The following is a 56,951-nucleotide window of genomic DNA, read 5'->3' as shown; positions in this document are numbered from 1 at the left end:
GACTTCGGCCGCCGGCCCCTGTGCGAGCCATGACCCTGCCCCCTTCCCAACCTTATCGAAAATGGTTTCCACTTATACCGCACGCCGCGGCGGTCGGGGCGCAGATCGAGAGTCACATGGACATGGCTTTCATTTTCATCTACCCTCCACCGTACGCCCGCCTCGATGCCGACACAACCAGGGGTGATCTGCTGTGAGCGGCCGGATCACACGCCAGCGCGCGGCCGTCCTCAATGGGCTGATGCATTGTCATGAGTTCGTGTCCGCCCAGGACTTGCACGCCCTCCTGACGGCCCACGGCACCCAGATCGGCCTGACCACCGTCTACCGCGCTCTACGCGATCTGGAGGCGACCGGCGGCGTCGACGTCGTACGCGACGAAGTCGGCGAACGGTTGTACCGCCCGCGGACCGGTGACGAGCACCGCCACTATCTGATCTGCCGCAGCTGCGGCCGCAGCCGTCCGGTGGACTCCGAGGTCATCGAGGAGTGGGCCGAGCGCATCACTGCCGAGACCGGCTTCGCGGCCGTCGAGCACACCGTCGAGCTCACCGGCGTCTGCACCGGCTGCCAGCCCGCGACGGACGAAGGAGGCAGTCCACCATGGCCCCGGGATCCAGATCGCACGGCTCCTCGGGACCGGCCACCCCACAGCCCCACCGGCTGAAGGAGACCGTCCGCACGCTGCTCGGTCTGGGCGACGACGCTACCCGTCGCGATCCGCCGGCTCGCCTGCCCCGGGCTCGGCCGTCGCCCCTGGAGAGGGTCGCCGCAGTACGGCCCTTGGACGGCGGGGTAGCAGCCACTGGGCCCGCTGATGCCGTCAGGACTGGTCCAAGGCCTTCACCGACCCGCGGCTCTGCGCGGCGATCGTGGGCAGACATCCCCTTCCTGGCTGAGTCGGCAGCGCTGCGGGAGGCGCTCGGGCCCGAGCAGTACGAGGCCGTATTGGCCGTCCGCTGGCGGTGTTGACTGGCTACTCCTCGGGCTCCCAGGCGATCAGCTGCTCGAACACCTGCTGGTCGCCCTCGATCTTCAGGTCGCTCAGCGTGAGGCGGCCCCAGACGAAGAGGAGCAGCTGCTCGGCCGTGCCCGTGGCCGAAGCGGAGGCGGGCGCGGCGTCGTCCGTGAGGGGTTCGGGCCAGGCGCCGGTGCCGTCCAACACGAGGAGCCAGGAGCGGCCCTCGGTGGCGTGGTAGTGGATGGTGGCGGCCTCGTGCGGCCAGGCCGCCGGGGTGGAGTTGCAGGTGTCGAGAAACTCGGCCACGCCGTCGATCGTGACGTCCGCCGGCATCGGCTGCACGGCGCCTGCGGCGAGCTGGGCGTCGTAGGTGTGCACCAGGACCTCGTGCACCCGGCGCCGGGCGACGCCCCAGGCATTCGCCGGCGACACGCCGGCGCCCCACCACACCCAGCACTCGCGCTCCGGGCCAGCCTCGCGCAGCGCACTCAGCAGCAGCTCGTTCGACTCGGCGTACCAGGCCAGCAGCGCCTCGAGCTCGCGCGGCACCTGAGCGGCATCCTTGGCCGGCGGAGCCTCGGCCGGGCCCGCGGCGACGATCGCGGCCCACCAGCGCTGGCCCGTACCCAGGTGCTGCACCAGGTCGAACAACGTCCACTCGGGGCAGGACGGCACCGGCGCGTCAAGGCTGGGCGCGGCGGCAACCGCACTCCGGAACGCGGCCGACCGCTCGTCGATCAGTTGCAGCAGAGTGGAAAACTCAAGACTCTCTGTCACATCGCTTACCTATCACCCCAGCTCAGCCGACCGCACCCAATTTTCCAGGCCGTCAGCTGCGGGAGTTTGAGCACCTAATTGAAGGCCTGGTCGTAGCCATATCCCCTTCCTGGCTGGCTCGTTGCACGAGTCATTGGGAAGGGGAACGGTGCTGCGTGGATGGTGCCGGATGACCTGTGGGGGCGGATCGAGCCGTTGCTGCCGGTCAGGCAGCGTCGTCCGCGCCATCCCGGCCGGCTGCCACTGGACGACCGTGGTTGCCTGCAGGGCATCGTGTTCGTGCTGCACACCGGGATCCAGTGGGAGTGGCTGCCGCAGGAGCTCGGCTTCGGGTCCGGGATGACGTGCTGGCGCCGGCTGCGGGACTGGCACGAGGCCGGTGTGTGGGACCGCCTGCTAGGTGCTGCTGATCGAGCTGCACGGTGCCGGGAAGCTGGACTGGTTCCGGGCGCCTCCAGGACCACGAAGGCATCCCGGATGGCGCGGTGCAGGACGGAGCGGACGCTGAGGTGGGGCCCGCTCGGGGTTGTGCAGCGGGACCAGGTCCAGCCGGCCGCGTCCGAGCTGCTCACGGTTGCGGCGGATCTGCCAGCGCGCGTACACAGGGCCGAGGCTGTGCCCGGCCAGGGCCTCGTCCTCAGTGAGGACACCGGCGTTCACGGCCTCGGTCCCAACGGCTGCGGCACAGTAGCCGACCTTCACCGACACCCACAAGGACAGATGGGCGGCCAGGGCAGGGGCCAGCCGTCTGGGCGAGCGTGGCCATGTCCACGGTGCGGCCGTCGACCAGCAGACGCAGCACCCGGGCGCCGCACCTCACAGCCAGCCTGATCCGAACGACAGGACCTGGAGGGGATGGAATGTTGGCCTAATTCAACAACCCCTGTCCCGGTAACCTCACCTGTAGCCAGCAGCGCACCATCCCCCCACCCCCCAGGTTGCGTACCGGCGTGGACGACACCCACCTAGCTCTGCCCCTGGCAGCCGGGTGGTCTCCCCCGTTCGCCGCCTCTAGGAGGATCACGGTGAAAGTTCGCACCAGAAGCTCTGCGATCATCGGCACCCTCTGCCTCGTCGCTTCCCTCGCCTTGACCACGGCGTCTGCCGACGAGCCCGCCGCCTCCCGTCAGGCAGCGAAGGTCGTGCTCAAGAAGGTGGCCACGGCCCAGAATCCGTCCGCCGGCACCGCCGGTCCCGGTGGCACGGTCTGGATAGCCGAACGTGCGGGCACAGTAAGGGCCTTGGACGATCAAGGGCTCAGCGAGCCTGTCCTCGACATCTCGGACGAGACCACCACCGACGGCGAACGCGGCCTACTGGGCGTCGCGTTCGACAAGGAGTTCGCGCACTTCTACATCTCGTTCACCAACCTCGAAGGCACCAGCACCGTGGACGAGTTCGCCGTGCGGGACGGCGAGATCCAGCCGGACACCCGGCGCACCGTCCTGACCCAGCCACAGCCCTACGCGAACCACAATGGCGGCGACATCGCGTTCGGCCCCGACGGCTACCTCTACATCGCGCTCGGCGACGGCGGCTCGGGCGGCGACCCGCACGGCAACGGGCAGAACCTCGACACACTGCTCGGCAAGCTCCTGCGGATCGACCCGAGCGGCGGCAAGCCGTACGCGATCCCGCCGGGCAACCCGTTCGTGGACGCCCCGAACGCGAAGGACGAGATCTGGGCGTACGGGCTGCGCAACCCGTGGCGGTTCTCCTTCGACGCGGGCACGGGCGACCTGCTGATCGGGGACGTCGGCCAGAGCGCCTGGGAGGAGATCGACTGGGCCTCGGCAACCAGCAAGGGCGGCGAGAACTACGGCTGGTCCCAGATGGAGGGCAACCATCCCTTCCGGGGCGGCACGGAGCCCGCGAACCACGTACCGCCGATCCACGAGTACGACCGCAACGGGCTGGGCTGCTCCGTGACCGGCGGATACGTCTACCGAGGCGAGGCGATCCCGGACCTCAAGGGTCAGTACGTGTTCAGCGACTACTGCGACGGCACCATCCGCGCTTTGCAGATGGAGAACGGCGAGGTGACCGGCGTGAGCGACCTCGGAGTCGACGGCGGCCAGGTCGTCTCGTTCGCGCAGGCAGGCAATGGCGAGCTGTACGTGCTCGACCTGGGCGGCACCGTCTCCCGCATCGACCCCGCGTAACGCCCCCGGACGGAGAAGCAGCCGGGTAGCAGGTATCACCCAGGTCGGCTGGATCACCTCCGTGATCTCCGGCCCGCTTGAGGCACGCCCGCCGCCCCGGCCCTCGGGTCACTGTCCGGGTCGGGACACACCGGGCTCGGCCCGGAACGGGCGGCAGGCCGGCCCCTTCGCGGAAGCACCGTTGACCGGGACCTGCTGAAGCCGATCCGACGGGCATGCCGGCAGACCGTCCGCCCAGCGCGGGGCTGAATCGGCAACGGCAGCGTCCAGGTGTAGACATCCGGACCGAAGGCTTCCAGACGCCTGACGAGCCTGGCCGTCGACCAGGGCCGGCAGAAGGTGTTGATGCCCGGGAGGCCGAAGCAGTGACCAGTCCCGCCGACGGCGTTGTAGACGGTCGTACGCAGGGCTCGTGCAGGGCCTGCTGGTGGGCCGCTTCGGCCTCGGGCTCGAGTTCCTCGGGCCGATGAGCGGGAGACGAGAGGTTGGGATATCCGCTGACGCTGGTACCCAGATAGGCCCTCGGTTGCCGGTCCAGGTCTGAGCCCTCAACGGCGGTCACGCGGGTCGGGTGCAGCCGCCCGTTGGGCCGGGTGAGGGCGGTGCGGTAGGGCCGGAGGTGATCGGTACGTGGCCGGTAGCGCGCAGGACGCTGTCGATGTCAGCCCCGGCCCTTACCATGCCCGGTCATGACCGATGACGTGCTCGACTACTCCCACCCTGGGCCCTTCACGAGCCTGAACGCAAACCAACTCCGGCTCCTTGAAGGGCTGCCTGACGATCCCGTGGGCGTCTGTGCCGCCGTGCAGAGCCTGGTCATCCAGCCCGCGGAAGCCGCGGCGTTGGGGGTTCCCGAGGACCGGATGGCCGAGAAGAACATCCGGCCGGTCAGCAAGCTGATCACGGCGCTGACCACCTTGAACCCCGCGCCGCTTCACCAGTCCCGGACACCCGAGACGCGGGTGATCGGCACCTGCCGCCACTTCGCCACCATCGCCTGCGCGATCCTGCGCGCTCGGGGCATCGCCTCCCGAGCCCGGTGTGGCTTCGGCACGTACTTCCTGAAGGACCGCGGCGTCGATCACTGGATCACCGAGTACTGGGAGGACGATCAGAACCGCTGGGTGCGGGTCGACACCGAGCACGTCGGCAAGAACTACGTCGACCGCCCGGACGACCTGGGCCCGGGCGAATTCCTCACCGGGGGCGAAGCCTGGATCCAGTATCGCAACGGGGTGATCAACCCGGACTTGTTCGGAGTGGCCGGCACCGACCACGCCTGGGGCCCGCATGAGATCAGCGGCAACGCCGTCCGCGACCTCGCCGCACTCTGCAAGCAGGAGACACTCAACTGGGACGAGTGGGGCCGTATGACCGCGGCCTATGAGGGCAAGACCGGCCCGGACTACGACCAGCTGATCGATGGGGTCGCGGACGCGTGTTCCAAGGACGACCCGCCGATTCTGACGCACCTGTTCGCCCACGAGGACCTGGTAGTTCCGCAGCATCTGGTCGGTTGAGCAGGGAGCTGACCGACACGCGTTCTCGAGGCTCACCAGCACACCTGCGGCCGGAAAGTCGACCCGCCGTGTGCCGCGGACAGGGTCACGTGCGTGACGACGGCTTCCCCTCTGCAGGAGGCTCTGCGCGAGGCGGCGCGGACGTTACAGGGAGGTCAGTGGCTGATCCGGCCTGCGGACCAGGATGCGGCCAACGTGCTCGGAGACCGGCTGTAGGTGCCGTACCGCGACGTCCTGGAGGCGGAAGAGCCTGCACCCGGCCCGGTGCCGGAGAGCGTCGATGCGGTGCCGGCGGCGTGTGAGGCCGCGCTGGAGGTGCCGGGCATCGAGGACCGGTTCGCCGAGCTGTTGCGGACGGTGCCGCCGGCCCGGCCGAAGCCGAACAGGACCAGGCCGTACGGCTGCTGGGCAGTTCATCGAGGGTGCCCTTTCACCATGCGCCTGTCCTCGGCGGCGGCGCGGTTCGGAGCTTCCAGGATGTAGGCACACCGGGCCGCGACCGGCGCGAGCCGTCGGGCGGCCGCCCGCAGCCCGGCCCGGATCGAGTCCGTGCCGCCCCGCCTTCCGTCCTGCCACCAGGGCGATCACCTGCTCGTACTCGTCGGGCATCCACGCGCCGGTGTCGAGATCCTCCCGGAGCTCCGTGATCGCGGCCAGCACCGCTCAGTAGCCATGATCGCGACCCCTCACTCGGTCGGGTGAACACCCTGACGCGGGAGAACTTCTGCGGGCGGTGGAACGTCGCGCCGTGCATGAGACCGATCAACGAAGCGAACGTGGCGTAGCCGGGGCTGGCCGTGGTTGAGGTCGCGGCCGCCGATGTCACGACTGCTTCGCGGTCCAGGAGCGGCGCGCCGCCCGGTGGGCGGTTGCGGCCGCGGACCGCACGACCCGGGAGCCCGGTGAGCCGGATGTGCGGCTGCGCTGCTTCCTGGATCTGCGCCAGAGCCCTGAGGCCGCTGCCCGGCGCGCGGGCTGAGTGCGGTAGTCCCAGCGTGGTCGGCAGAAGTGTCCGTTTCGGGCCGGCTGTAGAGAACGGGCGGGTTGGGAGTGGTCGGTCATGGCACGCGCGATCTGGACCGGCGTGATCACTTTCGGGATGGTCACGGCGCCGGTCGGCCTGTTCACCGCGACCGAGGATCACACGGTCCACTTCCACCAGCTCCAGCGCGACACGGCCGACCGGATCCGCAACCGGCGGGTCAACGAGCGCACCGGGAAGGAAGTGGCGAGCGAGGACATCGTCAAGGGCTACGAAGCAGGCGATGGCGAGTACGTCGTCGTCGAGCCCGAGGAACTGGACGAGATCGCGCCGGGCCGCTCGAAGACGATCGACATCAGCGACTTCGTCGATCTGGCCGACATCGAGCCGGTCTACTTCGACCGCACCTACTACGTCGGCCCGCGCGGCAAGGAGCACGTCAAGGTCTACGAGCTGCTGCGCGCGGCGCTCGCGGAAGCGGACAAGGTAGGGATCGCCACCTTCGTGATGCGCGGCAAGCAGTAGCAGGGACCACTCGTGGGCCTGCTCAGGGCTGCGTGAGTCACCCCACCCCTTCTGCACGCAGCGGATCATTTGCAAGGGACGGCACTGCTAGCCCAGGAAAGCCATCAGCCGGTCGTTCAGCTGTTCCGGGGCGGTGAGCGGCAGAGAGTGATGGGTGGCTCCGGGGAGCAGCGCCACCTCACCTTGGGAGAGGGCCCTGCGGGCTCGGTCGGCGACCTTGGCAGCGTGGTGGGCCCGGCTGTGTTCCGCGAGCAGGACCAGGACCGGCATGGAGAGGTCGGTGGTTCGAGGGCGGGCGCCTGTGACCAGCTTGCGGCCGGGAACGGTGGTGGCCAGCGCGTAGAGGCGCTGCCAGATCTCGGACGGGTGTGTGCCTGCCGTTTCCCAGGCCAGGAAGGCGCGGGCGCGGGCCTCGCTGGGGCGGATGAGGGTGGGCAGCGCGCGCAGCAGGTAGCCGAGGCGGAATCCGGCGAACACCTGGGTGGGGTCAAGGAGGGCAAGGCGGTCCACCCGCCGCGGTGCTCGCAGTGCGTACCTGGCGGCCAGCCAGGCGCCGTACGAGTGACCGCAAAGGTGTGTGCGGGCGAGCCCGAGGCCGTCCAGGAGGGCGTCCAGCCAGGCCGTCAGATCGTTGGCGCTCTTCAGCGGTGCGCCTCGGCGTTCGGTGCGGCCGGCGTCGCCCACCAGATCCACTGCATGGACCCGGTATCGCTCACCGAGGGCCGGCGCGTTGGCGAACCAGGCGAGTCCGGTGGCGGAGCCGCCCGGCAGCAGCACCAGCGGGCTGCCGTTCGACGAGCCGTACACATGGACCCGGGTGCGCCCGTACGGCGTGGCGACGTCACGTTCCTCTGTGGACTCGGGCCAGCGGGCGCGAAGTTCGTCGTAGGCAAGGTCGAAGGCGGGCAGGGACACGGCATTCCTCTCGCCAGGCGATAATCTCGGTGAGCGAGATATTACGCCATGTCGAGGAGTGTGCGATGGACGATCAGAGCCCGGCGATGGGACTGGTTCACCTGCTGCGGGCAGTCACCGTGGAATTCGACCTGCTCGGCGCCGAGTTCGCCGCGCGCCACGGGCTGCATCCCACCGATGTGCGCGCGCTGATCCACCTGCTGGACGCGGCACGCGCCGGTACGCGGGCCACGCCCGGGTGGCTCGGCGAGCAGCTACGACTGAACTCCGCCGGGACCACTGCCCTGGTGGATCGGCTGGAGCGGCTCGGCCTGGTACGGCGCAGCAGGGACACGGCAGACCGGCGACGCGTGCTGCTGGAGGTGGAGGAGAAGGCCACGGAACTCGGGTGGGCCTTCTTCGGGCCGGTGATCGGCGAGGTGGTGGTGGCCGCGGAAGGCTTCGAGCCGGACGAGTTGGCGACGGTGCGTCGTTTTCTGACTGCGGTGCTGGAGTCCGTCGGGCGGGCGCGCCGAGTCTGAAGACTTCGGTGCAGCGGGTTGGTCGTCTGGGGTGGAGTCGTGTGGTGTGGGGCGGCACCACCGCGCCTGCCCGAGTAGCCCTTTGGGCCCAGTCATCGGCTGGGCCCTGGACCAGGTGGGTGCGCAGCCCGCCCACCCCGCCGTCGGTCGAAGCCATCACCCGGCCTCGACCTCCCCCGCCGCACGGAGTCCTCAGGGACCGAACGTAGTATGGCGGGTCTTGGACGTTGGATAGGAGCCGGGGGGGTGTGGGGATGAGTTTCCGGTTGGCGGCGTACGCCGTGTGCATCGAGGACGGGCGGGTGCTGATCGCCCGTCATGTGCCACCGGAGGGCGGGAGTAGCTGGACTCTTCCGGGCGGCAAGGTCGAGCAGGGGGAGGATCCGTTCGATGCGGTGATCCGGGAGGTCGCCGAGGAGACCGGCTGCGACGCGGTGGTGGATCGCCTGCTGGGTGTGGACTCACGTGTGATCCCTGCGGCCGTCGCCCGTGGCGGAGTCGAGCACCAGAATGTCGGCATCTTCTACCAGGTCCGTATCACCGGCGGCCAGCTCCGGCCTGAGCCGAACGGCGAAATCGCCGAGTCGGTCTGGACTGCGATCTCCGATGTCACCGGCCTGCGCCGGTCATCGCTGGTTGACATCGGTCTCGCCCTGGCACACGACCTTCCGGCAACCGGTCACGTCGCTCCAGTTCCGGTCGGCGGCCTGATCCAGCACTGAGGCATCACCGAACTGCCTCCCCGGCAACGTTCGTCGGCGGGCGATCAACCAGGTCTGCGACGTGCCCTCTTTAGCGGACGGAGCTCTTCGCTGCGATCCGGCGGGACAAGCGTCTCATTGGGCATGACCGTTCTCGGTGGGGCGCGAGCACGGGTGGCGTGAGCGGACGTATTCCGGACCGCTCCCCGTCGCCCGACACGGTCCCGCACAAGCCGACCGACGACGGGCGCCGCCGTAGGAGCCGTACGTCGTCGGGATCGTCAGAGGGCGTTGATGTGCCGGTGACGGCGTCCGAGGCATCACCGGGATGGGCCTTGCACGCAGCTGCGCCAGGTACCCGGGCACCCGTACGACAGGGCCCTTGACGTTGTTGCACGCCTCGAGCCGAGCGTTGGACAGCGGGGCGGCCCGTCCGGCGTCCTCGTCTTGCAACGCCGCTGCCTGTCACCGAGGTTCGGCAGGAAGATCGCACCCCGGCCGCTGCTCCATGTCGTCTTGCCCTCGACATCGCAATCCCCGGTGACATCGACCGCACCGTCACGGTTGACGTCGACAGGGATGTACGCGCGTATGCCCCCGGTGGCTACTGCGGTGGCGGCCGGCACCGTACCGGAGACAGCTGTTGTTGGGCAGCAGTGGCGGTGACCGCCGCGGGCGTCAACGCTTCCGGACGGACGCGGGGCCGCGCGCGGTCACGGCGTCCGTGCCGTTCAGGGCGAGGACGGAGAGCAGGACCAGGGCGCAGGCCGGGCCGAGCACGGTCCAGGGCGCCAGCTCGACGTACGGCTGGTTCTCCGAGAGCAGGCGGCCCCATTCGGCGGTGGGCGGTTGCTCGCCCAGGCCGAGAAAGCCGAGGGAGGCCAGGACGAGGACGGTGGTGGGCAGACGCAGGAGGGCGTTGCGCACGACGCCGGGCAGCACGGCGGGCAGCAGGTGGTAGCGGAGCAGGTAGCCGGGGCCGGCGCCGAAGGAGATGGACGCGAGCATGTGGCCGCTGGCCCGCTCCTGTTCGAGCAGGGCCGCGGCCTGGGCGGCGTAGGGGGTCCAGCCGACCAGGCATACCGCCAGTGCGGCACCCCAGGCCGACGGCCCGGTCACCGCGGTGGTCAGCAGTCCGGCGAGGACCGCCGGCATCGTCGACACCACTTCCGTGAGCCCCGCGCCGACCTGCGCCGCCATGCCGAGCACCAGTCCGGTGAGCGTGCACACCACGGTGACCACGAGGGCCACGCCCACCGTGCGCAGCGCGCCGTGGCCCAGCCGGGCCAGCAGATCGCGGCCGAGTGCGTCCGTACCCAACGGGTGTGCGGCCGAGGGCGGGAGCAGTCGGGCCGCGGTGTCCACATGGAGGGGATCGCGGAGCAGTCCGGCGGTGACCAGCGCGAGCAGGGCGAGGGCACAGGCCACGGCGGCCCAGCGGGTGAATCGCCCTCGGAAAGCAGCCGGTGCGTGCACCGCGGGGAGGGCGCCGTCCCGCAGGGCCGGGCCCAGCAGCACGCGTCGCAGGGCCCGGATGAGGAGGCCGGCGACGACGCCGAGCAGGATGAGGGCAAGAGTCGCGGTCTGCAGGGGTGGCAGGTCCTGGGCGGTGGCGGCGTCCAGGGCGAGGCGGCCGAGCCCCGGAATGTTGAAGATCTTCTCCACCGCGACGGCACCCCCGACCAGGCTCACCACGGTCGGCAGGAGTTGCGGGAGCACCCCGGCCAGCGCGCGGCGCAGCGCGTGCCGGGCGACGCGGCCGGGCGCGAAGCCATAGGCGTACCAGGTCCTGGCCCACGGCTCGTTGAAGGCGGCGGGCAGCGCCTGGTCGAGCAGACCGCCGATCACCGCCCCGGACGGGAGGCCGAGAGCGAGCGCGGGCAGCACCATCGACGCAGGTCCCTCCCACCCGCTGGACGGGAACCAGCCCAGCCACACCCCGCACACGGTGGCGAGGAGCGCGGCGAGCAGGAACTTGGGCAGCGCGGCGAGGACGGCGACCCCGACGGCCGCTTTCCCCCGGTGCAGCCGCCGCCGGGAGCCGAGGTACAGGGTGCGGGTGCTGACCAGCGCGGCGACCGCGATCGTGACCACGAGGGCCCCGAGCATCAGCGTGAGGGAGACCGCGAAGGCGCCCGTCACCTGAGGCAGCACGGCCTCGCCCGACACCCAGGAGGTGCCCGCGTCGCCTCGCGGCAGCCCGCCCAGCCAGTGGGCGAGGTGTGCGAACGGCCCCTCGTCCAGCCCCAGTTGCTCCCGAACAGCGGCCAGCTGCTCCGGAGTCGGATCCTGGTCGGCGGAACGGGCCCGCAGGACGGTCAGCGCGGGGTCGTTGCCGGACAGCCAGGGCAGCATGGCGACGGCCGTCAGCAGCGCGGTCCCGGCGGCGAGGCGGCCGAGGCCGGCGCGCCACCGGGAGGGGTCGGCCTCGGTGCCGACCGACGTGAAGCTCATCGGCCGCTACTTCAGGTGGGTGTCGACGTCGATCAGGGAGCGCTCGCGCGGGTCGAGGAGCACGCCCTCGACATCGGTGGCGATGCCCTGGACGACCTTCTCGTGGACCAGCGGCACCACGGCGTCGGTGCGCAGGATCTGCGCCTCGGCGGCCATGATCTTCTGCTCTCGCTTCGTCGTGTCGCCTTCCTCGGCCGCGGACTTGATGGCCTGGTCCACCTTGGCGTCCTTCAGACGGGCGATGTTGTACACACCGTCGCTCGTGTAGTCGCTCGCCAGGTACGCGACCGCGTCGCCGGTGTCGAGGAGGGTGACCCGGGAGAAGACGAGGGCGTCGTACTTGCCGGCGAGGAGGTCGGACTCCATCTGCGTGTACTCGCGTACGTCCTGCCGCACGGTGAACCCGGCCTTCTCCAACTGCTGTTGCAGGACGGTGGCGGCCTCGGGCAGTTCCGCGCGGTTGGTGTAGGTGGCCAGGCGCAGGGTCTTGCCCTTCGTCTCGGCCTTGACCTGTGCTGTGGTCGCGGCCTTGGCACGGCCGGTGACCTCGACGCGCTTGCCTGCCGCCCAGGGCACGGCGGGCCCGAACAGGCCCTGCGCGGGGTCGGCGTACCCTCCGAAGACCGAGTCGACGAGTGCCGAGCCGTCGACGGCCTCGCGGGCGGCCGCGCGCAGCGCCGGGTCGGTGAACAGGCCGCTGCCCGTGTTGAGGACAAGGCTGTCGGTCCGTACGGACGGCACCTCGTGACGGGTTTTCGCGTCCAGCAGCTTCGCCTGGGCGGTGGGGATCCACTCGGCGATGTCGACGTCGCCGCCGCGCAGGGCGTTGGCGCGGGCGGTGCCGTCGGCTATCCAGGTCACGTCGATGCCGGAAGCCTTGGCCTTGCCGCCCCAGTAGCCGTCGTAACGGTCGAGGGCGGCCTTGGACTTCCCGGTGAGCTGTGTGATCTCGAAGGGGCCCGTCCCGGTGCCGACCGGGCTGACGGTGCCGTCCTTGCCGTACGCCTTGCCGGAGAGGATGGCCAGCGCCGGGCTGGCCAGGCGCAGCGGAAGCACCGGGTCGGCGGCCTTGGTGCTGATCGTGACGGTGTCGGCGTCGTCGGCCTGCGCGGTGAGGGCGACATCGCTGAGGACGCGGGGCTTGGGCTCGGCGGCGTCCGCGTGGTCGAGGGCGTTGACCACGGACTCGGCGGTGACCGGCGTACCGTCCTGGAAGGTGGCCTTGCGCAACTCGAAGGTCCAGGTGGTGGGGCCGACCTGCTTCCAGGACTTCGCCAGCGCGGGCGCGGCGGCGCCGTTCTTGTCCAGAGCGGTGAGCCCTTCGGCCACGGAGAGCTTGCTCAGCACGGTGGCGTCGTTGCTGTACGGCGACAGCGCCTGCACCGGCGGCACCGCGAGCGCGATCCTCAGCCGCCCGGCCGACCCGCCTTCCCTGCCCGAACCGGAGCCCTGTTCGCCGGCCACGAAACATCCGGCCAGCAGCGGGGTGAGAGCAAGCGTCAAGAGGAGACCGCGGGAGGTCGTGCGCATGGGTGTCCTGTCATGCGAGAGGGTGTGTGGATCCCTGCACGCCAGAGGGGCGAGGGGAACCTGGCCAGCATATAAGGCAAGCCTAACTTGATCTACCTCGGTAAGTGAATTCTCAACGAATGAGATCGGGGTACAGATCACGCCATCCTCGACGGATGGCTTTACCATGACGTGACCGGGCTCACCCTCGACCCGGCTGGCCCATGATCCGGCTTCCGCCCCTGCACCAAAGCCTTGGCGGCGCCCCCGTGAACAGCCCCGTCGGTGGGCACCGCAACCCGGCTTCGCGGGAGGCAGACGGTGACGGACGTCAGGATCGGCCGCAGGGCATTCCTGCGCGCCATCGGCGGAGCCGCGGCAGGCATCGCCGCCACTTCCACCACCGCATGCGGCGACCGTGCCCGAAACAGCGGCGACGCCCCCAGGAGCAGCAAGACGCTCGTCGTCCGCGACATCGGCGGCGCCTACGGCGAAGCAAACCGCAAGGCGGTCTACGAGCCGTTCAGCAAAGAGACCGGTATCAAGGTCGATGTGGTCAACATCCCCCGGTACGCGCAGATGCTCGCGCAGATCAAGGAGGGCCGGCCGCAGTTCGACCTCATCGACATCGACATGAGCGCGCTGGCTCGTTTCAAGAGGGCCGGCGCCACGCTGGAGCTCGACTACGACCGGCTGGAGAACGCCAGGAACGCGGGCATCGCCGACTCGCTGCTCGCCTCCCACGGCATCGGCAAGAACTACTGGGCCAGCGTCATGGCCTACCGAACCGACCGGTTCGACGGCAGAGCGCCCCGGTCATGGGCCGACTTCTGGGACACGGGCGCGTTTCCGGGCGGCCGGGCCCTGCAGAGCCCGGACGCGGGCCCGCCGGAGCTGGAGTTCGCCCTCCTCGCCGACGGCGTCACCCTCGACCGGCTCTATCCCCTCGACGTCGACCGCGCCTTCCGTGTCCTCGACGCCGTGAGGGACGACGTAAGGGAATTCTGGGCCGACGGCGCCACGCCGGGTGACCTGCTGGAACGCGGAGAGGTCCTGCTCTCCAGCGTCTGGCACGGCCGCCCGAACGCGCTCATCAAGCAGGGCGCACCGCTGGCGTACCAGTGGAACGGCGCCCGCCGTCAGAGCAGCGGCTTCGGCATCCCCAAGGGCGCACGTAACGTCGACGCCGCCTACCGGCTCATCGACTTCGCCCTGCGCCCCGAGGTGCAGTCCGGTTTCGCCAAGGCCTATCCCGTGGGCCCGGTCGTACCCGCCGCCTACAGGTACCTGCCCAGAGAGGCCGCGGACCTGGCCAGCTCCCCGGAGCACCTTTACACCGGTTTCGACCTCGACGTCGACTGGTGGGTGAAGAACATCGAAGCCGTGACCAAGCGCTGGCAGGCATGGGCGCGGCCCTGACACGGCGGGAGCGGGCCCGGCCCGCGTGACCTCGCCCTCCCGAAGCCACCGCCCCGTGCGCCGCGCCGGAGGAACGTCCCGTGAAGAGGAAAAGCGTCACTGATCGGTTGTCCGGTCTCTTCGGCGGTCGGCACCCTCGTGCGGGGTCCCCCTCCGCGCCACGCGGGCGCGGGGATCGACTCCGGGAACCCGCTGCCCCGTCGCCGGGGCCCCGGGCGCGTTCCGTGCTGAACGCGCGCAGCGTGGCAGGGCAGGTGTTCCTCTGGCAGTTGGTGCTGGTCGCCCTGTTCGCCGCCGCGGCGGGCGTGGCGCTGGTCCTGCAAGCCCGGTACACGAGCACGCAGGAGGCCCGCGGGCTCTCACTGGGGGTCGCCCAGACCTTCGCGCGTGCCCCCGGGACGGTTGAAGCGATGAAGTCGGCCGACCCGACCGCCGTACTGCAACCCCGGGCCGAGGAGACACGCGAGCTGACGGGCGTCGACTTCGTCGTCGCGATCGATCCGCGGGGATACCGCTGGACCCACCCGGACCCGAGACTGATCGGGGAACATGTCTTCGGCCTGCGCGAGGGGGCGGCTGCCGGCCGGCCCTTCACCCAGGATTTCGAAGGCAGCCTCGGCCTGGCTGTGGAATCCACAGTTCCGGTCTTCGACACCGGCGGGGAGCGGATCGTCGGCTTTGTGTCGGTCGGGGTCACGGTCAAGAGCGTGAACGCCGTCGTGCGGCACCAGATGCCGCTCCTGCTCGGTTCCGTCGGCGGCGCACTGGCCTTGGTCACGGCCGGTACCGCGCTGGTGTCGCGACGTCTGCGTCGCCAGACCCACGGTCTGGACCCGGCCGAGATGACCCGGATGTACGAGCACCACGACGCGGTGCTGCACGCGGTACGGGAGGGGGTCCTGATCGTCGGCGGCGACGGACGGCTTCTGCTGGCCAACGACGAGGCACGGCGGCTGCTGGAGCTGCCCGCGGACGCCGAGCAGCGCCGCGTCACGGAACTGGGCCTGGAAGCGGGGACCACGGAGCTGCTCCGCTCGGGCCGGACCGTCACTGACGAGATCCATCTGGCCGGTGACCGACTGCTCGCGCTCAACATCCGGCCCGTCGACGGGCACGGCGGCCAGCGTGGCAGTGTGGCCACGCTGCGCGACACCACGGAGTTGCAGGCCCTGGCGGGCCGGGCAGCGGTGACCGGAGAACGGCTCCGCCTGCTGTACGAAGCGGGAGTGCGCATCGGCACCACGCTGGACGTGAAGCGCACCGCCGAGGAACTGGCCGCCGTGGCGGTCCCCCGATTCGCCGAGGTCGTCACGGTCGACCTTCAGGATCCGGTCCTGGAGGGTGACGAACCGGTCGGGCCAAGCCCTGAGATGCGCCGCACGGCGGTACACGGGGTGAAGGGGGCCTGGCCGCTCTACCCGCTGGGCGAGCTCATCCGCTTCCTGCCCGGCAACCCCACCGCCGTCAGTGTCCAGCACGGCCGGCCCGTCATGGTCTCCGACCTGGCCGCCTCGCACGGCTGGCGGACCCAGGCCCCCGAACGCGCCCGGCGCATCCTGGATGCCGGTATCCATTCCCTGATCACCGTGCCGCTGCAAGCCCGCGGCGTGGTGCTGGGGATGGTCAACTTCTGGCGTGTGGAGCAGGACGCCTTCGGAGAAGAGGACCTGGCCTTCGCCGAGGAGCTCGCCGCCCGTGCCGCGGTGGCCATCGACAACGCCCGCCGCTACACCCGCGAGCACGCCCTCGCCGTCACCCTGCAGCGCAGTCTGCTGCCACGATCCGTGCCCGACCAGTCCGCCGTCGAGGTCGCCCACCGCTATCTGCCCGCCCGGGCCGGCGTGGGCGGCGACTGGTTCGACGTCATTCCGCTGCCCGGGGCCCGGGTCGCGCTGGTCGTGGGCGACGTCGTCGGCCACGGCCTGCACGCCGCGGCCACCATGGGCCGGCTGCGCACCGCGGTGCGCACCTTCTCGTCCCTCGATCTCCCACCGGAGGAGTTGATCAGGCATCTGGACGAGTTGGTCACCCGGGTCGACAGCGAAGGGGACGACGACGGGCGGAACGACAGCGGCGGAATCACGGGAGCGACCTGCCTGTACGTCGTCTACGACCCGGTGGCCGGGCGGTGCTCGCTTGCCAGGTCCGGGCACCCGGAACCGGCCCTGGTACACCCGGACGGCACGGTCGAGCAGGTGCAGGTGCCTGTCTCCCCACCGCTGGGGCTGGGCGGCGGCCTGCCCTTCGAGAGCGCCGAAGTCACCCTGCCCGAGGGCTCCCAGCTGGTCCTGTACACCGACGGTCTCGTCGAGGACCGCAACCGGGACATCGACACCGGTCTCGACATGCTGCGCGAGGCCCTGGCAGGCTCCGGCCGGACCCCGGACGAAACGTGCCAGGCAGTCCTCGACGCCCTGTTGCCGGCCCGTCCGAGCGACGACATCGCCCTGGTCGTCGCCCGGACCCGCCTGCTGGACCCCTCCCAGGTCGCCGACTGGGAGGTGCCCGCAGATCCGGCCGCCGTCGCCGGGATCCGAGCCGATGTCGCCCGCCGCCTGACGGAATGGGGGCTGGAGGAACTCGCCTTCGCAACCGAACTCGTGATCAGCGAACTGGTCACCAACACCATCCGCTACGGCGCCGAGCCGAGACGGCTGCGGGTCCTCCGGGACGGCACCAGCCTGATCTGTGAGGTCGCCGACGGCAGCAGCACCTCACCACATCTGCGCCGGGCGGCCGACACCGACGAGGGCGGGCGGGGCCTGTTCCTCGTCGCCCAGTTCACGCAGCGCTGGGGCACCCGCTACCTGCCCCGCGGCAAGGTCATCTGGACCGAGCAGTCGCTCCACAGCACGTCGGCCGAACCCGACGCGGACATGGCCGAAGCGCTGCTGGACCAATGGAGCGACGCGGACTGGTGATCGCCGTGACGCGCGGTCAGGACCTGGCATGACCGGCGCCCGCGCCTCGGGGCTCAGAACGCCGTGTAGCCTCCGTCCACGGGCAGGACGGCACCGGTGACATACGAGGACTCCGGACAGGCGAGGAAGAGAACCGCGTCGGCGACCTCCTCGGGTGTGGCGAGCCTGCGGAGCGGGATGGAGTCCTCTCTGACGCGCCGGTAGGCATCAGGGTCGGGGCGTCGCTGGAACGAGGCCTCGATGATCGGCGTCATGGTCAGACCGGGCGCCACCACATTGACTCGGATGCCGCGGGGCGCCCACTCGACGGCGGCGCCGCGGGCGAGCGCGATGAGGCCACCCTTGGCGGCGGAGTACAAGGTCTGGTTGGGCATGCCCACCATCCCGAGGCGAGAGCTGACGCACACCATCGACCCTCCGGACCGGGGAGCCAGCGGCATCAGGTGCTTCATGACCAGGAAGGCGCTCAGGAGGTTGCTGTGGAGCAGGTCGCGTGCGTCATCGGCGGTCGTCTCCGAGAGCGGGCCGGACTTCTGAAGTCCATGGCAGAGGACGACCACTCCCACGTCCCCGAAGTGATCCGCCGCTCTGGCGGCGAGTTCGGAGACGAATGCCTCGTCGTTGAGGTCGCCCGGGAGGTAGCGGTCGTCCGCGTGGCTCTCGGGCAGCTCGGGTCGCCGTCCGGTGAGCAGCAGGTTGGCGCCCTCGCGGCGGAAGTGGGAGGCCACCGCCTGACCGATGCCGCTCGATGCTCCGGTGATCACGGCGTTCACGCCTTGCAGTCTCATATACGTTCCTCTTCGGTCGCGAGCGGGCCGGTACGGGTGCCGGCGGCCGTCAGGGCACTACCTGGCCGCTGCCCGCGACGATCTCCGGGCGGAGCAGGTCGGTGAGCGTGTCGGCGGGCAACAGGCCCTTCTCCAGGACGAGTTCGGCCACGCCCCGGCCGCTGACGAGGGCCTCCTTGGCGATGTCGGTGGCCGCCGTGTACCCGATGTGCGGATTCAGGGCGGTCACCAGGCCGATGGAGTTCTCCACGCTTCGGCGCAGCGCCTCGGTGTTGGCGGTGATGCCGTCCACGCAGCGCTCGGCCAGGGTCAGACAAGCGGCCCGCAGATGGGTGATCGACTCCGAGAGGCTGTGCAGGATGATCGGCTCGAAGGCGTTGAGCTGGAGCTGTCCGGCCTCGGCGGCCATGGTGATGGCGACGTCGTTGCCGATCACCTCGAAGGCGACCTGGTTGACGACCTCGGGAATGACCGGGTTGACCTTGCCGGGCATGATCGACGAACCGGCCTGCACCGGCGGCAGGTTGATCTCACCCAGGCCCGCGCGCGGCCCGGACGACAGCAGCCGCAGGTCGTTGCAGCTCTTGGACAGCTTCACGGCGATCCGCTTGAGCACGCCGGACATCTGGACGAACGCCCCGCAGTCCTGGGTCGCCTCGACCAGGTTGGCGGCGGTGACCAGCTGGAGCCCGGTGATCTCGGCGAGGTGGCGGCGGGCCGACTCGGCATACCCGGCGGGCGCGTTCAGCCCCGTACCGATGGCCGTGGCGCCCAGGTTGATCTCATGGATCAACTCCACCGCCTCCGCCAGCCGGGACCGGTCCTCATCGATCATGACGGCGTACGCGGAGAACTCCTGGCCGAGGGTCATCGGCACCGCGTCCTGCAACTGCGTACGGCCCATCTTGAGCACATCACGGAACTCGACCGCCTTGCGGGCGAAGGAGTCCTGCAGCACGGACATCGCCTTGAGCAGACCGCGCACCGCGAACACCGTCGCGACCTTCACCGCCGTCGGGTAGACATCGTTCGTCGACTGCCCGAGATTGACGTCCTCGTTGGGGTGCAGGTACGCGTACTGGCCCTTCTCATGGCCCAGCAACTCCAACGCCCGGTTGGCGACCACCTCGTTGGCATTCATGTTCGTCGACGTGCCGGCGCCGCCCTGGATCACGTCGACCACGAACTGGTCGTGCAGCCTGCCGGACCGGATCTCACGGCACGCGGCGACGATCGCGGCAGCCTTCTTCGGGTCCAGCAGACCGAGCTCCTCGTTGGCCAGAGCGGCGGCCTCCTTCACAGCGGCCAGGGCGTCGATCAGGTGCGGGTAGGCGGAGATCGGCGTCCCGGTGATCGGGAAGTTCTCCGTGGCCCGCAGGGTGTGAACACCCCAGTAGGCATCGACGGGAACGTTCCGATCACCCAGCAGATCGTGCTCAATGCGGGTGACGGCGGTCATGGGGCTGGGGCCCTCTCTCGGGAGGCATGGTGGGGGGCCTTCCGCGACGCTGCGCGGAAGGCCCCCGCGGTGTCACCGGTGTCGGACCTGCTCAGAGCAGGCGATCCTTCGCCTTGTAATAGGCTCCGCCGAACGGCAGGAACCAGGCGGTGCCGTTGTAGAAGGGGACGGGCACCTTCGGGAAGCCGAGGCCGCGCATCGGATTGGCCTCGGGCTTGCCGTCCATCATCTCGGCGACCGCGCGGCCCATGTAGGTGGCCATCTGGACGCCGTGGCCGCAGTAACCCATGGAGTAATACAGGCCGTTGACCTCGCCCGCGTGCGGGATGCGGTCCCAGGAGAAGCCGACCATGCCGCCCCAGACGTAATCGATGCGCACCCCCGCCAGCTGCGGGAAGATCTCGGTCATCTCCCGCTTGAGGATGTCACCGCTCTTGATGTCGGAGGCCGGGTTGGAGGGAGCGAAGCGGGCCCGGCCGCCGAAGGCGAGGCGGTTGTCCGGGGTGAGGCGGACATAGTGGCCGACGTTCTTGTGGGCGACCAGCAGGCGGCCGTTCGGGATGAGCTCCTTGGCGCGTGCCTCCCCCAGGGGTTCGGTGACGATGATGAAGCTGCCGACGTTGATCAGCCGCTTGCGGAACCATGGCATCGACTGGTCGGTGTAGGCGTCCGTCGCCGCCATGACCTGCTTGGCACGGATGGTGCCGTGCATGGTCTCCACCAGGAAGCCGCCGCCAGGTAGACGGGTGAGGCCGGTGGCGGCGTTGCGCTCGTGGATGTCGGCGCCGGCCCGCTCGGCGGCGTCCGCCAGGCCGCCGACGAACTTGCCCACGTGCAGGCCCGCGCTGTCCGGGTCGAGCAGGGCGCCGTGGTAGTAGTCCGAGCCGAGCTCGGCCCGGAGTTCGCTCTTGCTCAGGACGATCGTCTCGTGGCCGAAGTTGTCGGCCAGGTCGCGCTGCTTGGCCCGCAGGCCGTCGAAGTGGCCGGGCTTGCAGACCGCGCCGAGCCGCCCGGAGCGGTTGAAGTCGCAGTCGATGTTCTCGGTTCGGGTGAGCTCCTCGACGAGGTCGACCGCGTCGCGGAAGGCGTCGTAGAGCTCACGGGCCCGCTCCTGCCCATAGCGCTTGCGGGCTTCCGCGGGGCTGATGGTGATGCCCTGGGTGCACATGCTGCCGTTGCGCCCGGAGGCGCCCGAGCCGACCTTGTCCTTCTCGACGAGGACGGTCCGGGCGCCCTTGCGGGCGGCGTGGTAGGCGGTGGACAGCCCTGTGAGGCCGCCGCCGATCACCACCACGTCCGCCTCGTCGGGCAGGTCCTTGCCGGAACGGTCGGGCAGGGCGGGGGCTGTGTCCAGCCAGTAGGGGATCTGCTTCATGGCGTGCGTCCTCTGTCCTTCTCAGTCCTGTGTCGCCGGTGCGCCGTGGGTCAGCAGCCGAGGAGCTTCGGCAGGCCCGACAGGTCGGGCAGCTCGTCGTACGGCTGGTAGTCGGCGCTGCCCTTGCGGCCGTAGCGGTTGATCCACACCCGGCGCTTCAGGCCGAGGTCGCGGGTCGGGATGTGGTCGTACTCCCAGCCCTGGGCGACGTGGATGACCTGTGACGCTTCGACGCCCATGGTCCGGAAGGCGTGCTTGAAGGTCTGGCGGTCCGGCTTGTAGGCACCGGCCTGCTGGGCGGTGATGACGTAGTCGAACTCGACGCCGATGTTCTTGACGTTCCGCGCGATCAGGTTGTCATCGGAGTTGGAGATGATGGCGATCTCGTACTTGGTCTTCAGCTTCCGCAGGGCCTCCGGGACCTCCGGGAAGGGGCCGAAGGTGGGGACGGCGTCCACGAGGGCCTCGCCGTCGGTCTCGCGGTACTCCAGGCCGTGCAGGCGCATCGCGTTGCGCAGGCTGGAGTGCAGGACCTCGTGGTACGGGCGGTACGCCTCCAGGACGGCCTGGAAGCGCATGACGCGGAAGTCGTCGAGGAACTCGTCGACATCCAGGTTGTCCAGATCCAGCCGGTCCTCCAGGACCTTCAGGGTCGTGGGACCGAGCTCGAAGTTGATCAGGGTCGCATAGGCGTCGAAGGTGACGATCTCTCGCATGGTGTCCAGCCTTGGTCTCTCGCGGTTTTCAGAGGGGGTGGGGGCTTCAGACGACGCGTTCGCCGGGGGTGACGATCGCGTCGAGCACGGCCAGGTCGGCCGGGCTCGGTACCCAGTCGGCCGCCGCCGCGTTGGCGGTGACCTGCTCGGGGGTCATGGCTCCGCAGATCACGGAGCCGACGGCGGGCAGGGCCGCCAGTGCGCCGACCGCGACCTGGAGGAGGGTCAGGCCGCGCTCGGCGCCGTATGTGGTGAGCGCCTCGACCCTGTCCAGGGCCGCGTCGGTGAGCCAGCCCTGCCGCCAGGACAGCCGGCTGCCGGGCGGGGGCTCCTCGCCGCGCCGGTACTTGCCGCTGAGCAGGCCGTTGGCCAGCGGGTAGTACGGCAGCAGACCGACGCCGTGGCGCAGGCAGGCCGGGATCAGGTCCTGCTCCACGCCGCGGTCGAGCAGGTGGTAGCGGGCCTGGGTGGAGACGAAGGCGTCGGTGAGGTGCTCGGCCGGGAGGTTGGAGCAGCCGACGTACCTGATCTTGCCCTCGTCCACCAGTTCCTGGAGCGCGGCGACCGTCTCCTCCAACGGCGTGACGCCGTCCGGCTCGTGGTACTGGTACAGGTCGATCCGGTCGGTGCCGAGCCGGGTCAGCGATGCCTCGACCGCGTACCGGATGTAGGCGCGCGATCCGCGCGGACCGTACAGGTCGGCGTCCCGGCCCATCTCCATGCCGAACTTGGTGGCCAGCACCACGTGGTCGCGACTGCCCTTGAGCGCGGCCCCGAGGAGCCGTTCGCCGTCGCCGCGGGAGCCGCCCCGTTCGCCGGACCCGCCGTACATGTCGGCGGTGTCGAACAGGGTGATCCCGGCGTCGAGGGCGGCGTGGACGACGGCCTTCGTGCCGTCCTCGTCGAGGCGGGCGCCGAAGTTGTTGCCGCCGACGCCGACCGCCGAGACGGCCGGGCCGCGCTCTCCGAGCGTGCGGTATCTCATGACCGGTTCCCGAATCCGATGCAGACGTTCTTGGTCTGCAGGTAGCTGTTCAGGCCTTCGAGACCCTTCTCCCGGCCCCAGCCGCTGTGCTTGTAGCCCCCGAAGGGGAGCTCGACACCGGTGCCGACGCCGGTGGCGTTGACGTAGACCTGGCCGGCCCGGATGCCCTCGGCCATACGCATCGCCTTGTCGATGTCGCGGGTCCACACGTACGAGGCGAGGCCGTACGGGCTGTCGTTGGCGATCTCCAGGGCCTCGGCCGCGTCGTCGAACTCGATGACCGTGACGACGGGGCCGAAGATCTCCTCGCGGGCGCACCGGGCCTGGTTGTCCAGTCCGGTGAGGACGGTCGGCTGGACGTAGTAGCCGTCGGCCAGGGCGGGGTCGGCGGGGGCGCCTCCGCCGGCCCGTGCCACGGCGCCTTCCTCCCGGGCCAGTTCCAGGTAGCCGAGGACCCGGTCCCGCTGCCGTGCGGCGACGAGGGGGCCGACGTCCGGGTCGCTGAGACCGGGCCCGATGCTGAGGGAGGCGGCGTGCGCGACGAGCTTGTCCAGGAACTCCTCGGCGCCGCGCTGGAGGAGCAGCCGGGTGCCGGCGGAACAGGTCTGCCCGGCGTTGCCGAACGCGGAGGCGGCTACCGCGCCGAGCGCCAGGTCGAAGTCGGCGTCCGCGAAGACGACGACCGGCGACTTGCCGCCCAGTTCGGTGACGGAGGGCACCACGTTGGCAGCGGCGGCCTGGGCGACCTTGATACCGGTCGGCACCGAGCCCGTGAAGGTGACCTGGTCGATGTCCGGGTGGCCGGCGAGGGCCGCGCCGGTCTCGCCGTCGCCGGGGACGACGTTCAGGACGCCCGGCGGAAGACCGCACTCCAGGGCGATCCTGCCGATCTCCAGCGGGGTGAGCGGCGCCTCGGGTGAAGGCTTGAGCACCACCGTGCAACCCGCGGCCAGCGCCGGGGCGGAGCCCCGCGCGGTGTTCTGGAGCGGGTAGTTGAACGGGATGATGTGGCCGGAGACGCCGATCGGCTCGCGGACGGTGTAGTCGAGCAGGCCTGGCCCGAGGGGGATCGTGGTGCCGCCGAGCTTGTCGGCGACGCCCGCGTAGAACTCGAAGTAGCGGGCCGCCGCCTCGACATCGGCCTTCGCCTGGCGAAGCGGCTTGCCGACATCCTGGCTCTCCAGGCGGGCCAGCCGTTCGCCCTGGTAGCGGATGGCCTCCGCGATCCGGTAGAGGATGCGCCCCCGGTCGGCGGCACGCATCCCGGCCCACTCGGGAGCGGTGAAGGCGGCGCGCGCGGCGGCCACCGCCTGGTCCACGTCAGCCTTGCCGGCCAGCGCCACCTGGGCGATGGCCGTGTCGTTCGACGGGTCGAGGACGGTGAAGGAGCGTCCGTCGGCGGCCGGGACCTGCTTGCCGTCGATCAGCAGCTCGGTCAGCTGCAGTTCGCCGCTCATGGCTGGATCTCCCCCAGTACCTCGCCGAAGATGACGACCTCGTCGCCCGGTCGGACCGTGCGGATCCGGCGGACCCAGAGCACGATGCCGTCCTGTGGCGCGCTGACCTCTTCCAGCGTGTTGCCGTAGTGGTCGGTGATGGTGGCGATCAGATCGCCTTCCTTGCAGGTCTCCCCCGGCTCGGCGCGGGCGACGAAGAAGCCGCCGGCGGCGGAGCGGGCGAACGTGCCGGATACCGTCGTGTAGGTGTCCCGCAGCTCCGCCGCGCCGTCGATCAGGCCGAGGCTGCGCAGGATGTTGCGGATCGACTTCATGTGGTGCTCGACGTTGGCCTCGCGGTACGTGGCGCCGCCGCACTCGATGGTGATGGCGGGCTTGCCGGCCTCGAGGACGGGGTGGCGGACCGTGCCGCCCCACTTGCCGCCCTTCCAGACCAGCTCGTGCCCGGCAGCCAGCGCCAGATCGGTCGCCAGGTCCTCGTAACCGCCCTGCAGGATGACCAGCGGGGCGATCTCGCCGTAGGCGCCACCGGTGTGCAGGTCTACCACCGCGTCGACGACGGGGACGACCTGCTCGACGAAGGTGGCCGCCAGACGCTGCGAGTACGAGCCCTCCGCGTCGCCGGGGAAGATGCGGTTGAGGTTGAGGTGGTCGATGCCGCTGGCGCGGGCGGCCGCCTCGAACGCCGGGGTGTTCAGGCAGGGGATGCCCACGACCGTGCCGCGCAGGGTGGCCGGGTCGATGTCGGCGAGCACACGGCGGATGGCCTCCTGGCCGTCGTACTCGTCGCCGTGCACGCCCGCGTCCACACACAGGACCGGGCCGTCATGGGCGCCGTTGACGACGATCAGCGGAATGCCGAGCTCCACGCCGTAGCTGCTGGTGCCGACCGGGATCAGGCCCTGGGCGCGCTCGCCGGGGGCGACGGTCAGCGGACCGATGGAGTACATGTGGTTCCTTCCCAATACGTGGATCAGATACGGGCCGACGCCTCGGCGAGGGTGCCCGCGATGATCGCGGCGATACGGTCGAGGACGGCGCGGTCGCTGATCAGCGGGGGCGCGATCTGGACCAGCGGCGCGGAACGGTTGTAGACGCGGGCCAGCAGTCCGGCCTCGCGCAGTCGGCGCGGGATCAGGTCGCCGATCAGAGCGGCTCGGGCCTTGGTGCTGAAGCCGCCGTCGTCGAGGTCACCGGTGAGTTCGCAGGTGTAGAAGAACCCGGTGCCACGGACGTCGCCGACGATCGGCAGGTCCGTGAGCGCCGCCATGCGCCTCGCCAGGTCGCCCTGCAGACCGCGGACGTTGTCCAGGACGCGGTCCCGCTCCATGATCTCCAGGTTGCGCAGGGCGATGGCCGTGCTCAGCGGGTGCCCGGCGAAGGTGTAGCCGTGGTTGAGGACCTCACCGGGCCGGTTGATGACCTCGGTGACCTTGGTGCCGACCAGGGTCGCGCCCAGGGGGGCGTAGCCCGCGGTGATGCCCTTGGCGACGGTGACCATGTCCGGGCGGGCGCCGTAGCGGTCCCCGCCGAACCATTCCCCGATCCGGCCGAAGGCCGTGATGACCTCGTCGGCGACGAGCAGGAAGCCGTACCGGTCGGCCAGCGCCCGCAACCCCTGCCAGTAGCCCTCGGGCGGGGTGATGCAGCCGCCTCGGTTCTGCACCGGCTCGGCGATGAGCATCGCGACGGTCTCCGGGCCCTCGGTCAGGATCGCCGCCTCCAACTCGGCGAGCAGCCATGCCGTGTACACCTCGTCGTCCGCGAACTCCGGTGCGAGGCCGAGGCGGTTGGTGTTGGACACGAACCGGGTGTCGATCGCCGGTGGGCCGTACGGCTCCGTGAGGCCGGGGTCGTCGTTGAACGACAGGGTGCCGATGGTCAGGCCGTGGTAGGCGCCGCGCCGGGCGATCGCCTTGGTGCGGCCCGGCTCGCCGCGCAGGGCGTGGTAGCGGCGGGCTATCTTCCAGGCGGTCTCGACTGCTTCGGCGCCGCCGCTCGAGAAGAAGGTGTGCTCGATGTCGACGGGGGCGATCCGGGACAGCCGCTCGGCGAGTTCGATGGCCGAGGGATGCGCGGAGCCGGTCCACAGTGGGCTGTAGCACAGCTCGCGCAGCTGCCGTTCGGCTGCTTCGGCGAACTCGGGGCCGTAGGAGTAGCCGAGCTGGCAGCAGTACAGCCCTGACAGACCGTCGATGTAGCGGTTGCCGTCCGCGTCGTCGACGTACGGGCCCTCGCCGCGGCGGACGAGGAGGAGGTCCTCGCCCTCCGGGCCGAGCGAGCCGTTGGCGGTCATGTTCAGCAGCAGGTGCCGCTGGGCGGTGGCGGCGGTCAGCTGAGCCGCGTCGGTGGTCATACGGCCTCGCCTCCGGGGTTGGCGACTCCGACCGTGTTCTCGACCGAGAGCAGGGAGTCCTGCCGTCCGGAGCCGAGCCAGCGCACGAGGGCGACGAGTCCGAGGGCGAGGACGGCGAAGGCGGTCAGGAGTGCGCTGACGGCGGTCACGCTGGGGTCGATCTCGAAGGTGAGGGAGTTGTAGACCCGCACGGGCAGGGTGACGGTGTCGACGGAGGAGAGGAACTGGGAGATGTAGAACTCGTCGAAGCTGGTGATGAAGGAGAAGATCGCGGCGGCGATCATGCCGGGGGCGGCGAGGGGGAAGGTGATCTTCCGGGCGATGGTGAGGCGGCCGGCGCCCATGCTGGCGGCGGCGTCCTCCAGCCGCTCGTCGATGCCGCGCAGGGTGGCGATGAGGATCAGCACCGCGATCGGCGAGGCCAGCACGGTGTGTCCGAGGGCGATGGCGATCGGGCTGCCCAGCATCGCGGCCGGTTCGAAGAGGAGGAACAGGCCGAGTGCGGTGACGATCTGGGGGATGACGAGGGGGCCGAGAACGAGGGCGAAGACCGCTGAGCGCAGGGGGAGTTCGCTGCGGACCAGGGCGGTCGCCGCGGTGACGCCGATGATGAGGGAGAAGACGGTGCTCAGGGCGGCGACCAGGGCGCTCAGGGAGAGCGCGGCGGGCCATTTGCTGCCGTCGGCGAACAGAGCCTTGTACCAGTTCAGCGTCCATGCCTCGGGAGGGAAGGAGGCGAAGGCGTTGTTGCTGAAGGAGGTGACGAGGATGACGACGATCGGCAGCGCGAGGAAGAGCAGGATCACGGTGGCCACGGCCGTGAGGGCGATCCGTCCGGCGAGGGACTTGCGCAGCTCCATCATGTGGCGCTCCTCTTCTTACGGCTGGCGCCCAGCGAGGTCACGGCCTTGACCAGCAGCAGTCCGGCCAGGGTGAGGACCAGCAGGATGACGCCCTGGGCGGCGGCGCCGTTCCACTGGTTCTCCTTGGTGACCTGTTGGTTGATGAGGGTGGCGATCATGGTCTGGTTGGGTCCGCCCATCAGGGCCGGGGTGATGTAGTAGCCCAGCGAGAGGATGAAGCTGAGCAGTCCGGCGCTGGCCAGTCCGGGGGCGACCAGGGGCAGGTAGATGCGGCGGAAGATGGTCACCCGGCCCGCGCCCATGCTGGAGGCGGCCGCGAGCAGGCGGCGGTCGACCCCGCGCATCACTCCGTAGAGCAGCAGCACGGTGTAGGGCAGCATCATGGAGGTGGTGCCGATGACCACGCCGAGTTCGTTGTAGAGCAGCTGGAACGGCGCTCCGGGTACCGACATGGCGGTCAGGGTCTCGTTCACCAGGCCCTTGTCGCCGAGCATGATGATCCAGCCGTAGGTACGCACCAGAGCGCTGATGAAGTGCGGGACCACGACGATCAGCATCGCCAGACCCGCCCAGATGGGCTTGAGCCGGGTGATCGCCTGGGCCAGGAGGAACCCGAAGACGAGGCTCAGCGCGGCCGTTTCGGCGGAGATCCGCAGCGTCGTGAACAGCACCGAGAGGTTGACGCCGGTCAGGGCTTCGGCGTACCAGTGCAGGGTGAAGGAGCCGTCGGCGTCCTTCAGGCTGAGCAGCAGCGTGGAGAAGATCGGGTAGACGAACAGCACCAGCAGGTAGATGACGACCGGCAGCGCGTACAGGATCCCGACCCGCGTCCGGCGCGAGGCCAGGAGCTTGCGGGGGCGGGCAGGAGTGTTGGCGGTGAGGGTGGCGGCCATGGCTCACCCTGCCTGTTCGTCGGCGAAGAGGTTGACGTCGTCCGGGTCGGTGGTGATCCCGACCCGCTCGCCGGCGACCGGGCCGCGGCCCGCGGGTACCTCCAGGCGCAGCAGCGGCGCGTCACCGCCGTCGATGCGAACCCCGGCGCGGACCAGGGTGCCGACGTAGGTGGCGGTCTCGACCGTGCCGGTACAGAACCCGTCATCACTGGCGCAGGCCCGCAGCCGACCCGGCTGCACAGCCACCTTCACGGAGGCGCCGGAGGGCAGCTGATGGCGGCGCGCCTTGATCAGACCACCGCTGGCATCGAGGCGGACCAGGGTGTGCTCGTCGGTGTGCTGCTCGATGCGGCCGGGCAGGAAGTTGGCCGCGCCGAGGAAGTCGGCGACGAAGGGGGTCTTCGGCCGTTCGAACAGCTCCCTCGGGGTGTCGAACTGCTCGATCAGGCCGTTGCGCATCACCGCGATGCGGTCCGACATGACCAGCGCCTCTTCCTGATCATGCGTCACATAGATGACGGTCAGGCCCAGTTCCTGCTGAATGCTCTTGATCTCGACCTGCAGCTGGTCACGCAGCTTCTTGTCCAGGGCGCCCAGCGGCTCGTCCATGAGGATGACCGGCGGACGGTAGACCAGCGCCCGGCACAGGGCGACCCGCTGCTGCTGACCACCGGACAGCTCGCGCGGTTTGCGGCCGCCGAAACCGGACAGGCCCGCGATCTCCAGGGTCTCCCCGACCCGGCGGCGGATCTCGTCCTTGCTCACGCCGCGCAGGGTGAGCGGGAACGCGACGTTCTCGGCGACGGTCATGTGCGGGAAGAGCAGATACTGCTGGAAGACGAACCCCAGGCCCCGCTTCTGCGGGGCGAGCCGGGTGACGTCGCGGTCCCCGACGGTGATGGTGCCGGAGTCCGGTTCGCAGAACCCGGCGATCATCATCAGCGTCGTGGTCTTGCCCGACCCCGAGGAGCCCAGGAAGGTGACGAACTCACCCGCCGCGATCTCCATGGACGCCTCGTCGACAGCGACCACGCCCCCGTACGTCTTGCGCAGGGCCACCACCGACAGTGCTTTGCCGGTCGCGGTGGCCGGCTTGTTGCCGACCGCCTTCACCGACGGTGCGGCGATACCGAATTCAGCCACGAGCCCACTCCAACCAGCGCTTGGTGACGGCCGATTCGTTCTTCAGCCACCAGTCGATGTCCGTGTCGAAACCCTTGTCGTAGTACTGCGGCGCACCCGCGAGCCCGTTGCGCTCGTCCTCGCTGAGCTTCGCGTAAGCCAGCGGCGAGGACGGGTTCGACGGGAAGGCCTTCGCCAGGGCGGCCTGGCTCTCCGCCCGCAACGAGAAGTCCATCAACTGGTAGGCGGCGTCCGCGTTGGCCGCACCCTTGGCGATGGCGTAACCCTGGAACTGGCGGCGCATGCCGTTGAGCTGGCGCTCGACCGGGACACCCTGCTTCTGCAGGTCCGCGATCCGGCCGTCCCACACGGTGGACATCGTGACCTCCTGGCGGCTGAGGAGCACGCCAGGGAGCGGGCCGCTGTCCCAGAACTTCTTGATGTCACCCCGCAGCCGCGTCAGCACGTTGAAGGCGCGGTCCACATCCAGCGGATACAGCTTGTCCATCGGCACACCGTCGGCCAGCAGCGCGAACTCCAGCTCCGGCAGGTCACCGTCCGGGTTGCACATCGAACGGCCGCCCTGGAACGCCTCGGTGTCCCAGAAGTCCTCCCACGACTGCGGCTTCCTGCCCCCGAAGGCATCCGTGCGGTATGCCATACAGGCGCCGTAGAAACTGTTGCCGACGGCATGCTCGGTGATCTGGTTCTCCGGGATCTTCGCGCTCTTAAGGCTCTTGATCCGGTCGAGGTCCAGTGCCTCCAGGGCGTCCTGCTGGACGTACTTCGTGTGCGACATCATCGAGTTGTTGATGAGGTCGCACTGCGGGCGGCCCTGCTTGATCTGCGCCAGCAACGGGGCGTCATCCAGGTTCAGCACCTTGACGCCGATGCCGGTCTCCTGCGTGAACGGCGTGTAGATCGCCTTCTGCAGAGCCGCACCGTAGGAACCGCCGCTGTCGCGGACGACCACCGTCTTCCCGCCCTTGCCACCACTGCCGGCGCCGGACCGGCTGGTGCCGGTGCCGCAGGCGGAGAGGGCGGTCGCGGCGGCGACACCCGCCGTGACCCCGCCTATTCCTCGCAGGAACAGTCTGCGGTCTATTCGGGCATCTTTCATTTGGTGCCTCCTGGTGGTACTGGCCCTAGGAAGGGGCGGCTGGGGACGTGGAAAGGGGGGCGGCTGAAATGGGGGTCTAGGGGCGGGGATCCGCTTCGTCGGATCCGGCACCCAGACCGGGGCCCCGGAGGATGTCGGCCCGCGCGGTCGTGTCGGGGTCCCACGGGACGGCGAGGGCGGCGAGTTCGGTACCGGGGGCGACGGTGAGACCGTGCATGCCGTAGAAGATCCGGCCGTCGGCCGGGGCGTGGACGGTGTGCTCCGTGCCGTCGGTCGGGTCGACGATGCGGCCGAGGAGCTCGCCCTCGGCGACTTCGCCGATGACGTCGGCGTCGAAGGAGAACTCCGGGTACCACAGGCCGGTGGCCTCGGTGGTGACGCCGGCGGACCAGACCCATGTGCGGATCGAGGCCGGGGCGGAACCGTCCTGGTCGAGGACGCCCACATGGCGAAGTGCCTTCAGCAGGCCGTCGACACGGCGGAGGGCGGTGGCCTCGTCCCGCTGGCCGAGCTGGCCCACCTCGACGAGGACCGCCGAGATGCCCCGGCGGGCTGCGGCCGCGTGGCTGTTGCCGCCCTCGGGCGTCAGTCCGAGGATGACGTCCTCGATGCCGAAGGAGCCTGCCAGTTCGGCCGTCGCCTTGTCCAGGTCCGGGTCGCCGGTGAGGCGGTAGCCGACGAAGTCCCGCAGGACCTGGTCGATGCCGCCGCAGTGCAGGTCGATGTAGACGTCGGCGGCGTCGACCAGGTGGGTGAAGAGCCAGGCGGCCAGCCGCTCGGTGGGACCGCCGGCCGGGTCGCCGGGGAAGACCCGGTTGAGGTTCACGCCGTCGACCGGGGAGATGTTGAGCCGACCCTGGTACACGGCGGGTGGATTGGCGACCGGACAGATGATCACCTGTCCGCGCACCTCGGTGGGTTCCAGCCCGTCCGCGAGTCGCACGGCGGCGTCGATGGGCGGGAACTCGCCGCCGTGCACACCCGCGGTGATGACCACTCGGGGGCCGGAGCGGGAGCCGTTGACGAGGATCAACGGGATGTCCACGGTGAGGGTGCCGAGGTCCGCCTGGACCGTGCCACGGGCCTTGGTGCCGGGCTGGGCCTGAAGGGAGCCGACGGCGAGGGTGATGTCGTTCATGCTCATGCCTCCGTACGGCCGACGGTGGAGATGAAGTCGATGGGCTGGGGCGAGGCGCCGTCCAGCGCGAGGTCGGCGGCGATGTCGCCGAAGGCGGGCGAGAGTTTGAAGCCGTGGCCGGAGAAGCCGGCGAGCAGGATGACGTTCTCGGCGCCTGGCAGCGGGCCGACCAGCGGGCGGCTGCTCTCGGTGTATCCCTCCATGAAGACGGACAGGCGGGTCGGGTCCGGGTGCAGATCGGGCAGGTAGCGGCCGATCAGCTCGGAGAAGATGTCCAGCTCCTCGGGGTGCACGGTGCGGTCCAGCTGGTTGGGGTCGTCGGCGAGCCGGTGCAGCGCGCGGGACAGTCCGAGCTTGACCGAGATGCCGTCCGGGGAGGGCAGGCCGTAGCAGTGGGTGGGCGCCGTACGGATGAACGCCGGGCGCTCCTCGCCGAACCAGGCGTCGGGGGCGGTGGGCACGTACCAGGCGCTGACGAGGCGGCGGACTTCCACCTCCCACGGCAGGTCGGGCAGCAGGTCGTTGACCCAGGGGCCAGGCGTGACGACGGCGGTGTCGAAGCGCTCGCTGCCGGAGTCGGTGCGGATCTCCACGCCGCCCGCGACGGGAACGATCTCGCGGACCGTGCTGTAGCGGTGGATCACGGCGCCCAGTCGCTCGGCGCGGCGGGCGGCTGTCTGGATCGTCAGTTCCGGGCGGATGAACCCGGCGCGGCGGTCGAGTACGGCCGCGTCACCGTCCTCGATGCGGTACTGCGGGAATCGCTTGGCGAGCGTCTCGGCGTCCAGCACCTCGTGGTCGAGGTCGTGCTCCGCGATCGACTCGAGGACGGTGGCCATCTGCTGCTGCTCGGTCGGTCCCATGAGCAGGCACCCGGTCAGGCGCCGCAGCTCGCGGCCGGTCTCCCGCTGGAGCTTCTCCCAGAGGGCGTCGGCGTGCTTGAGGAGCGGAACGTAGCGGGAGTCCTCGAAGTGCGCGCTGCGGAAGATCCGGGACTCGCCGCCTGCGGCGCTGCGGTCGTGACCGGGTGCGTAGCGGTCGTATCCGACGACCTCGGCGCCGCGGGCCGCCAGCCGCCAGGCGGCCTGGCTGCCCATCGTTCCGACGCCGACCACCGCGACGCGCTTCCTGGCAGCTGACACAGAACTTTCCTTTCGTCTCGCCGAGGCGCATGCTGGGCCTTCGACGTGAGGCTGTTCGATTCGAGATGGTTTGGGCGGGAGCCAGGTCCTCCTTGTGGGCCTGAGGCTCGCAACCGCCGCGTCTCGCAGTCCGGCTCACCTTCGGGGGATCTCCCGGCGGGCCGTGCCACATTGTGGAATGCTGTGCTAGAATCTGGCACAGAGAATGGCAGTGGCCCAGAGGGGAGTCAAGAGGGTGTCCAGCAGAATTTTCGAGGATTAACAGGGGGAAACCGGATGGAAATGAAGAGCGTCACCAGGTCGCTGCGCGTCCTGGAGGCGGTCGCCCAGCATCAGCCCGTGACCGTGGGAGAGTTGACGAAGATCTTCGGACTGCCGAAGTCCACCGTGCAGCGCACCCTGGTCACACTGGCGGAAGCCGGCTGGCTGCGCGCCAACCGCAAGGACACCACCCGCTGGGAGATCGGCGCCCGCGTCCTGGCCGTACGACCCGCCGCCCTCCAAGGCTCCAGCCTGTTCGCCGCAGCCCGGGAACCCATGATCCGGCTCCGCGACGCACTCAACGAGACCATCCACCTGTCCGTACCGGACGCACTGCAGTGCATGGTCGTCGTCGACCGCGTCGACTGCGACCACGCCGTACGCACCTTCCACACGATCGGCGACACCTCACCCCTGCACGCCACCGCCGTCGGACGCGCCGTCCTGGCCCACCTTCCGAGGCGGGACGTCGAAGAACTCATCACGGCAGGGCTGGAGCGGTTCAGCGACACGACCCCAGCCGAGCCCGACGAGCTGCGAGCCGAGCTGGAGCGGATCCGGACCGACGGCTACGCGATCAACCGCAACCAGTACCGGCCGGGCGTCTGCGCCGTCGCCGCCGCCGTGCTCGACGAGGACGGCACCCCGCTGGCAGCCGTGGCCATCTCCATGCCCGACGCGCGGTACGACAGCGAACGCGCGCCCAAGTGGGGCCGCCTCGCCGCCGACACGGCCGCGGAGATCTCACAGCGCCGCCTGGGCATCTGAACGGCAGTCGACGGCCGCAAGCCGTCGACCGCGGGCCGGCTCGCACGCGCCAGTGCGCGAGCCGGCCCTCGGCTTTGCGTCACCGCAGCCACGATCCTGTGCCCGGCCGGGGGGGAAGGCCGGGCACAGGACGGCCGCACCACACGGCACGGCAGGCACGGTCAGAGCCCTGCCGCTGTCCATCGCCGCGGGGAATCGGGATTCACCTTCACGCCCTGCCAATCGTGCCATATTGTGGAACGCTGTGCTAACATCCGGCACGACCATGACGGTGACCCCTTGCTGGAGTCACCCGGCGAGAACAGGAATCCACAGGCCTGAGGGGGCATCGGATGGAAATGAAGAGCGTCACCAGGTCGCTGCGCGTCCTGGAGGCGGTCGCCCAGCATCAGCCCGTGACCGTGGGAGAGTTGACGAAGATCTTCGGACTGCCGAAGTCCACCGTGCAGCGCACCCTGGTAACACTGGCGGAAGCCGGCTGGCTGCGCGCCAACCGCAAGGACACCACCCGCTGGGAGATCGGCGCCCGCGTCCTGGCCGTACGACCCGCCGCCCTCCAAGGCTCCAGCCTGTTCGCCGCAGCCCGGGAACCCATGATCCGGCTCCGCGACGCACTCAACGAGACCATCCACCTGTCCGTACCGGACGCACTGCAGTGCATGGTCGTCGTCGACCGCGTCGACTGCGACCACGCCGTACGCACCTTCCACACGATCGGCGACACCTCACCCCTGCACGCCACCGCCGCCGGGAACGCCGTCCTGGCCCACCTGGGGAAGTCCGAGATAGCGGAGGTCACCGCGGGGACGCTGGAGGGTTACGGCGAGGAGACCATCACCGAGCCGGACCGACTGCGGGCGGAACTCCACCGCGTGAGAGAGCGTGGCTACGCCGTCAACCACAACCAGTACCTGCAGGGGGTCTGCGCGATCGCGGCACCCGTGCTCGACGGAGCGGACACACCGCTGGCCGCCGTGGCCGTCTCGCTGCCCGACTCCCGCTTCGAGTCCGGACGGCTGCCCGAGCTGGGCCGGCTGGTCGCCGAGACGGCGGCGGAGATCACCGCCCGGCACCTGGCCTGACGTCCCTCCCCGCGGGAGGCGGGCGTCGCGCTTCGGCGTCACTTCACGATCACGTAGATCTTGCGCACGGTTTCGATGGTCTTCCAGACACCGGCGAAGCCCGGCTTCATGACGAAGCTGTCGCCTGCCTTGTAGACCACCGGCTCGCCGCCTTCCGGCGTGAGTTCGACGACGCCGGAAAGGATGTGGCAGAACTCGAAGGTCTCGCCCTTGATCGAGCGTGTCTCGCCGGGCGTCGCTTCCCAGACTCCCGTATGGATCATCTCCCCGCGGGCGATGTCCTGCGGCCAGGTCATGAATGCGGGGTCGCCGGAAACCAGACGTTCCGGCAGTGGGCCGGACCGGTGCGGCGGGGAGGAGGGATGGGTGTCGATGGTCTTCAGGAGCGACATGTTCCTTCTTTCCTGGACTTGAGAATTGGTGGCCGCGGCCTCGGTCGATCCATCGGCCTGGGCATGAACACCTTCATCGCACGGGCACCGCGAGGTACTGGTACTCCAGGAACTCGTCGATCCCCACCCGGCCGCCCTCGCGGCCCAGCCCGGACTGCTTGACGCCGCCGAAGGGCGCGGCCGGGTTGGACACGAGACCCGTGTTCAGCCCCACCATGCCCACCTCCAGCCGTTCACTCACCCGCAGGGCACGGTCGAGGCCCTCGGTGAAGACGTAGCCGACCAAACCCCAGGGGGTGTCGTTGGCCCGGCGGATCACCTCGTCCTCGTCGTCAAAGGTGAGGATCGCCGCGACGGGGCCGAAGATCTCCGTGCCCATCAGGCGGCTGCCGGGATCGACGTCGGCCAGCACCGTCGGCGGGTAGAAGCAGCCGGGACCCTCGGGCCTACGGCCGCCGACGAGCACCTGCGCCCCACGCTCCACCGCGTCGGCGACCAGCTCCTCCACCTTGGCGCGCCCCGTCCTGTCGATCAGCGGGCCGACGTCGACGCCGTCCCGGGTGCCCGGACCGACGACCAGCGCGCCCATCCGTTCGGCCAGCCGCCGCCCGAACTCCTGCGCCACCGACCGGTGCACGAAGAAGCGGTTGGCGGCCGTGCAGGCCTCACCCATGTTGCGCATCTTGGCGACCATCGCACCGTCCACGGCCTTGTCCAGGTCGGCGTCCTCGAAGACCACGAACGGCGCGTTGCCGCCCAGCTCCATCGAGGTCCGTACGACCGCCTGAGCGCTCTGGGCGAGGAGCAGCTGCCCGACGGCCGTGGACCCGGTGAAGGACAGCTTGCGAATCCGCCCGCCGCGCAGGAGCGGTTCGCACACCTCCCCCGCACGGGAGGTGGTGACGACGTTCAGCACGCCGTCCGGCAGCCCGGCCTCCTTGAGGATCGCGGCGAGGGCAAGGCTGGACAGAGGGGTCTGCGGAGCGGGCTTGAGCACCATCGTGCAGCCGGCGGCGACCGCCGGGCCGATCTTGCGGGTGCCCATGGCCAGCGGGAAGTTCCATGGGGTGATCAGCAGGCAGGGGCCGACCGGACGGCGGGAGAGCAGCATGCGGTTGCGGCCGTCCGGCAAGGTGGCGAGGCCGCCGTCGATACGCACCGCCTCCTCGGAGAACCAGCGGAAGAACTCGGCCGCGTAGGCCACCTCTCCCCTGGCCTCCGCCAGCGGCTTGCCCATCTCGGACGTCATGAGATGGGCGAGCTCGTCGGTGCGCTCGATGATGATCTCGTAGGCGCGGCGCAGGATCTCGCTGCGCGCCCGGGGCGCCGTACGCGCCCACTCCGCCTGCGCCCGCACGGCCGCTTCCTCGGCCAGCCCCGCGTCCTTCGGGCCCGCGTCGGCGACATGGCAGAGGACCTCGCCGGTCGCAGGGTCGTCGACGGGCATGGTGGCGCCGTCCGCGGCGTCCACCCAGGTGCCGCCGATGAACAACTGCGTGGGTGTGTCGGTCATGAGTTCTCTCCTGGTTGTCCGGGTCGGTCGGCGGCGGGGTCGAGCAGTTCCGCGAGGTGCAGGGCGCGAATACCCCGGTCTCCGGCGAGGTGGTCGATCTGGGTGGCGCAGCTGAAGCCGTCGGCCACGACGACCGCCGGCGTCTTCGGGTCCACGTCGTCGAGACGCGGCCGCAGGGCGAGCTCGGCGACGGCCATCGAGGTGTCGTAGTGCTGCTCCTCGAAGCCGAAGTTGCCGGCGAGTCCGCAGCAGCCCTCGGCCTCGTCGACCTTCGTCACGCCGAGGCGGCCGAGCAGGTCGCGGGGGTGGCGGCCCTTGAAGGTGGCGTACTCGTGGCAGTGCGTCTGCAGCACGACCTTGTCCGGCAGCTCCGGTGGCGCCCAGCCGGGTGCGGCGAGGTCGGTCAGGGCTCCGGTGAGGGTGTGGACGCGGGCCGCGACGCGCCGGGCGGCGTCGGTGCCGAGGAGTTCGGGCACGTCGCGCTTGAGCGCGGCTGCGCAGCTGGGTTCGGCCACGACGATGGGCCGGTCGTCGCCGTTGTCCAGGTGGGCGACGGTGCGGGCCATGATGCGGCGGGCGAGCGACAGCTGTCCGGTGCTCACCCAGGTCAGGCCGCAGCACAGGTCGTCCTCGGCCGTGCACGGGATGCCGGCGTCGGCGAGGACGCGGCTCGCGGCCCCGGCGACCTCGGGACGGAAGGCGCGGGTGAAGCTGTCCACGAAGAGCAGCGTGTTCGCCGGTTCGCCGGTCCTCGCCGTGCGCAGGGCCCGGCGCAGCGCGTGCCGTGAGGCGAAGGCCGGGATCCGGCGTTTCGTGGTAACACCGCCGAGGCGCGCGAGCAGCTTCCCGACGGGTCCGCGCAGCAGCGCGTTGACCGGGCGGGCCGCGTAGCCGACGAGCCTGGACGTCAGGGGCAGCCAGCCGAGGGAGTAGTGGGAGCGGGGTCTGAGCCTGCCCTTGTAGTGCTGGTGGAGGAACTCCGCCTTGTACGTGGCCATGTCGACGCCGACCGGACAGTCGCTGGAGCAGGCTTTGCAGGACAGGCACAGGTCGAGGGCGTCACGTACTTCCGAGGAGCGCCAGCCGTCCTGGACGGTTCCGCCGCGCACCATCTCCTGGAGCAGCCGGGCCCGGCCGCGGGTGGAGGCGTTCTCCTCCCCGGTGGCCCGGTAGCTGGGGCACATCACGCCGCCGACGTCGCTGCGGCAGCGGCCGACCCCGACACAGCGGCGTACGGCGCCCGCGAAGCCGTCGTCGTCGTGCGGGAAGGAGAAGAGAGTCTCGACGGGCAGTACTTCGGAGGGGGTGTGCAGCGCCAGGTCGGCGTCGAGACGGGCCGGGGCCACGATGACGCCCGGGTTGAGCAGGCCCTCGGGGTCGAAGATCTCCTTGAAGGCGGCGAACGTCCGGGTCATCCGGTGGCTGTACATGACCTCCAGCAGCTCGCCCCGGGCCCGTCCGTCGCCGTGCTCGCCCGACAGGCTTCCGCCGTGCTCGACGACCAGGGCGGCGGCTTCGGAGAGGAACCGGCGGGTGGCGGCCCGCCCCGTGTCCGTGGCGAGGTCGAAGTCGATGCGTACGTGGACGCAGCCCGCGCCGAAGTGCCCGTACAGCACGCCGGTCAGGCCGTGCGCGGCGAGCAGCTTGCGGAAGTCACGCAGGTAGGCGGCCAGGTTCTCGGGGGCGACGGCCGCGTCCTCCCAGCCGGGCCAGGACTCCCCGCCGTCGACCAGGCGGGCGGCGAGCCCTGCCCCGTCCTCGCGGACCCGCCACAGCGAGCGCCGCTCGGCCGGACTGTGCACGACCCGCCCACCGGTCATCCGTCCCTGCGCTTTGAGCACGTCCAGCAGTTCGGCGGCGCGGGCGTCGACGGCCGCCTGGTCGTCGCCGTCGAGCTCGACGTACAGCCAGGCACGCCCCTCGGGGAGTCCGGTGACGGAGTCCGCGCCGCGCCGGGCCCGCATGGTGGCGACGATCGCCTCGTCCATGCCCTCCACGGCGGTGGGGTTCCACCGCAGGATCTCGGGGACGTCCTCGGCGGCGTCGACCACGTCGTCGTAGCCGAGGGTGAGGAGGGTGGAGGCCTGTGCGGTCGCCACCAGGCGGACCGTCGCTGCGGTGACGACCGCACAGGAGCCTTCGGTGCCCACCAGTGCGCGGGCCATGTCGAAGCCGTGCTCGGGCAGCAGGTGGTGCAGCTGGTAGCCGGAGACCTGGCGGGGTACCCGGCCCAGCTCGGTGCGGATCGACGCGAGGTTGCCGTCGATCAGGCGGCGTACGTCCGCTGCCAGGCCGGCGACTCGCCGGACGGCGTCGGTGTCGTCCGGGTCGGCGGCCCGCAGTCCGGTGCGGTCGGCGACGGCCCGCACTCCGTCGGCCGTCACGATCTCCAACGCCTCGATGTGCCCGCTGGTGCGCCCGTGCCGGACGGACCGGTTGCCGCACGCGTCATTGCCGATCATGCCGCCGATGGTGCAGCGGCTGTGCGAGGAGGGGTCGGGGCCGAAGGTGAGCCCGTGCAGGGCGGACGCGGACCGCAGGGCGTCCAGGATCACTCCGGCCTCGACGCGCGCGGTGCGGGCCACCGGGTCGATGTCCAGGATCCGGTTCAGGTGGCGGGAGAAGTCCAGCACGACGCCGGGACCGACGGCGTTGCCCGCCATGCTGGTGCCGCCGCCGCGTGCGGTGACCGGGACTCCTGTCTCCCGGCAGGCCCGCAGCACCGCGACGACGTCGGCGGCGCTGCGGGGAAAGACCACGGCCCTTGGCGGGACCCGGTAGTTGGAGGCGTCGTAGGCGTAGAGACCGGTGGAGCCGGGGCCGGTCTCCACCCGCAGGCCGGGAGCGGACTCGGTGAGCCGCGCGACCAGCCGTTCCAGGGCCGTGGTGGTGTCCGTCATCGCCGTGCCGCGCCCGATGTGCCGGCCTCGACCGCGGTCGCCCACGCCTGCAGGCCCTCGTCCACCGCGGTCTCGTCGATGACGAGCGCCGGGATCATGCGCACCACCTGGTTCCAGGCACCGCACAGCAGCAGGAGCAGGCCCTCGTCGACGGCGGCGCGCTGGACGCGGGCCGCGGTCTCGGGGTCGGGGCTGCCGTCCTCGGTGACGAACTCGGTGGCGAGCATGAGGCCGAGGCCGCGCACGTCGCCGATACCCGGTGTCCGGTCGGCCACCGCCTCCAGACCCTGCCGCAGCCGCTGGCCCATCGCCTCGGCGTTCTCGACGAGCTTCTCGTCGCGTACGACGTCGAGGGTGGCGCAGGCCGCGGCGCAGGCGACGGCGTTCGCGCCGTACGTCCCGCCCTGCGAGCCGGGCCACGCCTTGGTCATGAGCTCCTCGGAGGCGGCGATGCCCGACAGCGGGAAGCCGCTGGCCAGGCCCTTGGCGGTGACGAGGATGTCGGGTGTCACGCCGAAGTGGTCGTGGCCCCAGAAGCGGCCGGTACGGCCGACACCGGTCTGCACCTCGTCGAGGACGAGCAGGAAGCCGTGACGGTCCGCGCGCTCGCGCAGGCCCTCCATGAAGGCGCGGTTCGCTGGGACGTAACCGCCCTCGCCGAGGACGGGCTCGACGATGATCGCGGCCGTGTCCGCGGGCGAGGAGATCGTCTGGAGTGTGTAGTCGAGCTCCTTCAGGGCGAAGCGGGTGGCGGTCTCCTCGTCCCAGCCGTACCGGTAGGCGGACGGGAAGGGCGTGACGACCACGCCGCTCATCAGCGGGGAGAAGCCGGACCGGAAGCGGGTGCCGGAGGTGGTCATCGAGGCGGCGGCCACCGTACGCCCGTGAAAGCCGCCGTGGCAGACGATGACGTTGGGCCGGCCGGTGGCCTGGCGGGCCAGGCGCAGCGCTGCCTCGACGGCCTCACTGCCGGAGTTGGTGAAGAACAGACTGTCGAGCCCTTCCGGCAGTACCTCGCCGAGCTTCTCGACCAGTCGTCGCAGGGGCTGGTGCATGACCGTCGTGTACTGGCCGTGGATCAGTGATCCCACCTGCTCCTGAGCTGCCGCCACGACCTTGGGGTGGCAGTGACCGGTGCTGGTGACGCCGATGCCGGCGGTGAAGTCGAGGTAGCGGCGGCCGTCCTCGTCGAAGAGGTGGACGCCCTCGCCCCGGGCCGCCACCACGGGCGTGGCCTGGCGAAGGTGCGGCGACAGTGCGGTCATGTTCGTCTCCCGGCCTCGGTGTTCGGTCTGCTGCGGTCCTTCGAGCATCTCGGCGCAACGGGGACCCGCCAACGCGCGATCTGTCCGGCCGGGAGGCGACATCCGGACGTTGTGTCAGCCTCATCGGGGGCACGCCTGGAACCGACCGCTCATGGACCGTCTTGCGCAGGTCAGAGACGCTTGTCACAGTGGCCGGGCACTCCCCCGGGCTCCGGGCCGAGTTCGAGCAGGAACCCTTGGAGAGACCGTGAACGACAACCACCCGGCCGGCCAGGGGCCCACCCGTCCGGTCACCGTGGCCGACGTCCTGGCGCTTCCCGTCCTGGCCGCCGGACGGCCCCATGTCGTCACCGGCGCGGCGCACCTGGACCGTCCGGTCCGCTGGGTCCACATCACCGAGCTGACCGACCCCGCGTCGTTCCTCAAGGGCGGCGAACTCGTCCTCACCACCGGGATGCCCCTGCCGCAGGACGCGGTCGGCGTGCGCCGGTATGTCGACGAACTCGCGGACATCGGGGCCGCGGCCCTGGTCATCGAACTCGTACGCCGCTACCACCGCCCGCCGGACGCGCTCGTCGACGCCTGCCGCCGGCGCGGCCTGCCCCTCGTCACCCTGGCCAAGGACGTCAACTTCCTGGAGGTCACCCAGGTCGTGCACGCGCTCCTGCTCGGCAACCAGGCGGAGGCGATGCGCCGCACGCAGCGCATCCACGAGGCGTTCACCACCCTGACCCTGCGCGGTGCCGGGCCGGAGGACGTGGTGCGAGCGGCGGCGGAGATGAGTGGGCGTACGGTCGTCCTGGAGAACCTGGTGCACCAGGCCCTGATCTGCGAGCCGTCCGGGCTCACCGTCGAGGAGGCACTCGCCGACTGGGAACGGCGCTCCAGGGCGACCGGGCCCGGCGACAGCACAGCGGTACGCGGTCCGGAGGGCTGGCTCACCGCCTCCGTCGAGTACCAGGGCGAGCGCTGGGGTCGTGTGGCCATGCTCCCGGCACGCACCGAAGGAGCGACCTTCGGGCCGGAGGACATCACCCTGCTGGAGAGGACCGCGATGGCACTGACCGTCGCGCGCCTCATCCACCCCACTCCCTGGGAACGCGCCGCGCACCGGAACGCCCTGCGCGACCTCGTGGAGCAGCGCCACCGCTCCGCGGAGGACGCCCGCGCCCGCTGCTCGGCACTGGGCCTGCCGACCGCCCGGAGCCGCTTCGTCGCCACCTTGGTGGACCTGCGCGCCGGGGAAGGGGGAACCGAGATCGAGTCCCGTCTGCTGCAGGAACTGAGAACGGCAGGCGTGCGGGCCCTCGTCGGCGAACTGGCCCCCGACCGCCTCGGCGTCCTGCTGGCTCTGCGCACCTCCCAGACCTGGCGCCCCCTCGTCGAGCGCCTGTCCGGCACGGTACTGAGCCTGGCCCCGGAAGCGGTCGTGAGCGTCGGCTCCGAGGTCACGGACCTCACCGACGCCGCCCGCTCGTTCCGCGAGGCGGCCCGCGTCGCCGAGGCCACCCCGCCCCACCAGCCCCTCCCGCCGGACCGCTCCTTCCACGAGCTGTCCGACATCGGTCTGCGCCGCCTGCTGTACGCCGTCCGTGAGGACGCCCGGATCCAGGAGTACACCGAACGGCAGCTCCGGCGCCTCATCGACCACGACACCCAGCACGGCACCGATCTGCTGACGACCCTGCGCCACTACCTCGACGCGGCCGGCAACAAGACGACCGCCGCCCGCCGGGGCGGCCTCTCCCGCGAGACCATGTACCAACGGCTGCGCACCATCGAGCGTCTCCTCGCCCGCGACCTCGAATCGGGCGACCAGCGCACCGAGCTCCACGTGGCACTCACGGCACTCGACGTGTCGAGAGCCGGCTGACCGGAATCCCGGTGCGCGGCACGGCCGCGAAGTCCTGGTTGTCGGCGAAGGCGTCGTTCGCCTGGTGGCCCACGTAGTCGTGCAGCGGCAGCTTGGTCGAGGCGTCGAACTCGGTGTCACGGAGTTGTTCGACCGAGATCCGCGCGCCGAGCCGATCGCCCACGAGGTCTGCGCCCCTCAGATCCGCGTTCGTCAGGTTGGCGTCAGTGAAGTCGACGGCAGCCAGTTGCGCGAAGGCGAGTACGGCACGAGCCCTGTGACAGATCGGCGCGCCTGAGGTCCGTGAACGACAGGTCCAGCGGTTGTTCTCCACCGCTGGGACGGCGCACCAGTACCGAGAGTGCGGCCTGGACGTCATCCTTTGGACCACCGTGTTGTAGTCCTTCTCCGAGTCCCTCATGATCCGTTCGAGTGAGTAGATGCCTCCCAGTCGGCTCATGAGGCCACTGTCGGCTGGCGTGGACAGAAGTTTGATCGCCTCCGCGTAGCGTTCGGTGACGTGACCTTCGCGGGTCAGAGCGGCTTGCTCTCTGTCCTTCTTCCTGGCGTACTCGAACTGCTCCTGGCTCTGCTCGTACAACGAGAGCGGTACGGCGATCGTGCGCTCCACCTTCGGCTTCATGCCGGACAGCTTGGCCCGCGCCGCACCACCCCGACCGTCGAACACCGATAGTCAGAGCAGAAGTTGATGTCGGCAGATGACCTCTGTGCCGTCGGCAGTCCATTCACAGCTACTCGTAGGCGATGTCGGCGTCGGGGCCGGCGGGGCGGACGGTCACGCACCGTCGGGCGGTACGTCGCCTGTTGCCCGGATCAGGAGGAGGGCGATGTCGTCGTGACGCGGCGCCGACCCTTCGGCGTGGTGGAGGAGGGCGTCGGCCAGACCGTCGAGGCTTTGCTGTCCCGCACGTGCGAGTTGTTCGGCGAGGCTGCGGGTGGCGTCGCCGATGTCGGCGCCGGGGGATTCGACAAGCCCGTCGGTGTAGAGAGCCAGCACGGTTCCCGGCGGGAGGGGAATCTCGGTCACGGGGTAGTCGACGTCGGGCTCGATTCCCAGCAGAAGCCCGGGAGTCAGGTTGAGGACTTCGGTGCGGCCGTCGGGGTGGCGCACCAACGGTGCCGGGTGGCCTGCGGTGGCCAGGCAGGCGCGGTGCAGGGCGAGGTCGAGTTGGACGTACAGGCAACTGGCGAACAGGCCGGGTTCCAGGTCGATCAGGAGGCGGTTGGTCCGGGCGAGGACGTCCGCCGGTGGTGCGGCGGCGCCGGCCTGGGTGTGGACGGCGGTGCGGACCTGTCCCATGAGGGCGGCGGCCTGGATGTTGTGTCCCTGGACGTCCCCGATGGTGGCGGCGGCGCTGGTGGGGCGGTAGTGGATGAGGTCGTAGAAGTCGCCGCCGATGTCGGTGCGGCGGTCGGCGGACAGATAGCGGGCGGTGGCCTCCAGGCCGGGGATGTGGGGCAGGCCGCGGGGCAGCAGGGCGGTTTGCAGGGTTCGGGCCAGGTTGTGCTCGGCGTCGAACAGGCGGGCACGGTCCAGCGCTTGGGCGATCAGTCCCGCCAGGGAGGTCAGAAGGGCGCGTTCCGGCGTAGGGAATGGGCGAGGCCGGTCATAGGCGAGGACCAGGGAGCCGACGGTACGGCCGGAGGTGATCAGGGGCAGGAATGCCCATGCCGCCATGGTGTCCTGGTGGACGGCCGGAGGGTAGGTCCGCTTGAGGTCGGCGAAGGTGGCGAAGAAGGTCGGGATCCCGGTGTTGAGAACCTGCGCTGCCGGAGTGCGCGAGGTCAGTGGCTCACCGTCGAAGCGGGCCATGAGTTCCGCGGGATATCCGCGATGGCCGAGGATGTGCAGGCGGCCGTCCTGTACCGCCATCAGGGCCATGGCCTTCGGGCCGAAGGCGGGCACGAGCTGGTCGGCGACGCGCTCCACCACGTCGCTGACCCCGACGGCTTCGGTGAGCGTGGCCGCCAGGTGCGTCAGGTGGTACAGAGCGACCGCACCGACCTGTTCCACGGATGGCTCGGGACGCTGCCCGGAGCCGGCCGCGGGAGCGGGACCGGTCGAGGCGGGGGCGATGTGGACGCTGATTCCCCGGTCGTCCGGGTACAGCTGGAAGGACAGCCACTGATCCGGTGGGCGCAAAGCAGTGAAGGACGTGGGTCGGCGGCTGATCACGGCTGCCCGATAGCGGTCTTCGAAGACGGGGTCACGCAGCCAGGCCAGTACTTCCCAGGGCCGGGTGCCCAGCAGGGCTCCGGCGCCGGCTCCCAGCAGGTCGCCCGCGGCAGGGTTGATGTAGGCGATTCTGCCGTCCATGTCCAGTGCGCAGCACCCGGTCGGGACCCGCTCGGTGTAGTCGAGCGCGGCCGCCGCCTGGACTGGGTCGGTTTCGAGGGTGCGCACCGGCGGCAGCAGGCGCGGCCGATCCTCGGGCAGCAGCGGACGGCCGCTGTCCGCCGCCCGCTGCAAAAGCAGCGTCGCGCGTCGACAGCAGAGGGCGATCGCGTCCTGCTCGTACGGGCTCAGCTCCGAGGGGTGCCAGATGGGCCACAGCAGCACGATCCCGCCCCACGCTCGCGTGCCGCCGCTGAAAGGGGCCGCGGCCAGCATGACGTCGTAGGACAGCACGATGCCCAGCCGCGGGTAGCGGCGCGCGATCTCCTCCTGGCCGGCCAGCCACACCAGACGCTGCTGCCGAATCGCGTCCGCCACCGGAATAGGGTCTTCCAGTGCGATCTGCGCCCAGGGGGCGGTGAGCTGCCGCGAGACCCCGGCCGAGACGGCCAGCCGCAGCACACGCCCGCCCGGCGGCAACAGATACAGCAGGCCCACCGACGCGCCGGTGTTCCGCAGAACGTCGGCCAGGACGGCCTCGACCCCTTCCATGCCGGAAGCGGTCGAGGCGGCCGTGTGCTGGTGCATGCCCTCACCCCTCACCAGGCACCGAAAGTGGACGCTGAAGGAGTCCGGGCACGGTGGAGCGCGATGTTCGGCCATGGCCGTACCCGAGCCACGGGCCGCACCACGCGAGCACCACCCATATTGGGACAATACGCCGTCCACTGTGGAGCAGCATCCATAGCAGCCGGTCCGCCGACACGTCGTTCAGCGCGTGGACTCAGCGCCAGTCGTCGATCACGTAGGCGTCTGGGCGGCTGTAGCCGGGTTCGTTGGGCTTGTGCATGGTCACGCCTTGCAGCCAGGTACGGAAACCGCGGTCGACCATGTGCCGGTAGGCGTCCTGGCGGGCCAGGTTCATTCCGGCGTCCAGTTGCCCCAGCCCCTTCTCGGTGGCCAGCTGCTCACACGCGTCCAGCAGTCGTTCGAACCGGTCCGCGGCGTCCGGGCCAGGGCGTACGGCGCCGAACTTGACGAAGCAGACGTCCTCACCGGCCTCCGACCCCGCTCCGCAGTGGCAGACAGCCAGACCGTCCAGGCCGGAGTCGGCGCCCTCCAGGAGGATGGTGTCACCGAGGCCCTGCGCCTGGGTGGCCATGATCTCGCGCTCCAAGCTCAGGCCCTCGTACACGGCCCCTGTCAGTGCGCGACTGAGGCTCCGTGCCTCGGGCCGCTCAGCGGCGGTCAGCTCGCCGTACAGCACTCGGCCGGGGACTGCGGCGCTGACGGCGACCTGCTTCTTCATAATGGCTGTAAGGAATCGGGGCCAGAAACCGTACCGGCGGTAGAGCTCCAGGTGCTTGGGACTGTGCGAGAAGGTGAACAGGCCGAGGTGGCGGTTCCCCCAGGTGTCGAAGCAGGCCATGACAGGCTCCATGAGGCGTCTGCCGATGCCCTGGTCCCACAGGTCCGGACGTACGGTCAGCGGGCCGAAGAACCCCACGCTGCCCCAGTGGGCGGCGAAGTTCGATCCGACGACCTCGCCCTCGACGGTCGCCGCGAAGGCCGCGTGTGGATTGGCGGCCCAGCGGGTGCGGACATAGTCGGCGCTCCCGAAGAAGGTCTCCGGCTCAGGGGCCCCGAGGAAGGTCCCGAAGGCGACCCTGAAGATCGCGTCGGCCCGATCCAGGTCCGGCTCGACCAACGGGCGGACCGACACCGAGGCGGCGACATTCGTATGCTTCGCTGCGGGCATGATCGCGCTCCTTTCCCGCCCCGGTTCCATCGCACCACGGACGTGCGCCGCGGGCGAAGCGACAGGTCCGGCGGTACCTCCAGGATCGAGCGGCCGGTGATCAGGGCGAGCGCGGCTTGGAGCAGGCGTCGTGGCCCTGCTGTGCGGATGGGCAGGTCGCCGCGACGGGTCTGGCTCCCGCGGCCGGCGCGCGCCGACCGTTGGCGAGGGACGACGACGTAAGTGTTCTGTAATCAGCTCGCGGCGTCAGGAGGGCCGTTCGGTCCGTTCAATGTAGGTGACGACGGACGGCTTTCGAAGGAGGGGCAGGATGAGGCGGGTGCGGACAGTGCTGGCCAGGCCATGGGTGATCGGGGTACTGGTGCTGACTGTTGTGGGGGCCGGATTCGGGCTGTACTGGTTCCAGCCCTGGAAGCTGTGGCAGGACGAGACGGTCCAGGAGGCACTGCCCGAAACGGTGAACTCCTCGAAGGCACCGGTTCAGGTGCCGTCCGGGGAGCCATCGGCGCCGGCTCCGACCGGGCCCGTGACGCTGGCGAGCGGTGAACTCATCAGTCACGAGCACTCGACGTCGGGGAAGGTCAGGCTCGTGCGGCTGTCCGATGGTTCCCATGTCGTTCGGTTGGAGGACCTCGACACCAGCAACGGGCCGGATCTGCGCGTATGGCTGACGGACGCACCAGTGAAGGAAGGCTGGGCCGGCTGGGGGGTCTTCGACGACGGCGATCACATCAGCCTCGGCAAGCTGAAGGGCAACAAGGGCAACCAGAACTATGTCGTGCCCGAGAACATCGATCCGGCCCGGTTCAGCAGCGTGAGCATCTGGTGCGACCGGTTCGACGTCTCCTTCGGCGCTGCCGAACTCGCCCGTGCCTGACGGATCCTGATGGCGCCTGAACGGTCAGAACGTCGATCTGTTCCTTGCCCCGGCGTACCCCAGGCTCGTACGTCTCGCCCGCGGGCGCGTCCACGGCCGGGGCGTGCTGGAGGGTGAGCAGGTACGGGATGCGGTCGCTGAGTTCTCCTCGAGGCCGGGACCTGTCCGGCTGGTTCGGCCCGGCCGGGCAGGCCCTCCTTCCCGCACCCTGCGCGGCCGCCCGGCCATGCAGGGCGTTCGCTATCCGAGCTGCTCGTAGTGCCGCCATCCGCGGCCGCCGTCGCGAGAGATCCACAGTCCCTCGCCCTTCACCAGGTCGTACGTCGCCGTCGTCGCGTCCGCGATGCCGTAGATCACCGTGCCCTCGACCGTCAGCGAGGTGAAGGCCGCCGGTGTCCTCAGCTCGTGGAAGTCGCGGTTGGTGTGGTCGGCGGCGAGCCAGTAGCGGCCGCCTTCCTCGCCGACGAGCAGCCGTCCGTCCGCAAGCAGTTCGAGGACCAGTGACTGCGGGTCATGTTCGAAGTCCCGGAAGGGGATACCGCCGTCGAGGAGCGTGTGCCAGTGCGTGCCGCCGTCCGTCGTCACCAGCAGGCCGCGTACACCTTGGTCGTCGATGAGGGACAGCGCCGCGGCCCCACCCCGCGCGGCCAGGACGCCCCCTGCGTACGGCTTCGGAACAGCCCGGGAGCCCAGGGTGCGGCCCTCGCGCTGCCACACGACGCGCTCGGGGTCCTCGGTCAAGGGCTGGTCCAGGCTCCATACCGTGCCCTTCTCGTCCACGGCGAGGCGGACAGCGTCCTCCGGCACCGCGGCCGGGGGCGCGACGGTACGCGTGGCAGGGCGGTAGATGAGGGACGGCTCCACCTCGGCGAGCAGGACGTCACCGGGGCGAGGGGACACCGGGTCGCCGGTGATCACGACCTCGCGTCGCTTGCCGCGTACGTCGAGAGCGTACGCGCCCTTGGCGTCCTCTCCCGGTGGCAGCCGCACGAAGCCCCCGCGCACCGCCTTGAACGTGGGCGGTGTCGCCTCCGCGTCCGCGTGTTCCGCCCGCTCGGCCACCGTACGGCCGTCAGGGCCGACGATCCGCCAGGCCGTGGCGGCCGGCCCTTCGTCGTCCTCGACGTTGCCGGCGTCGTACGTCAACAGCAGGGAGCCGTCGTCCGCGCGGACCACGCCGGTCGGCGCGCCCGCCGCCTCGATCACATCGGCAGGGCGGGGGTGGGCGTCCTCGATGACACGTCTGTACCGTGCCTCGCGGTCCCCCGCGGCCCCGTCGCCGACGCCGCTGGAACCGCCCGGGCCGCAAGCGGTCAGCGCCGACGCCGTACCCGCCAGGACCACAGCCACGGCCACCGTCGCGGCCACTTGCCCGACCGGGCTGCTCCCGCGTTTCCCAAGCCACACCATCGCCGCATCCTCACACAACGGCGGTGGTGTCCGCCTGGAGGCGAAGCGTGCGACTCGGGGCCGGTCAGAATTCGGCGTAGTGCGTATGTGCCGTCGCGGTCAGTCGGGTTGGGGATACGAAAGGCCGACCGCCCCCGCGGCATCCCCGACCCGACCGCCGGACGAAGGGCGTGTTCAACCGGGTGTGATGCGGCCGCGCCAGCTTCCGCTTTCGCTCCCCCGCTGCTCGATGTAGTCCTTGAAGCGCCGCATGTCGCCCTTGACGCGCCGGTCGATGGTCCCCAGCACATCGGCGGCCTTCTCCGCGGCGCCGCTCGCCTCGACGTCCATCACGAGTTCCACCCGGGTGTGGGTGTCGTCCACCCGCTGGAAACGGACCGTGCCCTTCTGCCGGGTGTCACCGCTGGTGGTGCGCCACGTGATCCGTTCGTCGGGGAGCTGATCGACGATCTCGGTGTCGAATTCACGCCGTATCCCACCGATCTTGGTGGTCCAGTGGTTGTGGCGGTCGTCGAGCTGCCTCACCTCCTCGACGCCTTCCATGAAGTTGGGGAACTCCTCGAACTGCGTCCACTGGTTGTAGGCGGTACCCAGGGGGACCTCGACCTCCACTGCTTCCTTGACCGTGCTCATGTCGTTGCCTCCTTTCACCGCCGCGAGTACCCACGTGTCCGGCCTCTACAAGAGACGCCGGTCACCGGCCCGAGTGCTCGCCCCTCACCCCAGGAGGGTGTCGATCTGGTCGGCGAGACGGGGGTGGGCGGTCGTCAGGTGGGGGCGGGTGGCGTTCAAGGGGTGGATGAGGGCGGCGGGGTCGTCCTGGGCGAGGGCCGCGTGGAGTTGGTCGAGCGGGTGGCGGGCGTCGGTGGGCAGGTCGGTGAGCGCGGTGACCTGGCCGGCGATGCGGCGCAGTCCGGCGGCGTTCTCACGGGCCCAGGTGGCGAGGTTGCGGTCGGCGGCGCGGCGTTCGCGGGTGGCCTGGACGCGTTGTTCACCTGTGGTGCCGGCGGGGCCGGGCCGGTTGCGCAGGTAGCGGCGCTCTGCGGCCTGGCGGCTGGCGACCCCGAGGGGGTGGGCGAGGTCGGCCCAGCTGGCGCCTGCGTGGCGGGCTGTCTCGATCAGGCCGGTTTCCCATCCGGCGAGCTGTTCGCGGATCTGCCGCAGCAGCAGGAGAGAGGCCAGCGCCTGCTCCGCCTCGGTGTGCCGGGCGTCCGGGGTGGGGCCGGACGTTTCGCGCTGTGCGGCGCTCAGGGCGTCGTTGATGGTTTCCAGAGCCGCCGCGGCCGCGAGGAAGGAAGCCGGGTTCTGTGGGCTGGCGGGGGCAGGGGACGGGGTCTGGGTCGGCCGGCCGGACGCTGTCATGGGCACCCCTCTCCGGGTCGTCATCCTTTCGACGACATCTTGTTTGTCATCCATTGGATGACATGTTACAACGGTTTCACGAGGCGCATTGGCAGGTACTGCCCTGAACCTTCTGGAGGTGTTTCGCGATGTTGATGCGCACCGACCCATTCCGCGAACTCGACCGGCTGACCCAGCAGCTGATGAGTCCGGGCACCTGGACACGGCCGTCCACGATGGCGATGGACGCCTACCGCGAGGGTGACGAGTACGTCGTGGCCTTCGACCTTCCCGGCGTCAGCACCGAGGCCATCGACATCGACGTCGAGCGGAACATGCTGACCGTCAGGGCCGAGCGCCGGCCCGTGGCGAAGGCCGACGACGTGCAGATGGAACTCTCGGAGCGGCCGCTGGGCGTCTTCTCCCGGCAGCTCGTACTGGCCGACACCCTCGACACCGAGCACATCAAGGCCGACTACGAATCCGGGGTGCTCACCTTGCGCATCCCGATCGCCGAGCGTGCCAAGCCACGCAAGATCACCATCAGCGGGGAATCCTCCCGCAAGGAGATCTCCGGCTGAGCCGGACGACCCGGGACGAGCGGCGGCGCGGGGCGGGCACCTGGACTGGTCCCCGCCCGTCCCGCGCACCCGCCCTGCCCGAGAAAGGGGGCGGCCGGCGTGACGCTGCGACGGGAAGCGTTCCTCGACCATGTCCAGGAACGCGGCGAATACGAGAGCCGGCATGAGGCAGAGCGCGCGGCCCGTGTGGTGCTCGCCCTGCTGGGCGCGCACCTGGTCGGCGAGGTGCGCGCCCGGTTGGCGGCGCGCCTGCCGGAGGACTTCGCGCTGATCCTGCTCAACCCGATGCACAGCGCCGAACCGCTGTCACCGGAGCGGTTCGTGCGGGCGACGGCCGCCTGGATCGAGGGAGCCACCGCCCAGACCGCGGCCTGGGACGTCGGCGCCGTCCTCAGCACGGTCGCCGACGCCGCCGGCCAGGACCTGCTGGGGCAGATCCTGCTCCAGCTCCCCGCGGGCTACGACCTGCTCTTCGGCAGCGCACAGTCCACTTGACCACCCCTGACGACCCCGTGCATCCGGTGCCCGCGCTCCCCTGCCGGGCACCGTTGCCAAGACCGACAGAAAGGCGATCACCGCAGTGATGCCCGACCGGCGTGCACCACTCCAGCAGCCCTCCGCGCCCACGTTCGAGCAGATGCTGGAGAAGGTCCGTTACGAAGGCGCCTACCCCACCCGGGAGCGCGCCGAGGAAGCCGTCCGCCTGGTCGTCGCGGGACTGGGCCGCCGGCTGACCGGCGACGAGCGCGTCGAACTCGCCGCACGCCTTCCTCGGGAGGCCGCGCGCATCCTGGCCGAACAGATCCCCGACACCGAGCCTGTGACCGGCTGGGCGTTCGTCAAGGACCTCGCCGCCCGCACCGGCGCCTCCCTCGCCACGACCCGATGGGACACCGGATCCGTCCTCACCACCGTCGCCGCCCTGGCCGGCCCCGAGCTGCTCACTCGCATCCTGCACCAGCTCCCTCCCGGCTACGCGCTCCTCTTCGGCCGCGCCGAACTCACCCAACCCGTCAAGGAAGCTGCCTGACACCGCCCACGGCCCAGCCGCCTGCCGGAAGCGGCCGCCCCTCGCACTGCGGCGGCCCCCGGCCTCCCTCCCGCGCCGGCTGAGGAGTGCCTTCCGACACGCCCGCGGCCGAATCGCCCGTGGGCGTCGGGCACATGATGCAGGTGTGAGTCCCCGGCCAGTTCCCCCGGCCGGGATTCGGCATGCCGGCATCGCGTCGGCCCGGATTCGGCTCGACTCGCATTCGGCTTGACCCGGATTCGACTGACCCGGATTCCGCTCGTGCCGTAATCCGAGGCGGGAGCGGAAAAGCTTCCTCTTCCCGCCCGGTTGTTGTGCGGGCGTGCTCTGCGTGTTTCGTCGCGGTGCGCTTTGTGGTGCGCGACCATACGGACAACGCCGACACCTCACGATCATCGGCATTGCGCGCGGAAACACCAGAACAGAAAGAGGGACGTACGTGTCCGGCAGCGAAAGCGAAAACCCAGCAATCGCGTCTCCGACCCCGACGGCGACTCGGCCCAGGACGAACCGGGACTGGTGGCCGAATCAGCTGGACCTCCAGATTCTTCACCAGCACTCCTCGCGTTCCAATCCGATGGACGAGGACTTCGACTACGCGAGCGAGTTCGCGACCCTCGACCTGGACGCGCTGAAGCGGGACGTCATCGACGTGATGACGACGTCGCAGGACTGGTGGCCTGCCGACTACGGGCACTACGGGCCGCTCTTCATCCGGATGAGCTGGCACGCCGCGGGCACCTACCGTGTGGCCGACGGCCGGGGTGGTGGCGGCAGCGGAGCTCAGCGCTTTGCCCCGCTCAACAGCTGGCCGGACAACGCGAGCCTGGACAAGGCGCGCCGTCTGCTCTGGCCGGTCAAGCAGAAGTACGGCCAGAAGATCTCCTGGGCAGACCTTCTGGTCTTCACCGGCAACTGCGCCATGGAATCGATGGGGTTCAAGACGTTCGGGTTCGGGTTCGGAAGGGAGGACATCTGGGAACCCGAAGAAATCTTCTGGGGTCCGGAGGACACCTGGCTGGGAGACGAGCGCTACAGCGGCGACCGGGAACTCGCCCCGCCCTTCGGCGCCGTGCAGATGGGGCTGATCTACGTCAATCCCGAAGGGCCGAACGGTAATCCGGATCCACTGGCCGCCGCCCGCGACATTCGCGAGACGTTCGGGCGGATGGCGATGAACGACGAGGAGACGGTCGCGCTCATCGTCGGCGGTCACACCTTCGGCAAGTGCCATGGCGCGGTCTCCCCCGAGTACATCGGTCCGGAGCCCGAGGCCTGCCCTGTCGAGCAGCAGGGCCTCGGCTGGCGGAACACGTACGGCAGCGGCAAGGGCGGCGACACCCTCACCAGTGGGCTGGAGGGAGCGTGGACTCCCGAACCGACCAAGTGGGACAACGGGTACCTGGACACTCTGTTCCGGTACGAGTGGGAGCTGACGACGAGCCCGGCCGGGGCCAAGCAGTGGACTCCCACGGATCCCGCGGCCAGGGACACGGTGCCCGACGCCCATGATCCGTCGAAGAGGCACGCGCCGATGATGCTGACGACGGACCTCGCGCTGAAGCTGGATCCGGTGTACGGGCCGATCTCGAAGAGCTTCCACGAGAACCCGGACCGGCTCGCCGACGCGTTCGCCAGGGCGTGGTACAAGCTGTTGCACCGCGACATGGGACCCGTCACGCGTTACCTCGGCCCGTGGGTCGCCGAGCCACAGTTGTGGCAGGACCCCGTTCCCTCGGTCGATCACGAACTCGTCGCGGACGAGGACGTCGCCGCGCTCAAGGGCGTGATCGTCGCCTCTGGGCTGTCCCTCTCCCAGCTGGTCACCACCGCTTGGGCGGCGGCAGCGAGCTTCCGCGGCACCGACAAGCGCGGCGGGGCGAACGGGGCACGGATCCGGCTCGCGCCGCAGAAGGACTGGGAGGTCAACCGCCTGCCCGAGGTGGCCGAGACGCTGCAGAAACTCGGGCAGATCCAGCAGGACTTCAACCGCTCCCAGGGCGGTGGCAAGAAGGTGTCGCTCGCCGATCTGATCGTCCTGGGCGGATGCGCGGCCGTCGAGCAGGCCGCGAAGAACGCCGGTCACAGCATCACCGTGCCGTTCGCCCCGGGGCGTACGGACGCCTCGCAGGAACAGACCGACGTGGAGTCGTTCGCCGTACTCGAACCCAGGGCGGACGGGTTCCGCAACTACCTCCGGGCCGGCGAGAAGCTGTCGCCGGAGACCCTCCTGCTGGACCGCGCCAATCTGCTGACGCTGACCGCTCCCGAGATGACCGCGCTGATCGGCGGCATGCGGGTCCTGGGCACGGGCTTCAAGGGCTCGACGCACGGCGTCTTCACCAGCAGGCCGCAGACGTTGACGAACGACTTCTTCGTCAACCTGCTCGACATGGGGACGGAGTGGAAGGCGTCGGCATCGGACGAGGACGTGTTCGAAGGCCGGGACCGGGCCACGGGTGAACTCAAGTGGACCGCCACGGCGGTCGACCTCATCTTCGGTTCGAACTCCCAGCTCCGAGCTGTCTCGGAGGTCTACGCGGCCCAGGACGCGGGCGCCAAGTTCGTACGTGACTTCGTGACCGCGTGGACCAAGGTGATGAACCTCGATCGGTTCGACCTGTCCTGAACCCGATGGCCGGGCCGGGCCAGTGGACTCGTCGCCACGGGCCCGGGAAGGGCCGCTTCCATGTCGCGCCCGAGCCGCACGCTCAGGAGGACGGACCGGTCTGCGAACCGCCGTCGAGCAGCTGCTCGGGCGGGACGGACGGGCGTTGTGGGGTCATGGCCCAGCGGATGGTTCGGGTGAGGGCCTGGCCGGTGGGACGCACGGCGAGGTCCTCGACGAACGGCAGGCGCGGCAGCCACAGCATGGCGCGGGCCCAGGGTGGGAGGAGGACTACGGCGTTGGCGGCCAGTCCGCCGTAGAAGAAGCGTGCCGCAAGGGGCAGGGGTGGCTGGAAAAGGAGGAAGCGGGCGGCGGCTCGGGCCTCGGGGGTGGCGCGCAGTTCGGGTCGGTAGGCGGTGAGCCGTTCGGCGAGTTCATGGCGGTCGCGCGGGGGGTCGAGCACGCCCAGTGCTTCGGCGATCCGCGCGGTGTCGGCGACGTAGGCGTCGTAGGCGGCGGCGTCGAGGGGGTGGGCTCCGTAGCGTTCGTGGGCGCGCAGGAAGCTCTCGGTCTCGGCGGCGTGGACCCAGCCGAGCAGATGCGGGTCGGCCGCGTGGTAGGGCGTTCCCTCGGTCGTCGTGCCGCGGATGTGTTCGTGGATGGCGCGGACGTGGTCGACCGCGCGTTGGGCGTCGGCGGCGGTTCCGTAGGTCGTCACGGCCAGGAAGGTGCTGGTTCTCTGCAGCCGGCCCCACGGGTCGCCGCGGTAGCCGGAGTGCCCGGCCACCGCTGCCATGGCGAGCGGGTGGAGGGACTGGAGCAGCAGTGCGCTCAGCCCGCCGATGAACATCGAGGTGTCCCCGTGGACCGTGCGGATCGGGCGGTCGGGGCCGAACCAGCGCGGGCCGGGGGTGTGGTGGATGCGGGCGCGTGTCGCCGGGCCGTCGGGTCCTGCGACGCGCCGGAACAGGGCCTGGCCCAGTTGTTCGCGGACTGCGGTCAGCACGGTCGGCCTCCCCTCTCCTGCTGCCAGTGTGGCTCACCCGGCGGCGTGGGTCTGCCGTGGTTCACGGTCCGATGCCGGCCATACGTAGGGCAGGTCGTCGGGTACGCCGGGGAACAGGTCGGCGTACGTCTCGTGGTCCTTGCGGACCAGTGCCGAGCGGTGGCTCTCGTGGAAGGCCTCGTCGCCGAGCCAGGGCGGCAGTTCGTCGGCGGCGGCCAGTTCCGCCTGGTCGCGGACGGCGGTGCCCGGTCGGTGTGCGGCCAGTCCGGCGACCAGGGAGGCGGCGCAGGTGTCCGGGTGCCCCTGTTCCCGCCAGACGCGGCAGATCTCCAGGCCGTAGCGGACGAGTGCCTCCTCGTACCCGGTCCACATGCGTACGGCCGGGTGCCGGCGCCATCCGTAGCCGGGGACGGTCAGGCCGCGCAGGATCTGCAGGGCCTCGACCCGCTGCTTGCCGAGTCGGCGCCGGTCCAGGAGCAGGGCCGTCTGCCGGAAGTCGGGGTGGGGAAGGAAGGTCTGCATCGCGCCGTCGGCTCCGTTCGTACGCGGTGTCAGGCCCGCGGCTCGGACGCCGCACGGTCGGCCAGGCCGCCCGCGCCGAGTGGTCCGGTGTACTCGGAGGGCTCCGGGTCGGGCATGCGGGGCAGCTCGTGGCGCGACACGCGCAGCACCACGGGCGGCAGGGCGGCGCGCACCGGCTGGACGAGGCGTAGCCAGGCCGGTGCGTACACGGCCGTACGGCGGCGTTCCAGGCCTCTCGCCAGGTGGGCGGCGACCGTGTCGACGGTGTGCACCCGGTGGGCCGGCGGGGGCAGGTGGGTGCGCAGTTCGCGCAGGACGGTGTGGCGGTCGGCGTCGCGGATCATGTCGGTGTCGGTCCAGTTGAGGTAGGCGATGCCCACGGCCACCCCACGGTGCGCCACCTCCGCCCGCAGGGAGTGCGCGAAGGCCTCGGCTCCGGCCTTGGAGGCGCAGTAGGCGCTCATCAGGGGGACGGCGCCGATCGATGCCAGCGAGGCGATCTGGAGGAAGTAGCCCGCCGTGTCGAACAGGTCGGGCAGGAACGCCCGGGCCGTGTGGGCGCTGCCGGTGAGGTTTACGTCGATGACGCGGCGCCAGGCGGCCGGGTCCGAGGCGAGGAAGGGTCCGCCTTCGGCGATGCCGGCGTT

Annotated in this window: 46 protein-coding genes and 3 pseudogenes (1 of these 49 running past the window's edge); 18 read left to right on the top strand and 31 right to left on the bottom strand. The window is 70.4% G+C overall.

Features of this window, described 5'->3' with window-relative positions; genetic code table 11:
* Nucleotides 1-193 precede the first annotated feature (193 nt).
* Nucleotides 194-667: a Fur family transcriptional regulator gene (locus tag ACZ4UU_RS29840; protein WP_471906463.1), complete on the top strand. Its 474-nt coding sequence runs from the start codon at nt 194-196 to the stop codon at nt 665-667.
* Between the two features lie 309 nt (nt 668-976).
* On the opposite strand, the gene ACZ4UU_RS29835 is transcribed toward ACZ4UU_RS29840, so the two are convergent.
* Nucleotides 977-1,738 carry a maleylpyruvate isomerase family mycothiol-dependent enzyme gene (locus ACZ4UU_RS29835; protein ID WP_471906462.1) on the bottom strand — a complete coding sequence of 254 codons (762 nt, stop codon included), beginning with the start codon at nt 1,736-1,738 and terminating at the stop codon, nt 977-979.
* 159 nt (nt 1,739-1,897) lie between these two features.
* Here ACZ4UU_RS29835 and ACZ4UU_RS29830 point away from each other — a divergent pair.
* The 5 genes and pseudogenes from ACZ4UU_RS29830 to ku all read left to right on the top strand — a co-directional run.
* Nucleotides 1,898-2,177, top strand: a pseudogene (locus ACZ4UU_RS29830) (transposase); the annotation flags it as partial.
* Nucleotides 2,178-2,763: 586 nt separating this feature from the next.
* On the top strand, nt 2,764-3,900 hold the full coding sequence (locus ACZ4UU_RS29825; protein WP_471906461.1) for a PQQ-dependent sugar dehydrogenase: 1,137 nt from the start codon (nt 2,764-2,766) through the stop codon (nt 3,898-3,900).
* 689 nt (nt 3,901-4,589) lie between these two features.
* Nucleotides 4,590-5,420: a transglutaminase-like domain-containing protein gene (locus ACZ4UU_RS29820; RefSeq protein ID WP_471906460.1), complete on the top strand. Its 831-nt coding sequence runs from the start codon at nt 4,590-4,592 to the stop codon at nt 5,418-5,420.
* Nucleotides 5,421-6,306: 886 nt separating this feature from the next.
* A pseudogene (locus ACZ4UU_RS29815) lies at nt 6,307-6,399 on the top strand (DUF6207 family protein); the annotation flags it as partial.
* Nucleotides 6,400-6,480: 81 nt separating this feature from the next.
* A pseudogene (gene ku / locus ACZ4UU_RS29810) lies at nt 6,481-6,924 on the top strand (non-homologous end joining protein Ku); the annotation flags it as partial.
* 90 nt (nt 6,925-7,014) lie between these two features.
* Here the strand turns inward: ku and ACZ4UU_RS29805 are convergent.
* Nucleotides 7,015-7,842: an alpha/beta fold hydrolase gene (locus tag ACZ4UU_RS29805; protein ID WP_471906459.1), complete on the bottom strand. Its 828-nt coding sequence runs from the start codon at nt 7,840-7,842 to the stop codon at nt 7,015-7,017.
* A gap of 65 nt (nt 7,843-7,907) precedes the next feature.
* On the opposite strand from ACZ4UU_RS29805, the gene ACZ4UU_RS29800 reads away from it, so the two are divergent.
* Together ACZ4UU_RS29800 and ACZ4UU_RS29795 are read left to right on the top strand one after the other, a co-directional pair.
* Complete coding sequence (locus tag ACZ4UU_RS29800; RefSeq protein ID WP_471906458.1) at nt 7,908-8,363, top strand: MarR family winged helix-turn-helix transcriptional regulator; 456 nt, start codon at nt 7,908-7,910, stop codon at nt 8,361-8,363.
* Nucleotides 8,364-8,617: 254 nt separating this feature from the next.
* Nucleotides 8,618-9,085, top strand: a complete 468-nt coding sequence (locus tag ACZ4UU_RS29795) for an NUDIX hydrolase (RefSeq protein ID WP_471906457.1) — start codon at nt 8,618-8,620, stop codon at nt 9,083-9,085.
* A gap of 657 nt (nt 9,086-9,742) precedes the next feature.
* Here ACZ4UU_RS29795 and ACZ4UU_RS29790 read toward each other — a convergent pair.
* Nucleotides 9,743-11,518, bottom strand: coding sequence for an ABC transporter permease subunit (locus tag ACZ4UU_RS29790; RefSeq protein WP_471906456.1), 1,776 nt, complete (start codon nt 11,516-11,518; stop codon nt 9,743-9,745).
* A 6-nt stretch (nt 11,519-11,524) separates the two neighbouring features.
* Nucleotides 11,525-13,048, bottom strand: a complete 1,524-nt coding sequence (locus tag ACZ4UU_RS29785; protein WP_471906455.1) for an ABC transporter substrate-binding protein — start codon at nt 13,046-13,048, stop codon at nt 11,525-11,527.
* A gap of 300 nt (nt 13,049-13,348) precedes the next feature.
* Here ACZ4UU_RS29785 and ACZ4UU_RS29780 point away from each other — a divergent pair, with 300 nt between their 5' ends.
* Both ACZ4UU_RS29780 and ACZ4UU_RS29775 read left to right on the top strand, forming a co-directional pair.
* Nucleotides 13,349-14,446 (top strand): ABC transporter substrate-binding protein, encoded by a 1,098-nt coding sequence (locus ACZ4UU_RS29780; RefSeq protein ID WP_471906454.1) that lies wholly within the window; start codon nt 13,349-13,351, stop codon nt 14,444-14,446.
* Between the two features lie 224 nt (nt 14,447-14,670).
* Nucleotides 14,671-17,367 carry a SpoIIE family protein phosphatase gene (locus ACZ4UU_RS29775; protein ID WP_471906453.1) on the top strand — a complete coding sequence of 899 codons (2,697 nt, stop codon included), beginning with the start codon at nt 14,671-14,673 and terminating at the stop codon, nt 17,365-17,367.
* Nucleotides 17,368-17,420: 53 nt separating this feature from the next.
* Here ACZ4UU_RS29775 and ACZ4UU_RS29770 read toward each other — a convergent pair whose 3' ends face one another.
* From ACZ4UU_RS29770 to solA, 14 genes are all read right to left on the bottom strand, one after another.
* On the bottom strand, nt 17,421-18,155 hold the full coding sequence (locus tag ACZ4UU_RS29770; protein WP_471906452.1) for an SDR family NAD(P)-dependent oxidoreductase: 735 nt from the start codon (nt 18,153-18,155) through the stop codon (nt 17,421-17,423).
* Between the two features lie 49 nt (nt 18,156-18,204).
* Entirely contained in the window at nt 18,205-19,614 is a 1,410-nt protein-coding gene (gene aspA, locus ACZ4UU_RS29765; protein ID WP_471906451.1) for an aspartate ammonia-lyase, read from the bottom strand.
* Nucleotides 19,615-19,705: 91 nt separating this feature from the next.
* On the bottom strand, nt 19,706-20,989 hold the full coding sequence (locus tag ACZ4UU_RS29760) for an NAD(P)/FAD-dependent oxidoreductase (protein ID WP_471906450.1): 1,284 nt from the start codon (nt 20,987-20,989) through the stop codon (nt 19,706-19,708).
* Between the two features lie 50 nt (nt 20,990-21,039).
* Complete coding sequence (locus ACZ4UU_RS29755) at nt 21,040-21,705, bottom strand: haloacid dehalogenase type II (RefSeq protein ID WP_471906449.1); 666 nt, start codon at nt 21,703-21,705, stop codon at nt 21,040-21,042.
* A gap of 46 nt (nt 21,706-21,751) precedes the next feature.
* The gene (locus ACZ4UU_RS29750; protein ID WP_471906448.1) at nt 21,752-22,690 is read right to left on the bottom strand and encodes an aldo/keto reductase; all 939 of its coding nucleotides are present in this window, start codon (nt 22,688-22,690) and stop codon (nt 21,752-21,754) included.
* Nucleotides 22,687-24,147, bottom strand: coding sequence for an aldehyde dehydrogenase family protein (locus ACZ4UU_RS29745; protein ID WP_471906447.1), 1,461 nt, complete (start codon nt 24,145-24,147; stop codon nt 22,687-22,689). The genes ACZ4UU_RS29750 and ACZ4UU_RS29745 overlap by 4 nt, the downstream gene beginning before the upstream one ends.
* Nucleotides 24,144-25,097 carry a succinylglutamate desuccinylase/aspartoacylase family protein gene (locus ACZ4UU_RS29740; protein WP_471906446.1) on the bottom strand — a complete coding sequence of 318 codons (954 nt, stop codon included), beginning with the start codon at nt 25,095-25,097 and terminating at the stop codon, nt 24,144-24,146. Before ACZ4UU_RS29740 ends, ACZ4UU_RS29745 begins: the two co-directional genes overlap by 4 nt.
* Nucleotides 25,098-25,120: 23 nt before the next feature.
* The gene (locus ACZ4UU_RS29735) at nt 25,121-26,503 is read right to left on the bottom strand and encodes an aminotransferase class III-fold pyridoxal phosphate-dependent enzyme (protein WP_471906445.1); all 1,383 of its coding nucleotides are present in this window, start codon (nt 26,501-26,503) and stop codon (nt 25,121-25,123) included.
* The gene (locus tag ACZ4UU_RS29730) at nt 26,500-27,366 is read right to left on the bottom strand and encodes an ABC transporter permease (protein ID WP_471906444.1); all 867 of its coding nucleotides are present in this window, start codon (nt 27,364-27,366) and stop codon (nt 26,500-26,502) included. Before ACZ4UU_RS29730 ends, ACZ4UU_RS29735 begins: the two co-directional genes overlap by 4 nt.
* The gene (locus ACZ4UU_RS29725; protein ID WP_471906443.1) at nt 27,363-28,259 is read right to left on the bottom strand and encodes an ABC transporter permease; all 897 of its coding nucleotides are present in this window, start codon (nt 28,257-28,259) and stop codon (nt 27,363-27,365) included. Before ACZ4UU_RS29725 ends, ACZ4UU_RS29730 begins: the two co-directional genes overlap by 4 nt.
* 3 nt (nt 28,260-28,262) lie before the next feature.
* Nucleotides 28,263-29,402 carry an ABC transporter ATP-binding protein gene (locus ACZ4UU_RS29720; RefSeq protein ID WP_471906442.1) on the bottom strand — a complete coding sequence of 380 codons (1,140 nt, stop codon included), beginning with the start codon at nt 29,400-29,402 and terminating at the stop codon, nt 28,263-28,265.
* Complete coding sequence (locus ACZ4UU_RS29715; RefSeq protein ID WP_471906441.1) at nt 29,395-30,501, bottom strand: extracellular solute-binding protein; 1,107 nt, start codon at nt 30,499-30,501, stop codon at nt 29,395-29,397. Before ACZ4UU_RS29715 ends, ACZ4UU_RS29720 begins: the two co-directional genes overlap by 8 nt.
* Nucleotides 30,502-30,577: 76 nt before the next feature.
* Nucleotides 30,578-31,639 (bottom strand): succinylglutamate desuccinylase/aspartoacylase family protein, encoded by a 1,062-nt coding sequence (locus ACZ4UU_RS29710; RefSeq protein ID WP_471906440.1) that lies wholly within the window; start codon nt 31,637-31,639, stop codon nt 30,578-30,580.
* 2 nt (nt 31,640-31,641) lie between these two features.
* On the bottom strand, nt 31,642-32,841 hold the full coding sequence (solA, locus tag ACZ4UU_RS29705; RefSeq protein WP_471906519.1) for an N-methyl-L-tryptophan oxidase: 1,200 nt from the start codon (nt 32,839-32,841) through the stop codon (nt 31,642-31,644).
* Between the two features lie 222 nt (nt 32,842-33,063).
* Between solA and ACZ4UU_RS29700 the strand changes: the two genes are divergently transcribed.
* Together ACZ4UU_RS29700 and ACZ4UU_RS29695 are read left to right on the top strand one after the other, a co-directional pair.
* Nucleotides 33,064-33,810, top strand: a complete 747-nt coding sequence (locus ACZ4UU_RS29700) for an IclR family transcriptional regulator (protein WP_471906518.1) — start codon at nt 33,064-33,066, stop codon at nt 33,808-33,810.
* A gap of 338 nt (nt 33,811-34,148) precedes the next feature.
* The gene (locus tag ACZ4UU_RS29695; RefSeq protein WP_471906517.1) at nt 34,149-34,892 is read left to right on the top strand and encodes an IclR family transcriptional regulator; all 744 of its coding nucleotides are present in this window, start codon (nt 34,149-34,151) and stop codon (nt 34,890-34,892) included.
* Nucleotides 34,893-34,930: 38 nt separating this feature from the next.
* Here the strand turns inward: ACZ4UU_RS29695 and ACZ4UU_RS29690 are convergent, their stop codons facing one another.
* The 4 genes from ACZ4UU_RS29690 to ACZ4UU_RS29675 form a co-directional block, all read right to left on the bottom strand.
* Nucleotides 34,931-35,284, bottom strand: coding sequence for a cupin domain-containing protein (locus ACZ4UU_RS29690; protein ID WP_471906439.1), 354 nt, complete (start codon nt 35,282-35,284; stop codon nt 34,931-34,933).
* A gap of 73 nt (nt 35,285-35,357) precedes the next feature.
* A complete protein-coding gene (locus ACZ4UU_RS29685) occupies nt 35,358-36,797 on the bottom strand; it encodes an NAD-dependent succinate-semialdehyde dehydrogenase (RefSeq protein ID WP_471906438.1) in 1,440 nt (479 codons plus the stop codon).
* Nucleotides 36,794-39,697 (bottom strand): FAD-binding and (Fe-S)-binding domain-containing protein, encoded by a 2,904-nt coding sequence (locus ACZ4UU_RS29680; RefSeq protein ID WP_471906437.1) that lies wholly within the window; start codon nt 39,695-39,697, stop codon nt 36,794-36,796. Before ACZ4UU_RS29680 ends, ACZ4UU_RS29685 begins: the two co-directional genes overlap by 4 nt.
* A complete protein-coding gene (locus ACZ4UU_RS29675; protein WP_471906436.1) occupies nt 39,694-40,962 on the bottom strand; it encodes an aspartate aminotransferase family protein in 1,269 nt (422 codons plus the stop codon). The genes ACZ4UU_RS29680 and ACZ4UU_RS29675 overlap by 4 nt, the downstream gene beginning before the upstream one ends.
* Nucleotides 40,963-41,209: 247 nt before the next feature.
* Between ACZ4UU_RS29675 and ACZ4UU_RS29670 the strand changes: the two genes are divergently transcribed.
* Nucleotides 41,210-42,835, top strand: coding sequence for a PucR family transcriptional regulator (locus ACZ4UU_RS29670; protein ID WP_471906435.1), 1,626 nt, complete (start codon nt 41,210-41,212; stop codon nt 42,833-42,835).
* Here the strand turns inward: ACZ4UU_RS29670 and ACZ4UU_RS29665 are convergent.
* From ACZ4UU_RS29665 to ACZ4UU_RS29655, 3 genes are all read right to left on the bottom strand, one after another.
* On the bottom strand, nt 42,804-43,457 hold the full coding sequence (locus ACZ4UU_RS29665) for a pentapeptide repeat-containing protein (RefSeq protein WP_471906434.1): 654 nt from the start codon (nt 43,455-43,457) through the stop codon (nt 42,804-42,806). The genes ACZ4UU_RS29670 and ACZ4UU_RS29665 overlap by 32 nt on opposite strands.
* Nucleotides 43,458-43,610: 153 nt before the next feature.
* A complete protein-coding gene (locus ACZ4UU_RS29660) occupies nt 43,611-45,758 on the bottom strand; it encodes a PP2C family protein-serine/threonine phosphatase (RefSeq protein WP_471906433.1) in 2,148 nt (715 codons plus the stop codon).
* Nucleotides 45,759-45,954: 196 nt separating this feature from the next.
* Nucleotides 45,955-46,929, bottom strand: a complete 975-nt coding sequence (locus ACZ4UU_RS29655; protein ID WP_471906432.1) for a GNAT family N-acetyltransferase — start codon at nt 46,927-46,929, stop codon at nt 45,955-45,957.
* 310 nt (nt 46,930-47,239) lie between these two features.
* Here ACZ4UU_RS29655 and ACZ4UU_RS29650 point away from each other — a divergent pair, with 310 nt between their 5' ends.
* Entirely contained in the window at nt 47,240-47,806 is a 567-nt protein-coding gene (locus ACZ4UU_RS29650) for a DM13 domain-containing protein (RefSeq protein ID WP_471906431.1), read from the top strand.
* Nucleotides 47,807-48,046: 240 nt separating this feature from the next.
* On the opposite strand, the gene ACZ4UU_RS29645 is transcribed toward ACZ4UU_RS29650, so the two are convergent.
* The 3 genes from ACZ4UU_RS29645 to ACZ4UU_RS29635 all read right to left on the bottom strand — a co-directional run bounded on the left by ACZ4UU_RS29645 (nt 48,047) and on the right by ACZ4UU_RS29635 (nt 50,578).
* Nucleotides 48,047-49,174: a hypothetical protein gene (locus tag ACZ4UU_RS29645; protein WP_471906430.1), complete on the bottom strand. Its 1,128-nt coding sequence runs from the start codon at nt 49,172-49,174 to the stop codon at nt 48,047-48,049.
* Between the two features lie 216 nt (nt 49,175-49,390).
* Nucleotides 49,391-49,849, bottom strand: coding sequence for an SRPBCC family protein (locus ACZ4UU_RS29640; RefSeq protein ID WP_471906429.1), 459 nt, complete (start codon nt 49,847-49,849; stop codon nt 49,391-49,393).
* Nucleotides 49,850-49,933: 84 nt separating this feature from the next.
* On the bottom strand, nt 49,934-50,578 hold the full coding sequence (locus ACZ4UU_RS29635) for a type III effector protein (RefSeq protein WP_471906428.1): 645 nt from the start codon (nt 50,576-50,578) through the stop codon (nt 49,934-49,936).
* A 128-nt stretch (nt 50,579-50,706) separates the two neighbouring features.
* Between ACZ4UU_RS29635 and ACZ4UU_RS29630 the strand changes: the two genes are divergently transcribed.
* The 4 genes from ACZ4UU_RS29630 (at nt 50,707) to katG (ending at nt 54,797) form a co-directional block, all read left to right on the top strand.
* Nucleotides 50,707-51,138, top strand: a complete 432-nt coding sequence (locus ACZ4UU_RS29630) for an Hsp20/alpha crystallin family protein (protein ID WP_471906427.1) — start codon at nt 50,707-50,709, stop codon at nt 51,136-51,138.
* A gap of 99 nt (nt 51,139-51,237) precedes the next feature.
* Nucleotides 51,238-51,633: a DUF2267 domain-containing protein gene (locus ACZ4UU_RS29625; protein WP_471906426.1), complete on the top strand. Its 396-nt coding sequence runs from the start codon at nt 51,238-51,240 to the stop codon at nt 51,631-51,633.
* 88 nt (nt 51,634-51,721) lie between these two features.
* On the top strand, nt 51,722-52,168 hold the full coding sequence (locus ACZ4UU_RS29620; RefSeq protein ID WP_471906425.1) for a DUF2267 domain-containing protein: 447 nt from the start codon (nt 51,722-51,724) through the stop codon (nt 52,166-52,168).
* Nucleotides 52,169-52,607: 439 nt separating this feature from the next.
* Nucleotides 52,608-54,797, top strand: a complete 2,190-nt coding sequence (gene katG, locus ACZ4UU_RS29615) for a catalase/peroxidase HPI (RefSeq protein WP_471906424.1) — start codon at nt 52,608-52,610, stop codon at nt 54,795-54,797.
* Nucleotides 54,798-54,879: 82 nt separating this feature from the next.
* Here the strand turns inward: katG and ACZ4UU_RS29610 are convergent, their stop codons facing one another.
* The 3 genes in view from ACZ4UU_RS29610 to ACZ4UU_RS29600 are tightly spaced (at most 33 nt apart) and all read right to left on the bottom strand, a layout consistent with a single transcriptional unit that may run on beyond the window.
* Nucleotides 54,880-55,782, bottom strand: coding sequence for an oxygenase MpaB family protein (locus ACZ4UU_RS29610; protein ID WP_471906423.1), 903 nt, complete (start codon nt 55,780-55,782; stop codon nt 54,880-54,882).
* A gap of 33 nt (nt 55,783-55,815) precedes the next feature.
* On the bottom strand, nt 55,816-56,304 hold the full coding sequence (locus ACZ4UU_RS29605; RefSeq protein ID WP_471906422.1) for an MSMEG_6728 family protein: 489 nt from the start codon (nt 56,302-56,304) through the stop codon (nt 55,816-55,818).
* A 29-nt stretch (nt 56,305-56,333) separates the two neighbouring features.
* On the bottom strand, nt 56,334-56,951 hold the 3' portion of the coding sequence (locus ACZ4UU_RS29600) for an SDR family oxidoreductase (protein WP_471906421.1). The gene runs 264 nt beyond the window's last position; 618 of the gene's 882 nt are visible here — the last part of the coding sequence; the start codon falls outside the window, past its right edge — the gene reads right to left on this strand; the stop codon is at nt 56,334-56,336.

The sequence above is a fragment of the Streptomyces sp. NPDC028907 genome, assembly GCF_055564995.1.
The sequence above is the reverse complement of the archived record's forward strand: the minus strand, read 5'-3'. Positions and strand labels throughout refer to the sequence as shown.

Coding starts and splice junctions, on each gene's coding strand:
- ACZ4UU_RS29820 (WP_471906460.1), top strand. CDS start 4,590: ATGACCGATGACGTGCTCGACTACTCCCACCCTGGGCCCTTCACGAGC.
- ACZ4UU_RS29800 (WP_471906458.1), top strand. CDS start 7,908: ATGGACGATCAGAGCCCGGCGATGGGACTGGTTCACCTGCTGCGGGCA.
- ACZ4UU_RS29795 (WP_471906457.1), top strand. CDS start 8,618: ATGAGTTTCCGGTTGGCGGCGTACGCCGTGTGCATCGAGGACGGGCGG.
- ACZ4UU_RS29790 (WP_471906456.1), bottom strand. CDS start 11,518: ATGAGCTTCACGTCGGTCGGCACCGAGGCCGACCCCTCCCGGTGGCGC.
- ACZ4UU_RS29785 (WP_471906455.1), bottom strand. CDS start 13,048: ATGCGCACGACCTCCCGCGGTCTCCTCTTGACGCTTGCTCTCACCCCG.
- ACZ4UU_RS29770 (WP_471906452.1), bottom strand. CDS start 18,155: ATGAGACTGCAAGGCGTGAACGCCGTGATCACCGGAGCATCGAGCGGC.
- aspA (WP_471906451.1), bottom strand. CDS start 19,614: ATGACCGCCGTCACCCGCATTGAGCACGATCTGCTGGGTGATCGGAAC.
- ACZ4UU_RS29760 (WP_471906450.1), bottom strand. CDS start 20,989: ATGAAGCAGATCCCCTACTGGCTGGACACAGCCCCCGCCCTGCCCGAC.
- ACZ4UU_RS29755 (WP_471906449.1), bottom strand. CDS start 21,705: ATGCGAGAGATCGTCACCTTCGACGCCTATGCGACCCTGATCAACTTC.
- ACZ4UU_RS29750 (WP_471906448.1), bottom strand. CDS start 22,690: ATGAGATACCGCACGCTCGGAGAGCGCGGCCCGGCCGTCTCGGCGGTC.
- ACZ4UU_RS29745 (WP_471906447.1), bottom strand. CDS start 24,147: ATGAGCGGCGAACTGCAGCTGACCGAGCTGCTGATCGACGGCAAGCAG.
- ACZ4UU_RS29740 (WP_471906446.1), bottom strand. CDS start 25,097: ATGTACTCCATCGGTCCGCTGACCGTCGCCCCCGGCGAGCGCGCCCAG.
- ACZ4UU_RS29735 (WP_471906445.1), bottom strand. CDS start 26,503: ATGACCACCGACGCGGCTCAGCTGACCGCCGCCACCGCCCAGCGGCAC.
- ACZ4UU_RS29730 (WP_471906444.1), bottom strand. CDS start 27,366: ATGATGGAGCTGCGCAAGTCCCTCGCCGGACGGATCGCCCTCACGGCC.
- ACZ4UU_RS29725 (WP_471906443.1), bottom strand. CDS start 28,259: ATGGCCGCCACCCTCACCGCCAACACTCCTGCCCGCCCCCGCAAGCTC.
- ACZ4UU_RS29715 (WP_471906441.1), bottom strand. CDS start 30,501: ATGAAAGATGCCCGAATAGACCGCAGACTGTTCCTGCGAGGAATAGGC.
- ACZ4UU_RS29710 (WP_471906440.1), bottom strand. CDS start 31,639: ATGAACGACATCACCCTCGCCGTCGGCTCCCTTCAGGCCCAGCCCGGC.
- ACZ4UU_RS29700 (WP_471906518.1), top strand. CDS start 33,064: ATGAAGAGCGTCACCAGGTCGCTGCGCGTCCTGGAGGCGGTCGCCCAG.
- ACZ4UU_RS29695 (WP_471906517.1), top strand. CDS start 34,149: ATGAAGAGCGTCACCAGGTCGCTGCGCGTCCTGGAGGCGGTCGCCCAG.
- ACZ4UU_RS29690 (WP_471906439.1), bottom strand. CDS start 35,284: ATGTCGCTCCTGAAGACCATCGACACCCATCCCTCCTCCCCGCCGCAC.
- ACZ4UU_RS29685 (WP_471906438.1), bottom strand. CDS start 36,797: ATGACCGACACACCCACGCAGTTGTTCATCGGCGGCACCTGGGTGGAC.
- ACZ4UU_RS29680 (WP_471906437.1), bottom strand. CDS start 39,697: ATGACGGACACCACCACGGCCCTGGAACGGCTGGTCGCGCGGCTCACC.
- ACZ4UU_RS29675 (WP_471906436.1), bottom strand. CDS start 40,962: ATGACCGCACTGTCGCCGCACCTTCGCCAGGCCACGCCCGTGGTGGCG.
- ACZ4UU_RS29665 (WP_471906434.1), bottom strand. CDS start 43,457: ATGAAGCCGAAGGTGGAGCGCACGATCGCCGTACCGCTCTCGTTGTAC.
- ACZ4UU_RS29660 (WP_471906433.1), bottom strand. CDS start 45,758: ATGCACCAGCACACGGCCGCCTCGACCGCTTCCGGCATGGAAGGGGTC.
- ACZ4UU_RS29655 (WP_471906432.1), bottom strand. CDS start 46,929: ATGCCCGCAGCGAAGCATACGAATGTCGCCGCCTCGGTGTCGGTCCGC.
- ACZ4UU_RS29650 (WP_471906431.1), top strand. CDS start 47,240: ATGAGGCGGGTGCGGACAGTGCTGGCCAGGCCATGGGTGATCGGGGTA.
- ACZ4UU_RS29640 (WP_471906429.1), bottom strand. CDS start 49,849: ATGAGCACGGTCAAGGAAGCAGTGGAGGTCGAGGTCCCCCTGGGTACC.
- ACZ4UU_RS29635 (WP_471906428.1), bottom strand. CDS start 50,578: ATGACAGCGTCCGGCCGGCCGACCCAGACCCCGTCCCCTGCCCCCGCC.
- ACZ4UU_RS29630 (WP_471906427.1), top strand. CDS start 50,707: ATGTTGATGCGCACCGACCCATTCCGCGAACTCGACCGGCTGACCCAG.
- ACZ4UU_RS29620 (WP_471906425.1), top strand. CDS start 51,722: ATGCCCGACCGGCGTGCACCACTCCAGCAGCCCTCCGCGCCCACGTTC.
- ACZ4UU_RS29605 (WP_471906422.1), bottom strand. CDS start 56,304: ATGCAGACCTTCCTTCCCCACCCCGACTTCCGGCAGACGGCCCTGCTC.